This window comes from Streptomyces sp. NPDC088387 (assembly GCF_044753385.1).
GTDB lineage: Bacteria > Actinomycetota > Actinomycetes > Streptomycetales > Streptomycetaceae > Streptomyces.
In genome coordinates, this window is the sequence record NZ_JBIVNC010000024.1 from 1 (window position 1) to 55,230 (window position 55,230).

At 71.3% G+C, this 55,230-nt stretch carries 58 protein-coding genes (1 of these 58 only partly in view); 26 read left to right on the plus strand and 32 right to left on the minus strand.

The features are described from left to right. Window positions 1–358: 358 nt before the first annotated feature. Entirely contained in the window at window positions 359–1,009 is a 651-nt protein-coding gene (locus ACIQAC_RS38740; protein WP_402200040.1) for a DNA-3-methyladenine glycosylase, read from the minus strand. Between the two features lie 154 nt (window positions 1,010–1,163). On the opposite strand from ACIQAC_RS38740, the gene ACIQAC_RS38745 reads away from it, so the two are divergent. From ACIQAC_RS38745 to ACIQAC_RS38755, 3 genes are all read left to right on the plus strand, one after another. Next, on the plus strand, window positions 1,164–1,946 hold the full coding sequence (locus ACIQAC_RS38745) for a sporulation protein (protein WP_402200042.1): 783 nt from the start codon (window positions 1,164–1,166) through the stop codon (window positions 1,944–1,946). A gap of 87 nt (window positions 1,947–2,033) precedes the next feature. After that, the gene (locus ACIQAC_RS38750; RefSeq protein ID WP_402200044.1) at window positions 2,034–2,573 is read left to right on the plus strand and encodes a YbhB/YbcL family Raf kinase inhibitor-like protein; all 540 of its coding nucleotides are present in this window, start codon (window positions 2,034–2,036) and stop codon (window positions 2,571–2,573) included. 210 nt (window positions 2,574–2,783) lie between these two features. After that, window positions 2,784–3,290: an HNH endonuclease gene (locus ACIQAC_RS38755; protein WP_402200047.1), complete on the plus strand. Its 507-nt coding sequence runs from the start codon at window positions 2,784–2,786 to the stop codon at window positions 3,288–3,290. A 127-nt stretch (window positions 3,291–3,417) separates the two neighbouring features. Here the strand turns inward: ACIQAC_RS38755 and ACIQAC_RS38760 are convergent, their stop codons facing one another. From ACIQAC_RS38760 to ACIQAC_RS38770, 3 genes are all read right to left on the minus strand, one after another. Continuing rightward, window positions 3,418–4,377 (minus strand): SPFH domain-containing protein, encoded by a 960-nt coding sequence (locus ACIQAC_RS38760; protein WP_402200049.1) that lies wholly within the window; start codon window positions 4,375–4,377, stop codon window positions 3,418–3,420. A 152-nt stretch (window positions 4,378–4,529) separates the two neighbouring features. Next, window positions 4,530–4,961: an NfeD family protein gene (locus ACIQAC_RS38765; protein ID WP_402200052.1), complete on the minus strand. Its 432-nt coding sequence runs from the start codon at window positions 4,959–4,961 to the stop codon at window positions 4,530–4,532. A gap of 85 nt (window positions 4,962–5,046) precedes the next feature. After that, complete coding sequence (locus ACIQAC_RS38770; protein ID WP_402200054.1) at window positions 5,047–5,838, minus strand: ABC transporter ATP-binding protein; 792 nt, start codon at window positions 5,836–5,838, stop codon at window positions 5,047–5,049. 152 nt (window positions 5,839–5,990) lie between these two features. Between ACIQAC_RS38770 and ACIQAC_RS38775 the strand changes: the two genes are divergently transcribed. After that, the gene (locus tag ACIQAC_RS38775; protein WP_402200056.1) at window positions 5,991–6,779 is read left to right on the plus strand and encodes a hypothetical protein; all 789 of its coding nucleotides are present in this window, start codon (window positions 5,991–5,993) and stop codon (window positions 6,777–6,779) included. Between the two features lie 304 nt (window positions 6,780–7,083). On the opposite strand, the gene ACIQAC_RS38780 is transcribed toward ACIQAC_RS38775, so the two are convergent. From ACIQAC_RS38780 to ACIQAC_RS38795, 4 genes are all read right to left on the minus strand, one after another. Further along, window positions 7,084–7,323, minus strand: a complete 240-nt coding sequence (locus ACIQAC_RS38780) for a chaplin (protein WP_402200057.1) — start codon at window positions 7,321–7,323, stop codon at window positions 7,084–7,086. A gap of 232 nt (window positions 7,324–7,555) precedes the next feature. Then, complete coding sequence (locus ACIQAC_RS38785; RefSeq protein WP_402200059.1) at window positions 7,556–7,801, minus strand: chaplin; 246 nt, start codon at window positions 7,799–7,801, stop codon at window positions 7,556–7,558. Window positions 7,802–7,979: 178 nt separating this feature from the next. Beyond that, the gene (locus tag ACIQAC_RS38790; protein ID WP_402200060.1) at window positions 7,980–8,621 is read right to left on the minus strand and encodes a response regulator; all 642 of its coding nucleotides are present in this window, start codon (window positions 8,619–8,621) and stop codon (window positions 7,980–7,982) included. Continuing rightward, complete coding sequence (locus ACIQAC_RS38795) at window positions 8,614–9,783, minus strand: GAF domain-containing sensor histidine kinase (RefSeq protein WP_402200062.1); 1,170 nt, start codon at window positions 9,781–9,783, stop codon at window positions 8,614–8,616. Before ACIQAC_RS38795 ends, ACIQAC_RS38790 begins: the two co-directional genes overlap by 8 nt. 217 nt (window positions 9,784–10,000) lie before the next feature. Between ACIQAC_RS38795 and ACIQAC_RS38800 the strand changes: the two genes are divergently transcribed. The 3 genes from ACIQAC_RS38800 (at window position 10,001) to ACIQAC_RS38810 (ending at window position 12,908) form a co-directional block, all read left to right on the plus strand. Further along, the gene (locus tag ACIQAC_RS38800; RefSeq protein WP_402200064.1) at window positions 10,001–10,699 is read left to right on the plus strand and encodes an SDR family NAD(P)-dependent oxidoreductase; all 699 of its coding nucleotides are present in this window, start codon (window positions 10,001–10,003) and stop codon (window positions 10,697–10,699) included. After that, window positions 10,696–11,862, plus strand: a complete 1,167-nt coding sequence (locus tag ACIQAC_RS38805) for an S-adenosylmethionine:tRNA ribosyltransferase-isomerase (protein ID WP_402200067.1) — start codon at window positions 10,696–10,698, stop codon at window positions 11,860–11,862. Before ACIQAC_RS38800 ends, ACIQAC_RS38805 begins: the two co-directional genes overlap by 4 nt. Before the next feature lie 299 nt (window positions 11,863–12,161). Then, window positions 12,162–12,908 (plus strand): transglycosylase SLT domain-containing protein, encoded by a 747-nt coding sequence (locus tag ACIQAC_RS38810; protein WP_402200068.1) that lies wholly within the window; start codon window positions 12,162–12,164, stop codon window positions 12,906–12,908. Window positions 12,909–12,999: 91 nt separating this feature from the next. On the opposite strand, the gene ACIQAC_RS38815 is transcribed toward ACIQAC_RS38810, so the two are convergent. Next, the gene (locus ACIQAC_RS38815; RefSeq protein WP_402200071.1) at window positions 13,000–15,513 is read right to left on the minus strand and encodes an FHA domain-containing protein; all 2,514 of its coding nucleotides are present in this window, start codon (window positions 15,511–15,513) and stop codon (window positions 13,000–13,002) included. Window positions 15,514–15,753: 240 nt separating this feature from the next. Here ACIQAC_RS38815 and ACIQAC_RS38820 point away from each other — a divergent pair, with 240 nt between their 5' ends. After that, window positions 15,754–17,760 (plus strand): streptophobe family protein, encoded by a 2,007-nt coding sequence (locus ACIQAC_RS38820; RefSeq protein ID WP_402200073.1) that lies wholly within the window; start codon window positions 15,754–15,756, stop codon window positions 17,758–17,760. Window positions 17,761–17,934: 174 nt separating this feature from the next. Then, window positions 17,935–19,143, plus strand: a complete 1,209-nt coding sequence (gene serB / locus ACIQAC_RS38825; RefSeq protein WP_402200074.1) for a phosphoserine phosphatase SerB — start codon at window positions 17,935–17,937, stop codon at window positions 19,141–19,143. 342 nt (window positions 19,144–19,485) lie between these two features. On the opposite strand, the gene ACIQAC_RS38830 is transcribed toward serB, so the two are convergent. The 4 genes from ACIQAC_RS38830 to ACIQAC_RS38845 form a co-directional block, all read right to left on the minus strand. Further along, window positions 19,486–20,004 (minus strand): SixA phosphatase family protein, encoded by a 519-nt coding sequence (locus ACIQAC_RS38830; RefSeq protein ID WP_402200077.1) that lies wholly within the window; start codon window positions 20,002–20,004, stop codon window positions 19,486–19,488. A gap of 156 nt (window positions 20,005–20,160) precedes the next feature. Next, complete coding sequence (locus tag ACIQAC_RS38835) at window positions 20,161–20,367, minus strand: hypothetical protein (protein ID WP_402200080.1); 207 nt, start codon at window positions 20,365–20,367, stop codon at window positions 20,161–20,163. 174 nt (window positions 20,368–20,541) lie between these two features. Further along, entirely contained in the window at window positions 20,542–20,655 is a 114-nt protein-coding gene (locus tag ACIQAC_RS38840) for an SGM_5486 family transporter-associated protein (RefSeq protein WP_402200083.1), read from the minus strand. Between the two features lie 91 nt (window positions 20,656–20,746). Beyond that, complete coding sequence (locus ACIQAC_RS38845) at window positions 20,747–22,057, minus strand: CynX/NimT family MFS transporter (RefSeq protein WP_402200084.1); 1,311 nt, start codon at window positions 22,055–22,057, stop codon at window positions 20,747–20,749. 82 nt (window positions 22,058–22,139) lie between these two features. Between ACIQAC_RS38845 and ACIQAC_RS38850 the strand changes: the two genes are divergently transcribed. Next, window positions 22,140–22,835 carry a FadR/GntR family transcriptional regulator gene (locus ACIQAC_RS38850; RefSeq protein ID WP_402200086.1) on the plus strand — a complete coding sequence of 232 codons (696 nt, stop codon included), beginning with the start codon at window positions 22,140–22,142 and terminating at the stop codon, window positions 22,833–22,835. Here the strand turns inward: ACIQAC_RS38850 and ACIQAC_RS38855 are convergent. The 3 genes from ACIQAC_RS38855 to fabG form a co-directional block, all read right to left on the minus strand. Continuing rightward, window positions 22,810–23,175 carry a hypothetical protein gene (locus ACIQAC_RS38855; RefSeq protein WP_402200089.1) on the minus strand — a complete coding sequence of 122 codons (366 nt, stop codon included), beginning with the start codon at window positions 23,173–23,175 and terminating at the stop codon, window positions 22,810–22,812. The two genes, ACIQAC_RS38850 and ACIQAC_RS38855, sit on opposite strands and share 26 nt — an antisense overlap. Before the next feature lie 194 nt (window positions 23,176–23,369). Next, window positions 23,370–24,137 carry an enoyl-ACP reductase FabI gene (gene fabI / locus ACIQAC_RS38860; RefSeq protein WP_402200090.1) on the minus strand — a complete coding sequence of 256 codons (768 nt, stop codon included), beginning with the start codon at window positions 24,135–24,137 and terminating at the stop codon, window positions 23,370–23,372. Window positions 24,138–24,142: 5 nt separating this feature from the next. Beyond that, complete coding sequence (fabG, locus tag ACIQAC_RS38865; protein ID WP_402200093.1) at window positions 24,143–24,847, minus strand: 3-oxoacyl-[acyl-carrier-protein] reductase; 705 nt, start codon at window positions 24,845–24,847, stop codon at window positions 24,143–24,145. 241 nt (window positions 24,848–25,088) lie between these two features. Here fabG and ACIQAC_RS38870 point away from each other — a divergent pair, with 241 nt between their 5' ends. The 3 genes from ACIQAC_RS38870 (at window position 25,089) to tyrS (ending at window position 29,507) form a co-directional block, all read left to right on the plus strand. Continuing rightward, the gene (locus ACIQAC_RS38870) at window positions 25,089–26,612 is read left to right on the plus strand and encodes a TldD/PmbA family protein (RefSeq protein WP_402200095.1); all 1,524 of its coding nucleotides are present in this window, start codon (window positions 25,089–25,091) and stop codon (window positions 26,610–26,612) included. A gap of 168 nt (window positions 26,613–26,780) precedes the next feature. Continuing rightward, entirely contained in the window at window positions 26,781–28,172 is a 1,392-nt protein-coding gene (locus tag ACIQAC_RS38875) for a metallopeptidase TldD-related protein (RefSeq protein ID WP_402200098.1), read from the plus strand. A 66-nt stretch (window positions 28,173–28,238) separates the two neighbouring features. Next, a complete protein-coding gene (gene tyrS, locus ACIQAC_RS38880; RefSeq protein ID WP_402200101.1) occupies window positions 28,239–29,507 on the plus strand; it encodes a tyrosine--tRNA ligase in 1,269 nt (422 codons plus the stop codon). A 175-nt stretch (window positions 29,508–29,682) separates the two neighbouring features. On the opposite strand, the gene ACIQAC_RS38885 is transcribed toward tyrS, so the two are convergent. After that, on the minus strand, window positions 29,683–29,964 hold the full coding sequence (locus ACIQAC_RS38885) for a GlsB/YeaQ/YmgE family stress response membrane protein (RefSeq protein ID WP_402200104.1): 282 nt from the start codon (window positions 29,962–29,964) through the stop codon (window positions 29,683–29,685). Window positions 29,965–30,208: 244 nt separating this feature from the next. Between ACIQAC_RS38885 and ACIQAC_RS38890 the strand changes: the two genes are divergently transcribed. Both ACIQAC_RS38890 and ACIQAC_RS38895 read left to right on the plus strand, forming a co-directional pair. Further along, on the plus strand, window positions 30,209–30,589 hold the full coding sequence (locus ACIQAC_RS38890; RefSeq protein WP_402200107.1) for a DUF3099 domain-containing protein: 381 nt from the start codon (window positions 30,209–30,211) through the stop codon (window positions 30,587–30,589). Window positions 30,590–30,795: 206 nt separating this feature from the next. Further along, on the plus strand, window positions 30,796–31,032 hold the full coding sequence (locus tag ACIQAC_RS38895) for a hypothetical protein (RefSeq protein ID WP_402200109.1): 237 nt from the start codon (window positions 30,796–30,798) through the stop codon (window positions 31,030–31,032). A gap of 2 nt (window positions 31,033–31,034) precedes the next feature. Here ACIQAC_RS38895 and moaA read toward each other — a convergent pair whose 3' ends face one another. From moaA to ACIQAC_RS38910, 3 genes are all read right to left on the minus strand, one after another. Continuing rightward, a complete protein-coding gene (gene moaA / locus ACIQAC_RS38900; RefSeq protein ID WP_402200112.1) occupies window positions 31,035–32,024 on the minus strand; it encodes a GTP 3',8-cyclase MoaA in 990 nt (329 codons plus the stop codon). Between the two features lie 164 nt (window positions 32,025–32,188). Further along, window positions 32,189–33,826, minus strand: a complete 1,638-nt coding sequence (locus tag ACIQAC_RS38905; RefSeq protein ID WP_402200113.1) for a cation acetate symporter — start codon at window positions 33,824–33,826, stop codon at window positions 32,189–32,191. Beyond that, entirely contained in the window at window positions 33,823–34,179 is a 357-nt protein-coding gene (locus ACIQAC_RS38910) for a DUF485 domain-containing protein (protein ID WP_402200115.1), read from the minus strand. The genes ACIQAC_RS38905 and ACIQAC_RS38910 overlap by 4 nt, the downstream gene beginning before the upstream one ends. A gap of 377 nt (window positions 34,180–34,556) precedes the next feature. Between ACIQAC_RS38910 and ACIQAC_RS38915 the strand changes: the two genes are divergently transcribed. The 3 genes from ACIQAC_RS38915 to ACIQAC_RS38925 all read left to right on the plus strand — a co-directional run bounded on the left by ACIQAC_RS38915 (window position 34,557) and on the right by ACIQAC_RS38925 (window position 38,879). Then, entirely contained in the window at window positions 34,557–36,083 is a 1,527-nt protein-coding gene (locus ACIQAC_RS38915) for a S8 family peptidase (RefSeq protein ID WP_402200116.1), read from the plus strand. A gap of 98 nt (window positions 36,084–36,181) precedes the next feature. After that, entirely contained in the window at window positions 36,182–37,699 is a 1,518-nt protein-coding gene (locus tag ACIQAC_RS38920; protein ID WP_402200119.1) for a S8 family peptidase, read from the plus strand. Between the two features lie 166 nt (window positions 37,700–37,865). Next, window positions 37,866–38,879 (plus strand): CopD family protein, encoded by a 1,014-nt coding sequence (locus ACIQAC_RS38925; RefSeq protein WP_402200121.1) that lies wholly within the window; start codon window positions 37,866–37,868, stop codon window positions 38,877–38,879. 108 nt (window positions 38,880–38,987) lie between these two features. Here ACIQAC_RS38925 and ACIQAC_RS38930 read toward each other — a convergent pair whose 3' ends face one another. The 3 genes from ACIQAC_RS38930 to ACIQAC_RS38940 all read right to left on the minus strand — a co-directional run bounded on the left by ACIQAC_RS38930 (window position 38,988) and on the right by ACIQAC_RS38940 (window position 41,358). Further along, window positions 38,988–39,674, minus strand: coding sequence for a lysoplasmalogenase (locus tag ACIQAC_RS38930; RefSeq protein WP_402200124.1), 687 nt, complete (start codon window positions 39,672–39,674; stop codon window positions 38,988–38,990). Continuing rightward, window positions 39,671–40,543 carry a sterol desaturase family protein gene (locus ACIQAC_RS38935; protein ID WP_402200126.1) on the minus strand — a complete coding sequence of 291 codons (873 nt, stop codon included), beginning with the start codon at window positions 40,541–40,543 and terminating at the stop codon, window positions 39,671–39,673. Before ACIQAC_RS38935 ends, ACIQAC_RS38930 begins: the two co-directional genes overlap by 4 nt. Window positions 40,544–40,647: 104 nt before the next feature. Beyond that, a complete protein-coding gene (locus ACIQAC_RS38940) occupies window positions 40,648–41,358 on the minus strand; it encodes a VIT family protein (protein WP_402200129.1) in 711 nt (236 codons plus the stop codon). A 241-nt stretch (window positions 41,359–41,599) separates the two neighbouring features. Between ACIQAC_RS38940 and ACIQAC_RS38945 the strand changes: the two genes are divergently transcribed. The 5 genes from ACIQAC_RS38945 to ACIQAC_RS38965 all read left to right on the plus strand — a co-directional run bounded on the left by ACIQAC_RS38945 (window position 41,600) and on the right by ACIQAC_RS38965 (window position 46,557). Then, window positions 41,600–42,610 (plus strand): DEDDh family exonuclease, encoded by a 1,011-nt coding sequence (locus ACIQAC_RS38945; protein ID WP_402200131.1) that lies wholly within the window; start codon window positions 41,600–41,602, stop codon window positions 42,608–42,610. Window positions 42,611–42,688: 78 nt separating this feature from the next. Then, complete coding sequence (locus ACIQAC_RS38950; protein WP_402200134.1) at window positions 42,689–42,922, plus strand: hypothetical protein; 234 nt, start codon at window positions 42,689–42,691, stop codon at window positions 42,920–42,922. A 102-nt stretch (window positions 42,923–43,024) separates the two neighbouring features. After that, a complete protein-coding gene (locus ACIQAC_RS38955) occupies window positions 43,025–43,822 on the plus strand; it encodes an SURF1 family protein (RefSeq protein ID WP_402200137.1) in 798 nt (265 codons plus the stop codon). A 198-nt stretch (window positions 43,823–44,020) separates the two neighbouring features. After that, window positions 44,021–45,796, plus strand: coding sequence for a glycoside hydrolase family 15 protein (locus ACIQAC_RS38960; RefSeq protein WP_402200234.1), 1,776 nt, complete (start codon window positions 44,021–44,023; stop codon window positions 45,794–45,796). Window positions 45,797–45,801: 5 nt separating this feature from the next. Beyond that, a complete protein-coding gene (locus ACIQAC_RS38965) occupies window positions 45,802–46,557 on the plus strand; it encodes an SDR family oxidoreductase (protein ID WP_402200139.1) in 756 nt (251 codons plus the stop codon). A 121-nt stretch (window positions 46,558–46,678) separates the two neighbouring features. Here ACIQAC_RS38965 and amaP read toward each other — a convergent pair whose 3' ends face one another. Genes amaP through ACIQAC_RS38990 form a run of 5 tightly spaced genes read right to left on the minus strand, consistent with a single transcriptional unit; the run spans window position 46,679 to window position 49,067 of the window. Next, entirely contained in the window at window positions 46,679–47,257 is a 579-nt protein-coding gene (gene amaP, locus ACIQAC_RS38970; protein ID WP_402200142.1) for an alkaline shock response membrane anchor protein AmaP, read from the minus strand. Window positions 47,258–47,262: 5 nt separating this feature from the next. Continuing rightward, window positions 47,263–47,940, minus strand: a complete 678-nt coding sequence (locus ACIQAC_RS38975) for a DUF6286 domain-containing protein (protein ID WP_402200144.1) — start codon at window positions 47,938–47,940, stop codon at window positions 47,263–47,265. Beyond that, entirely contained in the window at window positions 47,937–48,335 is a 399-nt protein-coding gene (locus tag ACIQAC_RS38980; RefSeq protein ID WP_402200145.1) for an Asp23/Gls24 family envelope stress response protein, read from the minus strand. The genes ACIQAC_RS38975 and ACIQAC_RS38980 overlap by 4 nt, the downstream gene beginning before the upstream one ends. 20 nt (window positions 48,336–48,355) lie before the next feature. Then, window positions 48,356–48,541: a hypothetical protein gene (locus tag ACIQAC_RS38985; RefSeq protein WP_208779522.1), complete on the minus strand. Its 186-nt coding sequence runs from the start codon at window positions 48,539–48,541 to the stop codon at window positions 48,356–48,358. A 40-nt stretch (window positions 48,542–48,581) separates the two neighbouring features. Next, a complete protein-coding gene (locus ACIQAC_RS38990) occupies window positions 48,582–49,067 on the minus strand; it encodes an Asp23/Gls24 family envelope stress response protein (protein WP_402200148.1) in 486 nt (161 codons plus the stop codon). A gap of 88 nt (window positions 49,068–49,155) precedes the next feature. Between ACIQAC_RS38990 and ACIQAC_RS38995 the strand changes: the two genes are divergently transcribed. After that, window positions 49,156–49,950, plus strand: coding sequence for a nucleopolyhedrovirus P10 family protein (locus ACIQAC_RS38995; protein WP_402200151.1), 795 nt, complete (start codon window positions 49,156–49,158; stop codon window positions 49,948–49,950). Between the two features lie 16 nt (window positions 49,951–49,966). Here ACIQAC_RS38995 and ACIQAC_RS39000 read toward each other — a convergent pair whose 3' ends face one another. The 3 genes from ACIQAC_RS39000 to ACIQAC_RS39010 all read right to left on the minus strand — a co-directional run bounded on the left by ACIQAC_RS39000 (window position 49,967) and on the right by ACIQAC_RS39010 (window position 53,138). Next, window positions 49,967–50,806 (minus strand): enoyl-CoA hydratase/isomerase family protein, encoded by an 840-nt coding sequence (locus tag ACIQAC_RS39000; protein ID WP_402200153.1) that lies wholly within the window; start codon window positions 50,804–50,806, stop codon window positions 49,967–49,969. Between the two features lie 144 nt (window positions 50,807–50,950). Continuing rightward, window positions 50,951–51,166, minus strand: a complete 216-nt coding sequence (locus ACIQAC_RS39005; protein WP_401427646.1) for a helix-turn-helix domain-containing protein — start codon at window positions 51,164–51,166, stop codon at window positions 50,951–50,953. Between the two features lie 373 nt (window positions 51,167–51,539). Then, window positions 51,540–53,138 (minus strand): ABC-F family ATP-binding cassette domain-containing protein, encoded by a 1,599-nt coding sequence (locus ACIQAC_RS39010; RefSeq protein ID WP_402200156.1) that lies wholly within the window; start codon window positions 53,136–53,138, stop codon window positions 51,540–51,542. Between the two features lie 398 nt (window positions 53,139–53,536). Between ACIQAC_RS39010 and ACIQAC_RS39015 the strand changes: the two genes are divergently transcribed. Next, window positions 53,537–54,427 carry a neutral zinc metallopeptidase gene (locus ACIQAC_RS39015; protein ID WP_402200159.1) on the plus strand — a complete coding sequence of 297 codons (891 nt, stop codon included), beginning with the start codon at window positions 53,537–53,539 and terminating at the stop codon, window positions 54,425–54,427. 122 nt (window positions 54,428–54,549) lie between these two features. Further along, window positions 54,550–54,963 (plus strand): VOC family protein, encoded by a 414-nt coding sequence (locus tag ACIQAC_RS39020; protein ID WP_402200162.1) that lies wholly within the window; start codon window positions 54,550–54,552, stop codon window positions 54,961–54,963. A gap of 34 nt (window positions 54,964–54,997) precedes the next feature. Here the strand turns inward: ACIQAC_RS39020 and ACIQAC_RS39025 are convergent, their stop codons facing one another. Beyond that, window positions 54,998–55,230, minus strand: partial view of a hypothetical protein gene (locus tag ACIQAC_RS39025; RefSeq protein WP_402200164.1) — the 3' portion only. It continues 1,162 nt past the right edge of the window; the window shows 233 of its 1,395 coding nt (coding positions 1,163–1,395); the start codon falls outside the window, past its right edge — the gene reads right to left on this strand; the stop codon is at window positions 54,998–55,000.

Below are 55,230 nucleotides of genomic sequence, written 5' to 3' on the forward strand. Positions count from 1 at the left end.
TGAGTTCTCAAGGAACGGACGCTTCCTTTGTACTCACCCTCTCGGGCTTTCCTCCGGGCTTCCCTTCGGTCTTGCGTTTCCGACTCTATCAGATCCTTTTCTTGATCCGATTCCCTGTCGGCGGGATTGCCTTAAGTGCCTGGGCTTTCGCCCGTCGCCTTTCGACATTCACTACGCTAACCGATTCCCCGCCCGAGTCATAATCGGGGCCCAGGGATTCGAATTCCGGCATGCGGGCACGCCGAAGTCGACCCCGTTGAGGGTTCTCGTGAGCTAGTGGGTTGGCCGCTCCGGCTGCTGGCAAACGCAGTACCCGGTTCAGCGGCTCGGGCCACGTTACGCACCTTCCAGAGCCGAGTCAACTTCGGCGGCGCCTGGGGACATGGGCCCGATAGGGGCTCACCGTAGGGTCGTTGGCGATCCAGAAGCGCCAGGGGTGGAGGTCGCCGTTTCCGCCGTCGCCGGCCACACCGGTGCGCGGACCGTTGCGTACCAGGTCAGATGGGACAGGCGTACCGGTGAGCATCCTCAGCGGGGTCTCGCCGGTGGCGCAGGCGTCCGTACCGTCGAGGGCGCGGTCCACGTCGAGGGCGGTGGCCAGACGTGCCGGTCCTTTGGCCAGTTCCTTGTCATTTCGGGCCGAGAGTCGACGTTTGCGGGCGGCCTCGGCGCCCTCGACGATCTCGCCGGCGCGGAGCAGTACCGCGCTCGCCTTGCCGTCCGGGCCGCAGACGAGGTTCATGCAGTGCCACATGCCGTAGGTGAAGTAGACGTACACGCGTCCGGGCGGGCCGAACATCACCTCCGTGCGGGGTGTGGGGCCACGGTAGGCGTGGGAGCCGGGGTCGTTCGGGCCGTCGTAGGCCTCTACCTCTGTCAGGCGCAGGGCGATCGGACCGTCCGGTGTGGTGCGGACGAGGATGCGGCCGAGGAGATCCGGGGCCACCTCCAGGACGGGGCGGTCGAAGAACCGCCTGGGCAGGGGCGTACGGTCGGGGGTCGCGATCACGCCGTCCGAGGGTAGTGCAGACGGGTGGGCGGCACGGGGTGGGCGGCGAGCCTTCGCCTTGTCAGGGTGAAGGCACGGAACCGGGCACGGCCGGATCGCGTTTGTAGGGGTCAGAGACTGCGGATCCACGCGCAATGGCGCGAAAGGGAGAGACATGGCGTTCAAGAAGCTGCTCGCGAGCCTGGGTGCAGGCGGGGCCTCCGTCGAGACCGTGCTGACCGAGGTCAACGTCGTACCGGGCGGGGTCGTCCAGGGTGAGGTGCGGATCCAGGGCGGTTCCGTCAACCAGCAGATCGAGGCGCTGTCGGTCGGGCTCCAGGCCAGGGTCGAGGTCGAGGGCCAGGACACCGAGTACAAGCAGGACATCGAGTTCACCAAGGTCCGGCTCGGCGGTGCCTTCGAGTTGCAGGCCGGCAACGTGCACACGGTGCCGTTCGGCCTGGAGATCCCGTGGGAGACGCCGATCACGACCATCGAGGGGCGTTCGCTGCCGGGGATGCACATCGGTGTCACCACCGAGCTGGAGATCGCGCGTGCGGTGGACTCCGGTGACCTGGACCCGGTGAACGTGCACCCGCTGCCCGCGCAGAAGGCGATCCTCGACGCCTTCATCCAGCTGGGCTTCCGCTTCAAGAACGCGGACATGGAGCGCGGTCACATCCGGGGCACGCGGCAGAAGCTGCCGTTCTACCAGGAGATCGAGTTCCTGCCGCCGCAGCAGTACCGGGGTCTGAACCAGGTCGAGTTGAGCTTCGTCGCCGACTCCAACGCCATGGACGTGGTGCTGGAGATGGACAAGCGGCCGGGTCTGTTCAGCGAGGGCAGTGACACCTTCCGCTCGTTCCAGGTGGGTCTTCAGGACTACCAGCAGACCGACTGGGCGGCGTACCTCAACCAGTGGCTCTCCGAGGTCGGCAGCAAGCGCAACTGGTTCTAGGGCGTGGCCCGGGGCCGGGCCGGGCCGATCCTCCGGCCAGGCTCTAGGCTCGAAAGTCACTGAACCATCCGATCAGGAGGTACTGAGGTGTCCGAGCTCAAGAGGCGGCCGCTCCCCCACGACTTCCATCCGCCCGTGCCGGCCTTCACGGTCACGAGCGAGGACGTCGCCGAGGGCGCGACCCTCAAGGACGCTCAGGTGCAGGCGGCCGGCAACACCTCTCCGCAGCTGCGGTGGGAGGGCTTCCCGCCGGAGACCAAGAGCTTCGCCGTGACCTGCTACGACCCGGACGCCCCTACGGGCAGCGGGTTCTGGCACTGGGTCCTGTTCGACATCCCGGCCTCGGTGACCGAGCTGCCGGCCGGTGCGGGCGGCGGCAAGTTCGAGGGGCTGCCCGAGGGGGCCGTACACGCGCGGAACGACTACGGGACGAAGGACTTCGGTGGTGCCGCGCCGCCGCCCGGGGACGGACCGCACCGGTATGTGTTCACGGTGTACGCGGTGGACCAGGAGAAGCTCGGTCCGGACGCGGACGTCAGTCCGGCCGTGGTCGGTTTCAACCTGCGGTTCCACACGCTGGCGCGTGCCCGGCTGATCGGTGAGTTCGAGAACCCCGGGCAGGGTTGACCCAGAACCCGGTCCTCTCAGCGTTCACTGAACGTTTGCCCGCCTCTGGTCTTGGAAGTGATCAGGGGCGGGCATTTTTGTTGCCGGGGAAGTTGCGGGGGTCACCCTTCGCGGAGCAGCAGATATTGCGTTGTCCATCTCGGCGTGCCCGGCCAGAGTTGATCCCAGCCCGCCAGGGGGTGGGCCGGTGCACACGGGAGGTGGGCTGGTATGCGGGACACGCTGGTACTCAACGCGAGCTTTGAGCCGCTGTCGACGGTGACGTTGAACCGTGCCGTCGTTCTGGTGCTTCAGGACAAGGCCGTTGTGGAGCAGGCCCACCCCGAGCTGCGGATGCGCGGTGCCGCCGTGGACATACCGGCGCCGCGCGTGATCCGGCTGTGCAGGTACGTACGGGTGCCGTTCCGAAGACAAGCGCCGTGGTCGAGGCGGGGTGTCCTGGTGCGGGACCGGCACAGGTGCGCGTACTGCGGCCGGCGGGCGACGACCGTGGACCACGTGGTGCCGCGGTCGCAGGGTGGGCAGGACAGCTGGCTGAACACCGTTGCCTCGTGCGCGGAGGACAATCACCGCAAGGCGAACCGGACTCCTGCGGAGGCGGGGATGCCGTTGCTTCGGGCGCCGTTCGAGCCTACGCCTGCCGATGCGATGTTGCTGGCGCTGGCCCAGGATGACTACGACGCGTTGCCGGAGTGGCTTGCGTCGGCCGCCGCTTAGGGCCTGGGGACTTTCGGCCGTTCGTCGGGGGCGGGTCGCGTGTGGCTTGTCGCGCAGTTCCCCGCGCCCCTGAAAGCGGCTGTGGCGCGCCTCCGATCATGGGCGCACCACAGCCGCTTTTGAGGGCTTAGTCGATCGACGGCTTTTCTCGGCGTTCCGTTGCCGCGCCTCCGTTGTCCTGGCTGCCGCCGTTGCCCGCGTTGCCGAAGCCGCCGCCGCCGAAGTTGCCCATGGCGCCGGAGAGGCCCTTGAGGGCGTCGCCGATCTCGCTGGGGACGATCCAGAGCTTGTTGGCGTTGCCCTCGGCGATCTTCGGCAGCATCTGGAGGTACTGGTAGCTGAGCAGCTTCTGGTCCGGGTCTCCGGCGTGGATGGCCTCGAAGACCGTACGGACCGCCTGGGCCTCGCCCTCCGCGCGGAGGGCGGCCGCCTTGGCCTCACCCTCGGCGCGCAGGATCTGGGACTGCTTCTCGCCCTCGGCGCGGAGGATCTCGGACTGCCGGACACCTTCGGCCTGGAGGATCGCGGCGCGCTTGTCGCGGTCGGCGCGCATCTGCTTCTCCATCGAGTCCTGGATGGAGGTGGGCGGTTCGATCGCCTTCAGCTCGACGCGGTTGACGCGGATGCCCCACTTGCCGGTGGCCTCGTCGAGGACGCCGCGCAGGGCCGCGTTGATCTCCTCGCGGGAGGTCAGGGTGCGTTCCAGGTCCATGCCACCGATGATGTTGCGCAGGGTGGTGACGGTGAGCTGCTCGATGGCCTGGATGTAGCTGGCGACCTCGTAGGTCGCTGCCCTGGCGTCGGTGACCTGGTAGTAGATGACCGTGTCGATGTTGACGACCAGGTTGTCCTGGGTGATCACCGGCTGCGGCGGGAACGGCACGACCTGTTCACGAAGGTCGATGCGGTTGCGGATGGTGTCGATGAACGGAACGACGATGTTGAGGCCCGCGTTCAGCGTCCGCGTGTAGCGGCCGAAGCGCTCCACGATCGCGGCGCTGGCCTGCGGGATGACTTGGATCGTCTTGATCAGGGCGATGAAGACCAACACCACCAGGATGATCAAGACGATGATGACCGGTTCCATCGACTTTGCCCGTACCCTTCTCCGCCTCGGCAGACCTGCCGTTGCAGATCTTATGTCTGTTGAAGATCTTGTTGGTTGAAGATCTTGCCGGTCGAGTCTGACAGACCGTCGTATGCCTCGGTGGACGTTCGGTTCAGTTGAGTCGTGCGAGGTCACATGACGATCGCCGTGGCCCCTTCGATGTCCACGACGTCCACGGACTGGCCTGCCTCGTAGGCACGGTCGGTGTCGAGGGCGCGGGCCGACCAGACCTCGCCCGCGAGCTTGATACGGCCGCCGGCGCCGTCGACGCGTTCCAGGACGACGGCCTGTCTGCCCTTCAACGCCTCCACACCGGTGGCCAGTTGGGGGCTCTGCCGGCGGTGCCGGGCCGCGATGGGCCGTACTACGGCGATGAGGGCGACCGAGACGACGACGAAGACGAGGACCTGGGCGACGACACCGCCGCCGAGGCCTGCGACGCCTGCTGCGGCCACCGCTCCTACGGCGAACATCCCGAACTCGGGCATCGCGGTGACGACCAGCGGGATTCCGAGCGCCGCGGCGCCGATGAGCCACCACACCCAAGCGTCTATGTCGTTCACATGGTCATGGTAGGTCCGCGGTCCGGTCAGGGACAGGGTGCCCGGGGGCTTCTTACCGCCGCCTTGTGGTGCGGGGCGGCGCGGTTCAGGACAGCGGGAGGCCGTGTGCGGTCCAGCGGTCGCCGACCTGGTCGACGACGAGCGGGAGGCCGAAGCAGAGGGAGAGGTTGCGCGAGGTGAGTTCGAGTTCGAGCGGGCCCGCGGCGAGGACCTTGCCCTGGCGGATCATGAGGACGTGGGTGAAGCCGGGGGCGATCTCCTCGACATGGTGGGTGACCATGATCATGGAGGGGGCGATGGGGTCGCGGGCAAGCCGGCCGAGGCGGCGGACCAGGTCCTCGCGGCCGCCGAGGTCGAGGCCGGCGGCGGGCTCGTCGAGCAGCAGCAGCTCGGGGTCGGTCATCAGGGCGCGGGCGATCAGGGTGCGCTTGCGCTCGCCCTCGGAGAGGGTGCCGAACCTGCGCTCCAGGAAGTCGGACATGCCGAGCCGGTCGAGGAAGGCGCGGGCGCGCTGCTCGTCGATCTCGTCGTAGTCCTCGTGCCAGGTGGCGGTCATGCCGTACGCGGCCGTGAGGACGGTCTCCAGGACGGTCTGGCGCTTGGGGAGCTTGTCGGCCATGGCGATGCCGGCCATGCCGATGCGGGGGCGGAGGTCGAAGACGTCGACCTTGCCGAGGGTGTCGCCGAGGATGGTGGTGGTGCCCTTGCTCGGGAAGAGGTAGCTCGACGCGATGTTCAGAAGGGTGGTCTTGCCGGCGCCGTTGGGTCCGAGGATCACCCAGCGTTCGCCCTCCTTCACCGACCACGAGACCTGGTCCACCAGAGCCCGGCCCTCGCGGACCACGGATACGTCCTCAAGCTCCAGAACATCGCTCATGAGCGCGTAGTCTCCCCTTGCTGTGTGGCCGGTCTCGGCTGTCGCGTACGCCAGTGGCTCGGGCCGCCGCGCCGGTGGGCGCAGGCCCTCAAGGAAATCTACGCCACCGGCCGCCCGGTCCATTCCATCGGTCCGGTCCTTAGGGTGGACGCATGCTTTCGGAACCGCGCTCTGGACGCCTCGCAGCATGGGGAAATGCCCTTCTTGCCGGACTTGTCTCGCCGGACGACGCCGTCCTGGCCATCGTCGGCGGTGACGCCGTGCACCGGGTGGAGCGGCTGCCCGGTGAGTCCGCGCCCGTTGGTCTGACGCTCGCGCTGGGGCGGCTGCGGGCGCTCGGGGCGACGGGGTTGCGGATCGCGCTGCCGGCGCCGGGACACCCGCTGGGGCTGAGCGGGCCGCCGGAGTTCAACGCGCGGGCGCTGGACGCCGAGGAGGCGGTGATCTGTCACGGGGCCGCGCTCGGGCTGGTGCCGGAGGTGTACGAGGCCGGGCCCGCGGGTGATGTGCATGTGGAGGTGGTCTGGCACTGCCTCGCGGTGCGTGAGGCGCCGCCCGCGGACGTGCCGTCGCTCGGGGAGGCGGAGCGGGAGCTGGCGGAGGCGCTGCGGGAGGCCACGGAGGTGTTGACGCGGCTGGACGTCGCGGCGTCGGGGCCGGTGGCCGAGGCGGCGATCGACGCGTACCGGGCTCGGGCCGAGCGGGGGCGGGAGGTGCTGGCTCCCGGGTATCCGCCGCGGGCCGTGCGGGTGCTCGAACTGGCGCAGCGGGTGGGGTTGTTGGTGTCCGTGGCGGATGAGAACGGGGACGGTGGGGCGGTGAGTTCGGGGGAGGTGGCTGCGCGGGGGGCCGCGTTGCGGTCGGTTGAGCGGGTGGCTCGGCGGGCGCAGGTCGCGGCGTACAACTCCGTTGTGGAGGAGCGGGAGAAGGGGGTGCGGTGAACCGGGGGCGGGTTCTGAAGTGCCCGGAGCCGGGGTGGGCCGAGGGCGTCGCGCAGTCCGGCGTGTGCGGGGTGCCGTCCGCGCCCACCCGTGCCGCCCCAGGCGGCACGCATGCCCGCGGACGGCCGCGCGCGTAAGCGGGCAAGCGCGTAAGCGCGTAAGCGCGTAAGCGCGTAAGCGCGTAAGCGCGTAAGCGCGTAAGCGCGTAAGCGCGTAAGCGCGTAAGCGCGTAAGCGCGTAAGCGGGCATACGACGAAGCCCCCGAGTCGAGTTCGCTCGGGGGCCCCACCCTGACCGTGTGGTGTCAGTCGTTGATGCCGTTGCTGCCGAAGGCCGGGTTCAGGAGGCCGACGAGGTTGGCGGTGACTCCGACGGCGTTCACGGGGACGTGGACGGGGACCTGGGCGATGAGGCCCGAGCCGACACCCGGGGACTTCGCGGCCGCGGCCTCGGCGCCCGAGTCGGCGACAGCCGCGCCGGCGGAGGCGCCGGCGGCGATACCGGCGACGGTGACGGCCACGGCCGCCTTCTTGGCGATGTTCATGGAAGCGTTCCTCCTGCGATTGCGTAACCGACCCGGCCGCGGGTCGTACGCTGAAGAACGCCGGAAACATCCGGTTTGACACTGGTCCGCCGGTCGAACTGCCCGTTCGGATCATTGTGCGGACAAGCGCATTGTTCCGACGGGACAGAGGGCGGACCGGCCATGTGCGGAGAGACAGACCGGCCTCCCGGGAGCGCCCGGGAGGCCGGTGGTCAGTGCGGCGCTACGGCACTCAGTGGTTGAGGCCGAGGTTGCCGAACGCCGGGTTCAGCACGCCGATGACGTTCACGCTGTTGCCGACGGCGTTCACCGGGACGTGCACCGGGACCTGGATGACGTTGCCCGAGACGACACCCGGAGAGCCCTCGGCCGCGCCGTTCGCCAGCGAGCCGTCGGTGGCGGAGGCCATTCCGGCCCCGGCGGCCACGAGCCCGCCGGCCACCATCGTCACGGCCGCTGCCTTCTTCAGGTTCTTCACTTCTAAGCCCTCCTTGGCGACTGCCGCGGCAGTCGCCGCAGCACGCAAGGAGAACGGCGGCGCTCCCCGAAGGATGCGCCATCCGGGGGACATTCCCACGACGGTATGAATCTCACCTCGGAACGGAACCTTCCGAATTACCGCACGAGGGGTGTGTGGACCGGTCGTCAACCGTCGCTCAATCGGTCACACCATGACGTACTGCCCACAGCGCGGCCTGAGTCCGGTCCGCCAGGTCGAGTTTCATGAGGATGTTCGAGACATGCGTCTTGACGGTCTTCTCGGAGAGGACGAGGGCGCGCGCGATCTCCCGGTTGGACCGGCCGTCGGCGATCAGGGCGAGCACCTCGCGCTCCCGCTCGGTGAGTGAACCGCCTCTCCCCTGCCCGCTGTTGGACTCCTCCTGGCAGAGCAGGGCGTCGGCCACCTCGGGCTGGAGCAGCACATGCCCGGCGTGCACGGAGCGGATGGCGCCGGCCAGGGCCTCGGGGTCGACGTCCTTGTAGACGTACCCGGCGGCTCCCGCGCGCAGGGCCGGGACCACCGTGCGCTGTTCGGTGAAGCTGGTGACGATCAGCACGCGCGCGGGGTGGTTGAGTTCGCGGAGTTTGCGCAGCGCCTCGACGCCGTCCATGCCGGGCATCTTGACGTCCATGAGCACCACGTCGGGGCTGAGTTCCTCCGCGCGTGCGACGCCCTCGGCGCCGTCGGCCGCCTCGCCGACGACCTCGATGTCGTCCTGGATCTCGAGGAAGGTGCGCAGTCCCCGGCGGACCACCTGGTGGTCGTCGACGAGCAGCACCCTGATTGCGTCAGCCACCGGGGACCTCCATTTCGATCGTGGTGCCCATGCCGGGCGCCGATTCCACCCTCAGCCGGCCGCCGACGCCGCTCGCGCGGTCGCGCATGGAGACCAGTCCCAGATGGCGGCCCGCGCGGCGCACCGTCCGCGGGTCGAAGCCACTGCCGTCGTCCCTGACGCGCAGGATCGCTCCGCCGCCGCGGCGCTCCAGGACCACTTCCACGCGGGGTGCCTCGGAGTGCCGCAGCGCGTTGTGCAGCGCCTCCTGGGCGACGCGCAGCAGGGCCTCCTCCTGGGCGGCGGGCAGGGCCCGCATACCGCGCGAGGTGAAGGTGACGCGTGCGCTGTGGGCACGGTCGAGGACGTGGATCTGGGTGCGCAGGGTGGCGACCAGGCCGTCCTCGTCGAGGCCCGCCGGGCGCAACTCGACGACCGCGGCGCGCAGTTCGTCCGCGGCCTCGGCGGCGAGGGCGGCGACCTGGTGGAGTTCGTCCTTGGCGCGGGCCGGGTCGCGGTCGACGAGTGCGGTGGCGGCCTGGGCGGTCAGGCGCAGGGAGAACAGCTTCTGGCTGACGGCGTCGTGGAGTTCGTGGGCGAGGCGGGAGCGCTCCTGCGCGATGGTCAGTTCGCGGCTGCGTTCGTAGAGACGGGCGTTGGTGAGGGCAATCGCGGCGTGCTGGGCGAGGATCGCCAGGAGTTCCTCGTCGTCCTCGGTGAAGCCGCAGCCGCCTTCCCGCCGGGCGGGCGGGGGTTCCTCTCCGGCGGGGCACACCTTGTTGGCCAGGAAGAGCGCGCCGATGATCTCGTCGCCGTCGCGGATGGGCAGGCCCAGGAAGTCGGCGAGCTCGGGGTGGGCGCCGGGCCAGCCGCCGAAGCGGTCGTCCTTGCGGACGTCGGCCAAGCGCTGGGGTTTGGCGTCGTGGAGCATCGCGGCGAGGATGCCGTGCTGGCGCGGCAGCGGGCCGATGGCCTTCCACTGCTCGTCGCTGACGCCGTCGACGACGAACTGGGCGAAGCCGCCGTGGTCGTCGGGGACGCCCAGCGCCGCGTACTCGGCGTCGAGCAGTTCGCGGGCCGAGGCGACGATCGTCTTGAGGACGTCGTGCACCTCCAGGTGCCTGCTCATGGCCAGCAGCGCGGAGCTGACCGCGGCGAGGCCCGACCCGGGCTTTTGACTCATGTCCTCAAGGTACCGGCGGGGTCGGACAGCCGGATCGGACCGATGACGGCCTCTGCCTAGGCCGCACGACCTAGGGCCGTGGGCCCAGGGTCCGTGGCCGTAGGGCGAAGGGACCGGTGGGGTTGCGGCCGGTGGCCGAGGCGGTGGGGCGGGCGCGGTTCCTACGTTGAGGGGACGCCGGTCAGTACGGCGGCCGAACGACGAGGGGACAGGTGCCATGCCGGTAGCGATCATCACGGGGGCGTCGAAGGGGCTGGGACGCGCGCTGGCGGAGGCCCTGGCCGCGCGGGGCTGGCATCTGGTGCTGGACGCCCGTACGGCCGGGGTTCTGGAGGAGACCGCGAAGGCGGTGGCGGCGCACGGTACGCGGGTGACGGCGCTGCCCGGGGACGTGACGGACGTGGGGCACCGGTCGGCGCTGGTGGCGGCGGCCTGGCGGCTCGGCGGTCTCGATCTGGTGGTGAGCAACGCGAGCGCGCTGGGTGCCGAGCCGCTGGTGCGGCTGGACGAGCTGCCGCTGGACGGGCTGCGGCGGGCCCTGGAGGTGAACGCGGTGGCGGCCCTCGGCCTGCTCCAGGAGGCACTGCCGTTGCTGCGGGCCTCGGAGCGGGGCGCGGTCGTGACGGTCAGCTCGGACGCGGCCTCGGAGGCCTACGAGACATGGGGCGGGTACGGCGCCTCCAAGGCGGCCCTGGACCACCTGGCGGCGGTGCTGGCCGCGGAGGAGCCCGCGCTGCGGGTCTGGGCGGTCGATCCCGGGGACATGGCGACGGACCTGTACGCGGCGGCCGTACCGGACGACGGGGATCCGCGGCCTGAGCCGGCCGATGTGGTGCCGGCGTTTCTGCGGCTGCTGGACGAGCGTCCGGCGAGCGGGCGCTACTGCGCGCCGTCGCTGATGGAGGGTGTGCGGTGACGGGGACCGCCGCGATCGAGGCCGTTCCGGGGGAACTCTCCGCGCGGGTGCCTGCCGAGCAGCGCGGGCCGGGCCGGGGCCGGGACGCCGTACGGCTGCTGGTGTCGCGTGGGACGGAGGTGTCGCACCACGTCTTCGCGGAGCTGCCGGCGCTGCTGCGGGCCGGGGACCTGCTGGTGGTGAACACGTCGCCGACGCTGGCGGCCGCGGTGGACGGCACGGTCGGGCACGCGCGCGTGGTGGTGCACTTCTCCACGCGGGGCGACGACGGGCGCTGGGCCGTGGAACTGCGGGATCCCGACGGGAAGGGCACCTCTCGCGCGCGTGCGGGCGGGCCCGCGGGTGTGGAGGTGGGGTTGCCCGGGGGTGTGCGGCTGGTCCTGGAGGAGCCGCTGAGCGGTGAGGGGCGGCGGCTGTGGTGGGCACGCGCGTCCGGCCCGGGGGGCGCGGAGGGCACGGAGCGCACACCCACGCCGGATGACGTGTCCGCTCCGGGCCGCGTGTCCGCTCCGGACATCCCCGCGCTGCTGCGCGAGCACGGGCGGCCCATTCGTTACTCCTACACGGAGCGGGACCAGCCGCTGGCCGCGTACCAGACGGTGTTCGCGCTGCCGTCGCCCGACGGGACGGGCAGTGCGGAGATGCCGAGTGCGGCGCGGCCGTTCACGTCACGGCTGGTGGCGGAGCTGGTGAGCCGTGGTGTGCAGTTCGCGCCGGTCACCCTGCACACGGGGGTGGCGTCGGCGGAGGCGCACGAGCCGCCGTATCCGGAGCGGTTCGCGGTGCCGGAGGCCTCCGCGCGGCTGATCAACGCGGTGCGGTGCGGGGACGGGCGGGTGATCGCGGTCGGCACGACGGCCGTACGGGCGCTGGAGTCGGCCGTGGGGGCGGACGGGACGGTGCGGGCCGCGGCGGGCTGGACGGACCTGGTGGTCACTCCGGAGCGCGGGGTGCGGGTGGTGGACGGGCTACTGACCGGGCTGCACGAGCCGGAGGCCTCCCATCTGCTGATGCTGGAGGCGGTCGCGGGGCGGGCGGCGATCGGCCGCGGGTACGAGGCGGCGCTGCGCGGGCGCTACCTGTGGCACGAGTTCGGGGACGTCCATCTCATCCTCCCGGAGGAGAACCCTCACAGTGAGCGTTGCACCGGCAACTCCTGGTGAGACTGTTACGCCTCCGATGTGAGCCCGCACATAGGGCGCACATCACGTACGAAGGTACGTAGGAGATAAGGACGTCCCTTTTGAGCGGGGCAGACTGCCTAGTCTGTCCCGTTTTGCCCTTCCGAGATCCACTATCCGGCTTCGTACATCGCCTCTTTGCCTCTCGATTTTGCGGCCGCTAACAATGGCTGCCGTCGCTCAGCGCCGCGGGTTTCGCCCCGCGGCCTTTTTCGCGGACAGCTCCCTGTCCTCCGCGATCGCCGGGCGGCCTCCGCGCTATTCGAAGAGGTTCCATCGCCATGCCGAAGCACCTTCCGATTCCTGGTCGAGATCGTCCGCTGACGAAGTCCCACAAGATCGCGCTCGCCGGTGTCGGCGCGCTCAGCGCCGCCGCGCTCGCGTTCACCGTGGTCCCCGCGGACGGTGCCACGACCACGACTGACGCCTCCTCGGTCGCCCAGGTCGCCTACGGCACCGGACAGGCCAAGGAGCTCAGGGCCAGCGTGACCGACCGGCTCGCCGGCTCCAGCGTCAAGATCGAGGCCATCGAGGCCAAGAAGAAGGCCGCCGCGGACGCCGCCGCCAAGGCCGCCGCGACCAAGCGGGCCCAGGCCGCCGCCCAGAAGAAGGCCGCCGCGGAGAAGGCCGCCGAGCGCAAGGCCGAGCAGGCCGCGAGCCGCTCCGCCGAGCGCCCGAAGGTCAAGCCGGTCGCCGCGAAGACGTACGGCAACAACCTCGACGGCTGGATCCGCGAGTCCCTGGACATCATGAAGTCCAAGGGCATCCCGGGCAGCTACAACGGACTGCACCGCAACATCCTGCGGGAGTCCTCCGGCAACCCGAACGCGATCAACAACTGGGACGTCAACGCCATCAACGGCATCCCGTCGAAGGGTCTGCTCCAGGTCATCCCCCCGACCTTCGACGCGTACCACGTCTCCGGCACGCCGAAGAACATCTACGACCCGGTCGCCAACATCGTCGCCGCCGCCAACTACGCGGCCGACAAGTACGGCTCGATCGACAACGTCAACGGCGCGTACTGAGGCCGGCGCGGGCCTCTCACGCGCACCGCGAACGCCGAAGGGCGGCACCCCGTCAGGGGGTGCCGCCCTTCGGCGCGGTAGCGGAACGTGCCTACTTGCGCATGACCTCGGGCTCGTGGCGGCGCAGGAAGCGGGCCACGAAGAAGCCGCAGATCACACCGAGCACCAGCAGGGCGGCCATGTCCATGGTCCAGGCGCCGACCGTGTGCTCCCACAGCGGGTCGTTGCCGACGCCCTCCTCGGGCGGGGTGATCTTGTTGAAGTCGAGCGTGGCGCCGGCCGCGCCGACCGCCCAGCGCGACGGCATCAGATACGAGAACTGGTTGACGCCGACCGCGCCGTTCAGCGCGAACAGACAGCCCGTGAAGACGACCTGGATGATCGCGAACATCACCAGCAGCGGCATGGTCTTCTCGGCCGTCTTCACCAGCGACGAGATGATCAGGCCGAACATCATCGAGGTGAAGCCCAGCGCCATGATCGGCAACGACAGCTCGATCATCGTGGCGCTGCCCAGGACCAGGCCCTCCGCGGGCAGCTCCCGGTTGGCGAAGCCGATCACGCCGACCAGCAGGCCCTGGAACACGGTGATCATGCCGAGCACGAACACCTTGGACATCAGGTACGCCGAGCGGGACAGGCCGGTGGCGCGCTCCCGCTCGTAGATGACCCGTTCCTTGATCAGCTCACGGACCGAGTTGGCGGCGCCGGCGAAGCAGGCGCCGACCGCGAGGATCAGCAGGACGGTGGTGGCCGTGCCGTTGGGGATGATCCGGCCCGCCTGGTTGGGCGGGTTGGGCAGCAGGCCGTTGTCCGGTTCGATGAGCAGGCTCACCGCGCCGAGGACGGCCGGCAGGATCACCATCAGGGCGAGGAAGCCCTTGTCCGAGGCGATCACCGACACATAGCGCCGCACCAGCGTGATGAACTGCGACATCCAGCCCTGTGGCTTCGGCGGCTTCATGCCCTGCATGGCCGGCATCTGTACGGCCTGCGGGGCGACGGCGTCGATGTCCGCGGCGTACATCTGGTAGTGCTGCGAGCCCTTCCAGCGGCCGGCCCAGTCGTAGTCGCGGTAGTTCTCGAAGGCGGAGAAGACGTCGGCCCAGGTGTCGTAGCCGAAGAAGTTCAGGGCCTCCTCGGGCGGGCCGAAGTAGGCGACGGAGCCGCCCGGCGCCATCACGAGCAGCTTGTCGCAGATCGCCAGCTCGGCCACCGAGTGGGTGACGACGAGGACCGTACGGCCGTCGTCGGCGAGGCCGCGCAGCAGCTGCATGACATCGCGGTCCATACCCGGGTCGAGGCCCGACGTGGGCTCGTCCAGGAAGATCAGCGACGGCTTGGTCAGCAGCTCCAGGGCGACGGAGACCCGCTTGCGCTGACCGCCGGACAGCGAGGTGATCTTCTTGTCCTTGTGGATGTCGAGCTTGAGCTCGCGCAGCACCTCGTCGATCCGCGCCTCGCGCTCGCGCCCCGTGGTGTCCGAGGGGAAGCGCAGCTTGGCCGCGTACTTGAGGGCCTTCTTGACGACCAGTTCCTTGTGCAGGATGTCGTCCTGCGGGACCAGACCGATGCGCTGGCGCAGCTCGGCGAACTGCTTGTACAGATCACGGTTGTCGTAGAGCACCGCGCCCTGGTTCGCCGGGCGGTAGCCCGTGAGCGCCTTGAGCAGGGTCGACTTGCCGGATCCGGACGGGCCGATGACCGCGATGAGCGACTTCTCCGGGACGCCGAAGGAGACGTCCTTGAGGATCTGCTTGCCGCCGTCGACCGTGACCGTCAGATGGCGCGCGGAGAAGGAGACCTCGCCGGTGTCGACGAACTCCTCGAGACGGTCGCCGACGATCCGGAAGGTCGAGTGGCCGACACCCACGATGTCGGTCGGCCCGAGCAGCTGCGAGCCGCCCTTGGTGATCGGCTGACCGTTGACGTACGTGCCGTTGTGCGAGCCGAGGTCGCGGATCTCCATCCGGCCGTCGGGCGTGGAGTGGAACTCCGCGTGGTTGCGGGAGACCTGGAGGTCGGAGACCACCAGGTCGTTCTCCAGCGCACGGCCGATCCGCATCACACGGCCCAGCGAGAACTGGTGGAACGTGGTCGGACTGCGGTCGCCGTAGACCGGCGGCGCCCCCGCGCCGCCACCGGGCATCTGCGGCGCGTTGCCCTGCTGCTGCGGGACCTGCGCCTGCGGCTGCTGCTGGGGTTGCTGCCAGCCGGCCCCCGGGGCCTGCTGCTGCGGCGGGGCCTGCTGGGCCCAGCCCTGGCCCGCGCCCTGTGCCGCGTACGGCTGCTGCTGCGGCTGGGCGACGGCGGCCTCGCCCGTCAGGGCGACCTTCGGTCCGTCGGTCGCGTTGCCCAGGTGCACCGCCGAGCCGGGCCCGATCTCCACCTGGTGGATCCGCTGCCCCTGCACGAAGGTGCCGTTGGTGCTGCCGTGGTCCTCAATGACCCAACTGCGGCCGTTGAAGCTGACCGTGGCGTGTCGCCAGGAGACCCTGGCGTCGTCGAACACCACGTCCCCTTGGGGATCGCGTCCGAGTGTGTAGGGCCTGGCCGCGTCAAGCGTCCAGGTCCGTCCGTTTGCTTCCAGTACGAGTTCCGGCACTCCATGCCCCACTGAGTTGTCCCCCGAATTACCCCCATCGCAGGGAGTCTAGGGATGTCGAACATCGGGGGGAACTATTTCAGTAGCGGCCCCCTGACCGAAAGTCGGGCCTTGTGAAGGCGGCGCACCGGCGCATCGAGGCTTTCTCGTTGACGGGGTTGAAACCGGGCCGGAGAGTGGTAATCCACGCGAGGGGGACATGCGTGGTGCTGTGCCGCGCAGCGGATCGGGGGGTCTGCCATGAGTGTCGAGACCGTGCGGCGAGGTCCGCGGGTGCCGTGGATCGACGTACTGCTGTCCGCGATCGCCGCCGTGAGCTGGGCGTTGATCGGGATGGCGGGCACGGCGGCGCTCGGACTGCATCTCCTGGAGGCCGATTCCGCGGGTTCCCTGGGACCGATGACCGCGGCGGTTGTGGCCCTCGGTGCGGGTGGTTCGGTCTCCCCGTCGGGCGACATGTCCGCCTTCGGCCTGGAGGGCGCCGAGGCCACCACGGCCATCGAGATCACGCCACTGGGTGTCAGCCTGGTCGGTGCGCTCCTTATGTCCTGGATTTTCCTGCGGTCCCTGCGGACCGCCGGCCCGGTGATCGCACCGGGCGAACTCCTCGCGCGCGCGGGCGCGGTGGTGGCGCTGTTCGTGGCGACGCTCGGCGGGCTCGCATGGGCGGGACACGATGTGATCACGATCGACGGCGGCGCGCTCGGGCTGGACGACGTGACCGACGGCGGCGGGGCGGGCGGCATCGAGATCCCTGGCCTCGGGGACGTGGGGGACATCGGCGGGCTGCTGCCGGACCGGGTCGGCGATCTGATCGACGCGAAGGCCGCGGTCGGCTTCACCGTCGACACCGTGCCGACACTGCTCGGCGGCCTCGTCTGGTCGGCGGCCGTCCTGCTCGTCGCACTGCTCGCCTCTCGCCGCACTCCCCTGCCCCGCGGCCTCGCCGTCGTGCACCGGGTGGTCAGGCCGGCGGTCTCGGCGCTGGTCACCGTGTTGCTGGTGGCGGTCGCGGCCGGGTTCGCCGCCGCGGGATACGCGGCCGTCGGCGACGACCACCCCAAGCGGATCGCCGGCGCGGCCTTTCTCGGCGCCCCCAACGGTGTGTGGCTCGGCGTCCCGGTGGGCCTGTTCGTCCCCTACGACGGTGAGGCGACGGGTCCGCTGACCCGGTTCCTGCCGGATCCGCTCGACGACCTGCTCGTCGACTCCGACGAGGCGGTGACCCTGGGACGGCTGGCCGAACTGGACGGCCGGGTCTGGCTGCTGGGAGTCGGCGCGGCCCTGCTGATGCTGCTGGCGGGGGTGCTCACGGCGGTACGGACGCCGCTGGCGGAGGCGGTGCGGGTGGGTGCGGGCGCGGGCGCGGGTGCCGGGGGCAGGACCGGGAGTACGGCCGTGGGCGCCGGCGGGGGGACTGCGGCGGGTACGGCCGCGGGTCCAGCCGGGAGCACGGCCGCGGGTCCGGTCGGGGGTATGTCGGGGGTGGCCGCCGCGGGCGGGGCGCGGGGTGGTCACGGCGGGCACGGCGGGCACGGCGGGCACGGCGGGCATGCCGTACGAGGTTCAGGTGTGCTCGGGCATGTCGGGCGGTGTGCGCTGCCGTTGGCGGTCGCCACCGCGTTGACCCTGCCGCTGCTCGGTCTGCTGACGGAGGTCTCCGTGGACGCCTCGCTGTCGGTCCTGGGCTTCGACGCGTTCGGCGCCGGTATAGAGCTCAGCGCGCAGCTGGGCACGGCGTTGCTGCTGGGCGCGGTGTGGGGCGCGGGCGCCGGAGCCGCCGGCGCGTTGCTGGCCTACGCGACGGGCGCGGCGGGCGGGCACGCCACGCGCCTGGCACTGGGTGACGTGGGGGCGGGCGCCACCGGCGTGCCGGGGGCCGCGCAGTCCGAGGGGACCTCGGGGCCGTACCGGCCGGTGATGTCGTACCGGCCGCCGAACGCGGCGACCAACCCCTATCTCCGGATGCCGGCCAACCTGCGGGAGTCGATGCGTGAGCCGGAGGACGCGCGGCCGCAGGAGTGGGAGGCCCGGGGTGACGGACGGTCCTCACGAGGGGACTTCGGGCCTGCCCCGGGTGGGCGCGGTGGGGCCGCCGGGCGTGGCGACGTCTACGGCTCGCCCACGGTGTCGCGGCCTGCCGGACCTCCGCCACGCCGGCGCCCGCCCACCTCGCCGGAGGAGGGGCCACCGCCGCCGCCACCGCCCGCTCCCCCGCCGTCCGGGCGGCCCGACGGGCGCCGGTGACCGGTGGGGGCGGTCACCGCACAGGGTGGGGGCGATCAGCGCGCGGGGTGCGGGCGATCACCGCGCGGGGCCGGATGTCGGGCTGGAGCCATCGACCGGACATCCAGAATTCAGTGTCCGCCAGACGGACCTCAGAGGCAGTGGGCACTGGGTGCCGGATACGGTGGAAGCACCATGAGCGCTTCGCAGACCTCAGACTTCCCCACCCTCCTGGTCAAGATCTTCGGACGGGACCGGCCGGGCATCACGGCCGGACTCTTCGACACCCTGGCCGCGTACTCGGTCGACGTGGTCGACATCGAGCAGGTCGTCACCCGTGGCCGGATCGTGCTGTGCGCGCTCGTGACCGAGCCGCCCCGCGGGATCGAGGGCGGGCTGCGGGCGACCGTCCACAGCTGGGCGGAGTCGATGAAGTTGCAGGCGGAGATCCTCTCCGGCACCGGCGACAACCGGCCACGCGGGCTGGGCCGCTCCCTGGTCACCGTGCTCGGCCATCCGCTCACCGCCGAGGCGACCGCGGCCATCGCCGCGAAGATCACCAACGCCGGCGGGAACATCGACCGTATCTTCCGGCTCGCCAAGTACCCGGTGACCGCCGTCGAGTTCGCGGTGTCCGGCGTGGAGACCGAGCCGCTGCGCACGGCCCTGGTCACGGACGCGGCCGCGCTCGGCGTCGATGTCGCCGTGGTCGCGGCGGGGCTGCACCGGCGGGCGCAGCGCCTGGTGGTGATGGACGTGGACTCCACGCTCATCCAGGACGAGGTGATCGAGCTGTTCGCCGCGCACGCGGGCTGCGAGGACCAGGTCGCCGAGGTGACGGCGGCGGCCATGCGCGGCGAACTGGACTTCGAGCAGTCGCTGCACGCGCGCGTGGCGCTGCTGAAGGGGCTGGACGCCTCGGTCGTGGAGAAGGTCCGCAGCGAGGTGCGGCTGACGCCGGGCGCGCGGACGCTGATCCGGACGCTGAAGCGGCTCGGGTACCAAGTCGGTGTGGTGTCGGGCGGGTTCACCCAGGTCACCGACGATCTCAAGGAGCGGCTCGGGCTGGACTTCGCCCAGGCCAACACGCTGGAGATCGTCGACGGCAAGCTGACCGGCCGGGTCACCGGCGAGATCGTGGACCGCGCGGGCAAGGCGCGGCTGCTGCGCAGGTTCGCCGCGGAGGCGGGCGTCCCGCTGTCGCAGACGGTCGCCGTCGGCGACGGCGCCAACGATCTCGACATGCTCAACGCGGCCGGGCTCGGGGTCGCCTTCAACGCCAAGCCGGTGGTCCGGCAGGCGGCACACACCGCGGTGAACGTGCCGTTCCTGGACACCGTGCTGTATCTGCTCGGCGTCACCCGCGAAGAGGTCGAGGCGGCGGACACACACGACGAGGGGTGAGGGCGCGGGGGCCGGACGGGGGCTGCTCGGGGGCGCCGACACGGGGACGGTGGTGCTTCGGGGGGCGGGCGTCAGCCCGGGGGCGGGCGTCAGCCCGGGGGCGGGCGTCAGCCCGGGGGCGGGCGTCGGCGTCAGCCCGAGGAGCGGGCGTCGGCGTCAGCCCGGGGAGCGCGCGTCAGCAGCCCCGGACGACGGAGACGGGGGTGCTTCGGAGGTCGGCGTCAGCCCGGGGGGTGCGGGCGTCAGCAGCCCCGGACGTGGGCCTCGGCCCGGAGGTGGACGTCGAAAGGGCCCGGCGATGGGTGCCGGGCCCTTTTCGTGTGGGCGGTGGGGGCCGTCCCGTCAGTCGGAGGGTGCCCAGTAGTCGACGAGGGTGGCCGCGCCGGGCTCGACACCCTTCCACTCTCCGTCGAACGACAGTACGGCGAACGCGGCGGCCGGGAATCCGCGCTGGCCCATCCGCTCGCGGGGCTCCGCCTCGGCCGAGCCGGCGAGGATCTCGGCGAGGCCCTGGATGCCGGGGTTGTGGCCGATCACCAGGACGCTGTGCGCGTCGTCCGGCGTTTCGTTGAGCAGCGCGATCAGCTCGCCGGGGGCGGCCTCGTAGATCCGCTCCTCGTAGACCGTCTTCGGCCTGTGCGGGAGTTCCTGGACGGCGAGCTTCCAGGTCTCGCGGGTGCGGGTCGCCGTGGAGCACAGGGCCAGGTCGATCGGGATGCCGGTGTCGGCGAGCCGGCGCCCGGCCTCGGCGGCTTCCAGGCGGCCCCGCTCGGCGAGCGGCCGCTCATGGTCGTTCACCTGTGGCCAGTCGGCTTTCGCATGCCGGAAGAGGACAATCCTGCGGGATTCTGCGACGCTCATGGCACCCAGCTTCGCATGAAACACGCCATGGGGCGCAGGGAGTTGACATGCGGTTTCGCCGATGGTGGAGGGGGTTGCGGCAGCTTGCCGGGGGCACACGCCACGTGCGTCGTACGCCCGGAGCCCGTCGTTCGGATTATCCCCTCACCGCGGGTCCTAGCGCGCGATGAGCTGCTCCAGGCGCTCCAGCACCTGGCTGATCGCGGGGGCGCCGCCGGCGGCGTGGGCGTCGGCCGGGTTCAGTATGAGCGCGAGCAGCGTGATGAACGCGAGGGTCGGCAGGGCGAGCGCCCACCAGGGCAGCCGGGTGGCGATGCGGCCCCGGATCGCGTGGTGGGGCCGGGAGTACGTAGGGGCCGACATGGGTGCCTCCGCGGTCTTCGAATGGTGGGTGTCCGCCGCTCGCGGCCACACTTCGAAGGTACGGATCCGACGGGCCCCAACCCATCCGGTGATCCACCCACTTGACCCTGACCCTCACCCCCTAAGGGATGGTGGGGCTAGCCCCACCACGGGCCTCCCGGGAGGCTGTTCGGATCAGGGCGAGGCGATCGTCGCGATGATGCCGATGATCACGAAGATGGCGAGGAACGAGCCGAAGACGAGCAGCATCTTCTTCTGACCGTTCGGGGGGTTCGGGTCGAGCACCATGCGCCCAGTCTCGCACCCCGCGCGCGTGCCCCCGGCTCCGGGGTGGGCGTCCCGTCCCGTTGCACCGCCCCCTCACCAGGAGCCCCCGGAGTCAGCGTGCCGCCTCCTCCTCCACCGTGCGGTTGCGGCCCGCCAGGAGGCCCACCAGGATCTGCGGGATCATCAGGGCCGTCATGAGGGCGATGGGCAGTCCCCAGCCGCCGCTGTGCTGGTACAGCACACCGACCAGGAGCGGGCCGGGGATGGAGATCAGATAGCCGGTGCTCTGCGCGAAGGCGGACAGCTGGGCCACACCCGCGCCGGTCCGGGCGCGCATCCCGACCATCGTCAGGGCCAGCGGGAAGGCGCAGTTGGAGATACCGAGCAGGACGGCCCAGGCCCAGGCGCCGCCGGCCGGCGCGAAGTACAGCCCGGCGTATCCGGCGAGGCCGCAGACGCCGAGGACGAGCACGATCGGGCCCTGGTGGGGCAGCCGGGTGGCGAGGCGCGGGATGACGAAGGCCAGCGGCACGCCCATCACCATCGTGACGGCGAGCAGCAGTCCGGCGGTGCCCGCGGAGACGCCCGCGTCGCGGAAGATCTGCGCCATCCAGCCCATGGTGATGTAGGCGGCGGTGGCCTGGAGTCCGAAGAACACGGCGAGCGCCCAGGCGGTACGGCTCCGCGTGATGCGCAGTCCGCCCCGGTGCTCGTCGCGCGCGTGCGGCGCGTCACCGGCGGCCTGCGCCGGCGTCGAGGACGCGAACGCCCCCGACTGCCGTACGAACGCGATCCACGGCAGTACGGCCGCCGCGGCGAGTGCCGCCCAGACGGCGAGGCCGGGCTGCCAGCCGCCGCCGAGGGCGTCGGTGACCGGCACGGTGATCGCTGCCGCGGAGGCGGTGCCGAGGGCGAGGGCCATGGAGTAGAGGCCGGTCATGGAGCCGACCCGGTCCGGGAACCAGCGCTTGACGATGACCGGCATCAGCACGTTGCTGACGGCGATGCCCATCAGGGCGAGTGCGCTGGCGGCCAGGAAACCCGCCGTACCGCCCGCGTACGGCCGTATGAGCAGGCCCGCGGTGATGGCGGCCATGCCCGCGCACACGACCGCTCCGGGGCCGAAGCGGCGGGCGAGCCGGGGGGCCATGACGCCGAAGACGGCGAAGCAGAGCGGCGGCACCGAGGTGAGCAGGCCGGCCACGCTGCCGCTCATGCCGAGTCCGTCGCGGACCTCTTCGAGGAGGGCGCCGAGGCTTGTGATCGCGGGACGGAGGTTGACCGCGGAGAGCACGATGCCGAGGACGACCAGACGTACCGCCCACACGCGCGTGCGGTCGTGTCCGGGCTCGTCGGGTCCTGCCAGGGCGGCCGGTCCGTGCACGGTCGGGGGGAGTGTCGTCCGGGTTTCCTCGCTTGCCATGGGGCCCATCATAGAATCATGGGATGATTGGTTGTCCACTCTCCGGCCGTACGCTGCCGGACCTCCCGTGCGAAGGTGTGCCATGCCACTGAGCCACCCCCGGCGTTCGGCGCTGTCCGAACAGGTCATCGCCGAGCTGCGCAACCAGATCGCCTCGGGCGAATGGCCGGTCGGCGCACGCATCCCGACGGAGCCCGAGCTGGTCGAACAGCTCGGCGTCGCCCGCAACACCGTGCGCGAAGCCGTCCGCGCCCTCGCGCACAACGGCCTGCTGGACATCCGCCAGGGCTCCGGCACCTACGTCGTCGCCACCAGCGAGCTCGCGGGCGTGATGCATCGCCGGTTCGCGGGCGCCGACCCCGAGCACATCGCCGAGCTGCGCTCCACGCTGGAGTCGTCCGCGGCCCGGCTGGCGGCGCGGCGGCGCACCGAGAAGGACCTCAAGCAGCTGGACGCGCTGCTCGTGCGGCGCGAGGAGGCCTGGGAGACGGGCGACGCGGAGACCTTCGTCGCCGCGGACGCGACGTTCCACCTGGCGGTGGTGGCCGCGTCGCACAACGAGGTGATGACGCAGATGTACGCCGACCTGGGCGAGGTGCTGCGGGACTGGCTGCGCGAGGACGTCGGCGAGGAGCTGACGCCGGACACGCACATGGACCACACCCGGCTGCTCGACGCGATCCGCGCGGGCGACGCCGACACGGCCGGTACGGAGGCGGCGAGCTACCCCTTCCTGTGCCGCCCGAGCCGGTTCAGCTCCCCCGCCGCTGGTGGCTGACCCACGCCGAGCCGACCTCCTTCCAGCAGCGGCCGGTGAGCCGTACGGTCGTCGCCGGTACCGCGTCGGCCGGTTCGCCGTCGGTGTCGAGGTCCCACCAGCGCGCGCACTCGATGTGCAGCCGGACACGGTCGGTCGCCGGGTACGGGTTGTGGCAGCGGACGCTCACGTGCGAGCCCTGGACCGTGGTGCGGCACTCGGCGCCGAACGGCTCCGGCTTCTGCTCCACGCGCGCGTGCGGCGTCGCCTCGAACGGTGTGGTCAGCACGAGGACGACGGCGGTGGTCAGCACAAGAGCGACGGCAAGGGTCACTGGGGCCATGCTGCGGAACAGGCGCACAAGGGAGACCTCCTCGGCCGGGCTCGGGAGGGACGCGCGAAGTGAACGTGTATTCCAGGGTGCCCAGTTGCGGGCCGTCCCCGCCCGGCCGGATGGGCCGAACGGGGGACACGCCGAGGGCCCGCGCCCCAAGCGGGACGCGGGCCCTCGATGACGGACCGTGGCGGGTACGGGGACCCGCGCGGCGGCGAGGGTCAGGCGCCGATGGCGTGCAGACCGCCGTCGACGTGGACGATCTCGCCGGTGGTCTTCGGGAACCAGTCGCTGAGCAGCGCGACGACGCCCTTGCCGGCCGGCTCCGGGTCCTTGAGGTCCCACTCCAGCGGGGAGCGGTCGTCCCACACGGCGGCGAGGTCGCTGAAGCCCGGGATGGACTTGGCGGCCATGGAGCCGAGCGGACCGGCGGAGACCAGGTTGCAGCGGATGTTCTGCTTGCCCAGGTCACGGGCCATGTAGCGGCTGGTGGCCTCCAGGGCGGCCTTGGCGGGGCCCATCCAGTCGTACTGCGGCCAGGCGTACTGCGCGTCGAAGGTGAGGCCGACGACCGAGCCGCCGTTCTGCATCAGCGGGAGGCAGGCCATGGTGAGCGACTTCAGGGAGTACGCCGAGACGTGCATGGCGGTGGCGACCGACTCGAACGGCGTGTTGAGGAAGTTGCCGCCGAGCGCGTCCTGCGGGGCGAAGCCGATGGAGTGCACCACGCCGTCCAGGCCGCCGAGCTCCTCGCCGACGATGTCGGCCAGGCGACCGAGGTGCTCCTCGTTGGTGACGTCGAGCTCGATGACCTTGGTGGGCTTCGGCAGCTTCTTGGCGATGCGCTCGGTCAGCGTGGGCCGCGGGAACGCCGTAAGGATGATGTCGGCGCCCTGCTCCTGGGCCAGCTTCGCGGCGTGGAAGGCGATGGAGGACTCCGTCAGCACACCCGTGATCAGGATGCGCTTGCCCTCGAGAATTCCGCTCATGGTGATCAGTGACCCATTCCCAGTCCGCCGTCAACGGGGATGACGGCTCCAGTGATGTACGAGGCGTCGTCCGAGGCGAGGAACCGCACCGTCGCGGCGATCTCCTCCGGCTTCGCGTACCGGCCGAGCGGGACCTGCGCGACGATGTTCGCGCGCTGCTCGTCGGTGAGCACCTTGGTCATGTCGGTGTCGACGAAGCCGGGCGCGACGACGTTGAAGGTGATGTTGCGCGAGCCCAGCTCACGGGCGAGGGAGCGCGCGAAGCCGACCAGTCCGGCCTTGGAGGCGGCGTAGTTCGCCTGGCCCGCGGAGCCGAGCAGACCCACCACGGAGGAGATCAGGACGACGCGGCCCTTCTTGGCGCGCAGCATCGCGCGGTTGGCCCGCTTCACGACCCGGAAGGTGCCCGCGAGGTTGGTGTCGACGACCGAGGTGAAGTCCTCCTCGGACATCCGCATCAGCAGCTGGTCCTTGGTGATGCCGGCGTTGGCGACCAGGACCTCGACGGGACCGTGCGCGTCCTCGATCTCCTTGTAGGCCTGCTCCACCTGCTCGGTGTCGGTGATGTCGCACTTCACGGCCAGGAAGCCGGCCGGCGGCTCACCCGAGCGGTATGTGATGGCGACCTTGTCGCCGGCATCGGCGAATGCCTGGGCGATGGCGAGGCCGATGCCCCGGTTGCCTCCGGTGACGAGAACCGAGCGGCTCAACGGATCACCCTTTCGATAGCGGTCTGAACAACCCGCCCGAGCACGTCAATGACAGGCGGCTTCCTCTGAAACCTATCGGTCGTGTTCCGTGGGCGGGCATTCGGGCACCGACAGTGGCACGCGGGGCGCGCTGTCGGATCCCTACAGAACGGCACCGCGCGGGAGAGCCAAACCTGTGGTCCCCGACCCCGTGCACGCGACATGATCGGAGCCGACAGGCGACGACAGCAGGGAGACCTCGGTGCCTCATACCATCGACGAAGCCTTCACGGCACTTCCCCTACGCGCCCTGGCCGACGCCGCGCTCGCACGCGCGCGGGCACTGGGGGCGGACCACGCCGACTTCCGGCTGGAGCGGGTGCGCAGTGCCTCCTGGCGGCTGCGGGACGGCAGACCGTCCGGGTCGTCGGACACGACGGACCTGGGGTACGCGGTACGGGTCGTGCACGGCGGGACCTGGGGGTTCGCGTCAGGGGTGGATCTGACCATGGACGCCGCCGCGCGGGTCGCCTCGCAGGCGGTCGCGATGGCGAAGCTCTCCGCGCAGGTGATCAAGGCGGCCGGTTCGGACGAGCGGGTGGAACTGGCGGACGAGCCCGTGCACACGGACCGGACCTGGATCTCGTCGTACGAGATCGATCCGTTCACCGTGCCCGACGAGGAGAAGTCGGCGCTGCTCGGCGAGTGGAGCGGGCGGCTGCTGGCGGCGGACGGGGTCGACCACGTCGACGCCTCGCTGCTCACCGTGCACGAGAACAAGTTCTACGCGGACACGGCCGGGACCGTGACGACCCAGCAGCGGGTGCGGCTGCATCCGCAGCTGACGGCGGTGTCGGTGGACGACTCCAGCGGCGAGTTCGACTCCATGCGCACGATCGCGCCGCCGGTGGGGCGCGGCTGGGAGTATCTGACGGGCACCGGCTGGGACTGGGACGACGAACTCGCCCGGATCCCCGGACTGCTCGCCGAGAAGATGCGGGCGCCGAGCGTCGAGCCGGGGTCGTACGACCTCGTCGTCGACCCGTCGAACCTGTGGCTGACGATCCACGAGTCCATCGGCCACGCCACCGAACTGGACCGCGCGCTCGGCTACGAGGCGGCCTACGCCGGCACCTCCTTCGCCACCTTCGACCAGCTCGGCAAGTTGCGGTACGGCTCCGAGCTGATGAACGTCACCGGTGACCGCACCGCCGAGCACGGCCTCGCGACCATCGGGTACGACGACGAGGGCGTCGCGGGCCAGTCCTGGGACCTGGTGAAGGACGGCACGCTGGTCGGCTACCAGCTGGACCGGCGGATCGCCCGGCTCACCGGCTTCGAGCGCTCCAACGGATGCGCCTACGCCGACTCCCCCGGCCATGTGCCGGTGCAGCGGATGGCCAACGTGTCGCTCCAGCCGGACCCTGCGGGGCTGTCGACGGAGGACCTCGTCGGGAGCGTGGACCGGGGCATCTACGTCGTCGGGGACCGGTCGTGGTCGATCGACATGCAGCGCTACAACTTCCAGTTCACCGGCCAGCGCTTCTTCCGGATCGAGAACGGGCGGATCACCGGCCAGCTCAAGGACGTCGCCTACCAGGCGACCACCACCGACTTCTGGGGCTCCATGGCGGCGGTCGGCGGCCCGCAGACCTACGTCCTGGGCGGCGCCTTCAACTGCGGCAAGGCCCAGCCGGGCCAGGTCGCGTCGGTCTCCCACGGCTGCCCGTCCGCGCTCTTCAAGGGCGTCAACATCCTCAACACCACGCAGGAGGCGGGTCGATGAGCACGGCTGTGAAGGTCGGCCGGGGGTCCGGGGGTCGTCCCCCGGGCAGGCACAGTCTCAACACCACGCAGGAGGCGGGTCGATGAGCACGGCTGTGAAGGTCGGCCGGGGGTCCGGGGGGCGCCCCCCGGGCAGGCACAGTCTCAACACCACGCAGGAGGCCGGGCGATGAGCGCCGCTGTGAGCAAGCCGTACGAGATCGTCGAGCGGGCCCTCGAGCTGTCGCGTGCCGACGGGTGTGTGGTGATCGCCGACGAGCACTCGACCGCCAATCTGCGCTGGGCGGGCAACGCGCTCACGACGAACGGCGTCACGCGCGGACGCACGTTGACCGTCGTGGCGACCGTGAACGGCAAGGAGGGCACCGCCTCCGGCGTGGTCTCGCGGTCCGCGGTGACGCGGGACGAGCTGGAGCCGCTGGTGCGGGCCGCCGAGGCCGCCGCGCGGGGCGCCGGACCCGCGGAAGACGCGCAGCCGCTGGTCACGGACGTACCGGCGAGCCCGGACTTCACGGACGCGCCGACCGAGACCTCCTCTGCGGTGTTCGCCGACTTCGCGCCCGCGCTGGGCGAGGCGTTCGCACGCGCGCGTGCCGGCGGCCGTGAGCTGTACGGCTTCGCCAACCACGAGCTGGTCTCGACGTACGTCGGTACGTCGACGGGGCTGCGGCTCCGGCACGACCAGCCCACCGGCACGCTGGAGCTGAACGCCAAGTCGCCGGACCGTACCCGCTCCGCGTGGGCCGGGCGCTCCACGCGGGACTTCAAGGACGTCGACCCGGCGGCGCTCGACGCGGAGCTGGCCGTACGTCTGGGCTGGGCCGAGCGGCGCGTCGAGCTGCCCGCCGGGCGGTACGAGACGCTGCTGCCGCCGACCGCGGTGGCGGACCTGCTGATCTACCAGCTGTGGTCGGCGTCGGGCCGGGACGCGGCCGAGGGCCGGACGGTGTTCTCCAAGCCGGGCGGCACGCGCGTGGGCGACCGGCTCAGCGAGCTGCCGCTGACCCTGCGCAGCGACCCGAACGAGCCGGGTCTGGAGAGCGCGCCGTTCGTCATCGCGCACTCCTCCGGCGGCGACCAGTCGGTGTTCGACAACGGGCTGCCGCTCACCGCGACCGAGTGGGTGCGCGAGGGCGAGCTGCGGAACCTGACCACCAGCCGGCACAGCGCCGGGCTGACCGGTCTTCCGGTGGCGCCGAACATCGGCAACCTGGTCCTGGACGGCGGCTCGGACCGCTCCCTGGACGAGATGGTCGCCGCCACCGAGCGCGGGCTGCTGCTGACCTGCCTCTGGTACATCCGCGAGGTCGACCCGGCCACGCTGCTGCTCACCGGGCTGACCCGGGACGGCGTGTACCTGGTGGAGAACGGCGAGGTCACCGGCGAGGTGAACAACTTCCGGTTCAACGAGTCGCCGGTCGGGCTGCTGGGCCGGGCCGTCGAGGCGGGGCGTACGGAGAAGACGCTGCCCAGGGAGTGGAGCGACTGGTTCACCAGGGCCGCGATGCCCGCGCTGCGGGTGCCGGACTTCAATATGAGCTCTGTCAGTCCCGGCGTATAACCTCGTAGGCGTTCGGAGTCGGGTGTCGTCGGACGCCCGAAGATCATTCAAGGAGACGCGAGAACCGTGACGGACATCGTCGACGAGCTGAAGTGGCGCGGGCTGTTCGCCCAGTCCACTGATGAGGACGCTTTGCGCAAGGCGCTCGCGGACGGCCCCGTCACGTTCTATTGCGGCTTCGACCCGACGGCGGCCAGTCTGCACGTCGGCCACCTGGTGCAGGTGCTCACCATGCGCCGGCTCCAGCAGGCGGGGCTGCGTCCGCTCGCCCTGGTGGGCGGGGCGACCGGGCAGATCGGCGACCCGCGCCCCACGGCGGAGCGCACGCTGAACGATCCGGAGACGGTGGCCGCCTGGGTGACCCGGCTGCGCACCCAGATCGAGCCGTTCCTGTCCTTCGAGGGCGAGAACGCCGCGGTGATGGTGAACAACCTGGACTGGACGGCCGGGCTGTCCGCCATCGAGTTCCTGCGGGACATCGGCAAGCACTTCCGCGTCAACAAGATGCTGACCAAGGACTCGGTCGCGCGCCGGCTGGAGTCCGAGGAGGGCATCAGCTACACCGAGTTCAGCTACCAGCTGCTCCAGGGCATGGACTTCCTGGAGCTGTACCGCCGGCACGGCTGCACGCTCCAGCAGGGCGGCAGCGACCAGTGGGGCAACCTCACCGCGGGTCTGGACCTGATCCACCGTCTTGAGCCGCACGCCGAGGTGCACGCGCTGGCGACGCCGCTGATGACGAAGGCGGACGGCACCAAGTTCGGCAAGACGGAGGGTGGTGCCGTCTGGCTGGACCCGGAGATGACCACGCCGTACGCGTTCTACCAGTTCTGGTTGAACGTGGATGACCGGGACGTCTCGACATACCTGCGGATCCTGTCCTTCAGGTCGCGCGCGGAGCTGGAGGAGCTGGAGGAGCAGACCCGGGAGCGGCCGCAGGCGCGGGCTGCTCAGCGGGCGCTGGCCGAGGAGCTGACGACGCTGGTGCACGGCGCGGACCAGACGGCCGCGGTGATCGCCGCGAGTCGGGCGCTGTTCGGACAGGGGGAGCTGGGGGACCTCGACGAGCGGACGCTGACGGCGGCGCTGTCCGAGGTGCCGCACATCCAGGTCGGTGAACTGGCTCCGGTCGTCGACCTGTTCGCGGAGGTCGGGCTTGTCGCCAGCAAGTCCGCCGCGCGACGGACGGTGAAGGAGGGTGGGGCCTACGTGAACAACGTGAAGGTCGCCGCCGAGGATGCCGTGCCGGCCGTGGGGGACTTGCTGCACGGGCGGTGGCTGGTGTTGCGGCGGGGGAAGAAGAGTCTTGCGGCAGTGGATGTGACGGGCGGCTAGCCGCCGTTGGCCGCGGGGTCGTATCCGGGTGCGGGGTCGTACGCCGGGTGCAGGGTCGTACGCCGGGTGCGGGTGCGTGGTGGCTTGTCGCGCCCCGCGGCGGAGCCGCTGATCGATACAGCCCCCCGCCCCTGAGCGGCGTTGCCGTCAGGGGCGGTGGGATGTGCCGTGCCTGTCAGGTGCGCTGTGCCTTGCGTTTGCCCAGCGTTGCCGCGTAGAGCATGTCTCCCAGGAAGACGATGATGATCGCGGCGACCAGCTGGAAGGCGTGGCGGCTCCAGTCGATGCCGGAGGTCTCGTCCACTCCCACGCCCCGGGCGATCGCGTTGCCTGCGATCGCGCCGAGCATGCCGAAGATCGTCGTCAGCCACAGGGGGCTGTGCTGCTTGCCGGGAATGATCGCCTTGGCGATCAGCCCGAGCACGAATCCCACGATGATGGCCCACAACCAGCCCATGGCTGCCTCCTGATACGGCTCGTCCGAGCAATACGGCAAGTCTCGGCCGGTCCGCCGTACGGCGCATGTCGGGCTCGCCCGTACGTGGTACGGCTGAGACCGTTCACGCAGGCCGCAGGGTGACCCGGTCTCGAATGCGGCGGAGGCGCGGCGTAACGTGGAGGCTGTCCGGATCCGGGTTCCGACCTGGTGCGGGCCGGTTCGGGCCGGGTCGAGTCCCATGCGGGCGGGGTGGTGGAGTGTGATGCGGAAGCAGCGCGACGGTGGTGGCGCCCAGGTGTTCCGGATCACCGGAGCCCGTCAGGGACTCCAGGACGACGTCCGCGGCAGACAGCGCCGGTATGTCATCTCGATGTCGGTCCGTACCGTCGCGGTGGTCATGGCGGCGGTGCTCTGGAACGTCGAACGGCACGTCGCCATCGTGGCGTTGGTGCTCGGCACGATCCTCCCGTACATCTCCGTGGTGATCGCGAACGCCGGCCGGGAGAACGCGCCGGGGCTGCCGTCGACGTTCGTGACCGTGCAGCCCAGGCCGATGATCGCGCCGCCGCGGGCGGACAACGACGGCTTCGCGGAATCCGTGACGGACGACGAGACGGCCGGTCCGGGCGAGCGACGGGCCTGAACGAGCAGGTTTCCGGGCCGGGTAAAAGCTCAGATCAATCATGTTGTTCCGGTGCCGGGCGACCGGTGACCCGTGACATACTTCGTACGCGCTCCGCATCCCCCGTCGGAGCGACGGACCGACGCCGGGCAGCTCCCCCCGTGGCTGCTCGGCGTCGCCTTTTGCGCCATGTGATTCCCGTGCCGTGGCCGGGTTAGGGTCGAGCGGTGAACGTCCTTCCGACCCCTGATCCCGTGTCGCCGATCTGCTCGGCGAAGGGCTGCCGCACGCCCGCCGAGTGGGTGCTGGCGTGGAACAACCCGAAGCTGCACACGCCGGAGCGGCGCAAGACCTGGCTGGCGTGCGAGGAACACCGCGAGCATCTGTCGCAGTTCCTCGGCGTGCGGGGCTTCCTGAAGGACGTGGTGCGCTTCGAGGAGTGGGACGGCCCGGCGACGCCCTGAAGTCAGCCGCCGATCGCGGACATCGGCCGGTCCGGCTGGATGAACGACGGGTCGTCCAGGCCCGCTCCGGCCTTCTTGCCCCACATCGCCTCGCGCCAGATCCTGGCGATCTCCTCGTCCGGGGCGTCGGAGCGCAGGGCGGCTCGCAGATCGGTCTCCTCGCGCGCGAACAGGCAGGTGCGGACCTGGCCGTCGGCGGTGAGGCGGGTGCGGTCGCAGGCGGCGCAGAACGGACGGGTGACGGAGGCGATGACGCCCACGCTGTGCGGTCCTCCGTCGACCAGCCAGCGCTCGGCCGGGGCGGAGCCGCGGGCCTGCTCGCCCTCGGCGGTGAGGTCGAATCGGGTGCGCAGGGAGGTCAGGATGTCGCCGGCGGTGATCATGCCGTCGCGCTTCCAGCCGTGCTGGGCGTCCAGGGGCATCTGCTCGATGAAGCGCAGTTCGTAGTCGTGCTCCACGGCCCAGGCGAGGAGGTCGGGTGCCTCGTCGTCGTTGAGCCCCGGCATCAGGACGGAGTTGACCTTGACCGGGGTCAGTCCGGCCTCACGGGCCGCGTACAGGCCCTCGATGACGTCCTTGTGGCGGTCGCGGCGGGTGAGCGTCTTGAAGACGTCGGGGCGCAGGGTGTCGAGGGAGACGTTGACCCGGTCCAGGCCGGCGGCCTTCAGGGCGGCGGCGGTGCGCTTGAGACCGATGCCGTTGGTGGTCAGGGACATCTGGGGGCGCGGGGCGAGGGCCGCGACGCGCTCGACGATGCCGACCAGGCCGGGGCGGAGCAGGGGCTCACCGCCGGTGAAGCGGACCTCTTCTATACCGAGGGAGGTGACCGCGATGTCGATCAGGCGGACTATCTCGTCGTCCGTGAGCAGATCGGGCTTGGCGAGCCACTGCAAGCCCTCCTCGGGCATGCAGTACGTACAGCGCAGATTGCAGCGGTCGGTGAGCGAGACCCTCAGGTCGGTGGCCACTCGGCCGTAGGTGTCGATGAGCACGTGGGCCCCCTCCCTCGTAGCGGATCAGCCGATTGCATACTTTCCGACAACTGCGAGCCTACGTGACCGGACCGACAACGCGGGGGGCCTGATCCGACAAGGCACGCGGCGGCCGCGTCGTAGATCTCTACGATCACGACGCGGCCGCCCCGGGAACCCTTTGCTCAGTGGGCTCCGGTACCGGTCATGGACCGGACCTCGAGCTCGGCGAACTTGTCCTTGTCGGCCTCCTCCTTCGACAGCAGCGTGCCGAGGATGCCGAGCAGGAAGCCGACCGGGATCGAGATGATGCCCGGGTTCTCCAGCGGGAACCAGTGGAAGTCGACGTCGGGGAACATCGACGTGGCCTTGCCGGAGACGACCGGCGAGAACAGCACCAGGCCGACCGCCGAGACCAGACCGCCGTAGATCGACCACAGGGCGCCCTGGGTGGTGAACCGCTTCCAGAAGAGGCTGTAGAGGATCGTCGGCAGGTTGGCCGAGGCGGCGACGGCGAAGGCGAGGGCGACCAGGCCGGCGACGTTGAGGTCGCGGGCGAGGGCGCCGAGCAGGATGGACACCGCGCCGATGCCGACGGTCGCCCAGCGGGCGGCGCCGAGCTCCTGCTTCTCGGTGGCCTTGCCGCGCTTGATGACGTTGGCGTAGATGTCGTGCGCGAACGACGACGACGAGGCCAGGGTGAGGCCGGCGACGACCGCAAGGATCGTGGCGAAGGCGACCGCGGAGATGGTGGCGAGCAGGATCGCGCCCCAGTTGGAGTCGACGCCGCCGAGATGGAGGGCGAGCAGCGGTGCCGCCGTGTTGCCCGCCTTGTTGGACTCGGTGATCTCCTCGGGAGTGATCAGTGCCGCGGCGCCGAAGCCGAGCGCGAGGGTCATCAGGTAGAAGGCGCCGATGAGGCCGATCGCCCAGATCACGGACTTACGGGCGGCCTGGGCCGTCGGGACCGTGTAGAAGCGGATCAGGATGTGCGGCAGTCCGGCGGTGCCGAGGACCAGGGCGATGCCGAGGGAGAGGAAGTCGAGCTTGCTCGTCTCGGTGGCGCCGTACCGCAGGCCCGGCTCCAGGAAGGCCGCGCCCTTGCCGCTCTGGTCGGCGGCCGTGCCGAGCAGGTCGGAGATGTTGAAGTCGAACTTCAGCAGCACCAGGAAGGTCAGCAGCAGCGCGCCGGTCATCAGCAGCACGGCCTTGACCATCTGCACCCAGGTCGTGCCCTTCATGCCGCCGATGGTGACGTACACGATCATCAGTACGCCGACCAGCGCGACGATGCCGATCTTGCCGCCGTCGCTGGTGATGCCGAGCAGCAGGGAGACCAGGACACCGGCGCCGGCCATCTGGGCCAGCAGGTAGAAGATCGACACGACGATCGTCGAGGTGCCGGCGGCCGTACGGACCGGGCGCTGGCGCATCCGGTAGGCGAGGACGTCGCCCATCGTGTAGCGGCCGGAGTTGCGCAGCGGTTCGGCGACCAGGAGCAGTGCGACCAGCCAGGCCACCAGGAAGCCGATGGAGTACAGGAAGCCGTCGTAGCCGAAGAGCGCGATGGCGCCCGCGATGCCGAGGAAGGACGCGGCGGACATGTAGTCGCCGGCGACGGCGAGGCCGTTCTGGAAGCCGGTGAACTGGCGGCCGCCCGCGTAGAAGTCGGCGGCGTCCTTGGTCTGCCGGCCCGCCCACACGGTGATCACCAGGGTCGCGACGACAAACAGTGCGAACAGGCTGATGATCAGCGTCCGGTGCTCGCTCGCCTCGCCGGCCGCGAGTGTGATCTGTCCGGCCTGCGTGATTGCGGGGCTCATTCGCCGCCCTCCATCCGGGACTTGATCGCCTTTGCCTTGGGGTCGAACCGGGTCGCGGCGACCCGCGCGTACCACCAGGCGATCAGGAAGGTGGTGAGGAACTGGGCGAGGCCCAGGATCATGGCGACGTTGATGTTGCCGAACAGCTTGGTGCCCATGAAGTCGCCCGCGTAGTTCGACAGCAGGACGTACAGCAGGTACCAGGCGATGAACGCGATGGTGAGCGGGAAGGCGAAGGAGCGGTAGGAACGGCGCAGTTCACCGAATTCCGCGCTCTGCTGCACCTCGACGAACTCCTCGGTGGACGGGAGCCGGTGTTCTGGGTTCGAGGGTGGCGGTGTCTCGGTGGCCACGGAGTCTCCTCGCTGTGCGGTGCCGACGGGTGTCGGGAGGCGGTCGGGGATCGGGGACGGTCGGGGTACGGGCATTGCGGTGGTGACCTCTTGCTGACGCGAATCCCGCGAACCGGCCGGCGGCGTGCCGGGCCGGGCGCGTGATCCGGCGGGGGGAGCTCGATCGTGCTCGTGCTCCCTGTCCAACGTCACGGCGCCACGCGAGGACCGGTTCAACCGCCACGACTTCTTTCGCATCTCGTCGTCCGAACTGGCCGCCGGTCATTGCTGGCCAGCGAGTTCGGGAGATAGCTTCAGCGGTGCACTGCCCGTCATGTACCTGCCCGAGCACTACCTGTGCTTCGGGCGGCTTCGTTTCCGGATGATGTGGAGACCCCATGGCTCATCTGCCTTCCAGACGCCGGCTCGCGCTCGCCGTGCCCGTCGTACTGTCATTGACCGCCTCGCTCGGCTTCCTGCCCGTGAGCGCCACGGCGGCCCCCCGCGCGGAGGCCGGCGTCCGGGCGACGCAGGAGGCGCCGAACCTGGCGTACGTGGTCAACACCAGGACGGACCGGCGGACCATCGAGTCGGTGAAGAAGGCGATCGCGGCGGCCGACGGCACCGTCGTGGCCACGTACGCGAAGATCGGTGTGATCGTCGTCCACTCGGCGAACCCCGACTTCGGCCCGCAGGTCCGCAAGGCGCGCGGTGTCCAGTCCGCGGGCGCCACCCGCACCACGCCGCTGGTCGCCGCGGGCACCACCGACGAGGGCGCGGCCGACTACCTGACGGCCGCCGAGGCCGCGAAGGTGAAGGCGGCGGCCACCCCGGGCAGCGAGCCCCTCGAGGCCGACCAGTGGGACCTGCGCGCGATCGGCGCCGACAAGGCCGCGCGGATCAACCCCGGCAGCTCGAAGGTGACCGTCGCGGTCATCGACACCGGTGTGGACGACACCCACCCGGACCTCGCGCCGAACTTCTCCAAGTCGCAGTCCGCCAACTGTGTGGGCGGCGTGGCCGACACCAGCGCGGGCGCCTGGCGGCCGTACACCGCGGACGACTACCACGGCACGCACGTCGCCGGTGAGATAGCCGCGGCCCGCAACGGCATAGGCGTCGCCGGGGTGGCTCCCGGCGTGAAGGTGTCCGGCATCAAGGTGAGCGACCCGGACAACGGGCTGTTCTACCCGGAGAGCGTCGTCTGCGCGTTCGTCTTCGCGGCCGACCACGGTGTCGAGATAACGAACAACAGCTACTACGTGGACCCGTGGCTCTACAACTGCGTCGACGACCCCGACCAGAAGGCGATCGTCGACGCGGTCAACCGGGCCCAGCTGTACGCCCAGAAGAAGGGCACGCTGAACCTGGCGTCGGCCGGCAACTCCAACCACGACCTCGACTCCGACGCGATCGTGGACGCCTCCAGCCCCGACGACTCCACGCCGGTCGAGCGCACCATCGACCCGCACGAGTGCTTCGACGTACCGACCCAGCTGCCGGGTGTGGTCACGGTCAGCGCGACCGGGGTGCAGAACCTGAAGTCGTACTACTCGACGTACGGCGAGGGTGTCATCGACGTGGCGGCGCCCGGCGGCGACGGCCGCTACCAGATCCCGGACACGCCGTCGAAGAACGGCCGCATCCTGTCCACCATGCCGAACAACGGCTACGCCTTCCTCCAGGGCACCTCGATGGCCTCGCCGCACGCCGCGGGCGTCGCCGCGCTGCTGAAGTCCGAGCACCCGAAGGCGTCCCCGGCGCAGCTCCAGCGGCTGCTCAAGTCCCAGGCCACCGACACGGCCTGCCCGGACTCCTACGACCAGGACGGCAACGGCACCCAGGACGCGGTCTGCGAGGGCGGCAAGCGCTCCAACGGCTTCTACGGGTCCGGCATCGTCGACGCGCTGCGCGCGGTCAAGTAGCACGTCCCTGGGGCGCGGCTCCGCCGAACCGGGGCCGCGCCACCCGCGTTTCCCGCACGATCCGCTCGTGCCACCAACGAAGTGGAGACACTCTCACCATGACAGCGCCTCACCTGCGTCACCGTCGTGCGCTGGCGATCCCGGTCGGGATGGCCATGGCGACGGCCCTGCTCGTGCTGCCGAACGCGACCGCGTCCGCCGCCGAGCCCCTCGAAGCGGTCACGGCCGACGCGACCTCGCTGAGCTACGTCGTCAACGTCAGCCCCGGCCGCGGTTCGTCGTCGCACGTGAAGAAGGCCATCGAGAAGGCCGGCGGCACGATCGTCGAGTCGTACGACCAGATCGGTGTGATCGTGGTGCACTCGGCGAACGCCGACTTCGCCAAGACGATCCGCAAGGTACGGGGGGTGCAGTCGGCGGGTTCGACACGCACCGCGCCGCTGCCCGCGCAGTCCACGACCGACGTCGGCACGCCGAAGGTGCTGTCGGCCGAGGACGTGGCGGACGTGCAGGCCGTGGCCGGCGAGGACCCGCTCCAGCCGTTGCAGTGGGACCTGCCGGCCATCAAGGCCGACAAGGCGCACGAGAAGTCGCTGGGCAGCAGCAAGGTGACCGTCGCCGTGATCGACACCGGCGTCGACGACACCCACCCCGACATCGCCCCGAACTTCGACCGCAAGGCGTCCGTCAACTGTGTGACGGGCAAGCCGGACACCACCGACGGCGCCTGGCGGCCGAGCGCGGCGGAGAGCCCGCACGGCACCCACGTGGCCGGTGAGATCGCGGCGGCGAAGAACGGCATCGGCATGACGGGTGTCGCGCCGGGTGTGAAGGTCTCCGGCATCAAGGTGTCGACGACCGCCGGCTTCTTCTACACGGAGGCCGTCGTCTGCGGCTTCGTGTGGGCGGCCGAGCACGGCGTCGACGTGACGAACAACAGCTATTACACCGACCCCTGGTACTTCAACTGCAAGAACGACCCGGACCAGAAGGCGCTCGTGGAGGCCATCACCCGGGCGTCGAAGTACGCGGAGAAGAAGGGCGCGGTCAACGTCGCCGCGGCCGGCAACGAGAACTACGACCTCTCCGCCGACGAGATCACCGACCCGGTCTCGCCCAACGACTCCACGCCCTCGGACCGGGTGATCGACCCGTCCGAGTGCCTCGACATACCGACCCAGCTGCCGGGTGTCGTCACGGTCGCCTCGACCGGCGCCAAGAACCTCAAGTCGTCCTTCTCCAACCACGGTCTGGGCGTGGTCGACATCGCCGCGCCCGGCGGCGACTCGACGGCCTACCAGACCCCGGCCCCGCCGGCCACCAGCGGTCTGATCCTGGGCACGCTGCCCGGCGGCAGGTGGGGTTACATGGCCGGTACGTCGATGGCGTCGCCGCATGTCGCGGGTGTCGCCGCGCTCATCAAGTCGACGCACCCGTGGGCCCCGCCGGCGCTGGTGAAGGCGCTGCTGTACGCGCAGGCCGACGCCACGGCGTGCACCAACCCGTACGACATCAACGGCGACGGCAAGGTCGACGCGGTGTGCGAGGGCTCGAAGAACCGCAACGGCTTCTACGGCTGGGGCACCGCGGACGCCCTGGACGCGGTCACCAAGTAGCGGTCGGCACACAGCAGTCGGCGGGTGGCACCCGCCAAGTAGCACGCCGAGGGCCGGACGGTACGCCGTCCGGCCCTTTGCGCGCGGTGCCGGGGGTCGCGACGGCACGCTGTGGGGGTGGGCAACCGGACTTGCCCTGCTGTGCGCGGCTGGTGAAGATCCTGAGGTGACCTTGATACGACCCACCGCCGAGACCTCCGGGACGGGCGGCTCCGAGGAGCGGCGTCGCGGGACGGGCCGGGCCGTCGCCGTTCTCCTCCTGGTGACGGCGGGCGCGCTGATCCCGCTGCTCGGCCCGTCCGCCGCCCTGCACGGCACCGGCGAGGCGTCCGCTCCCGGCGCGGGCGGCATCGGGCTGCTGCGCACGGTGCTGTTCGCTGCGCTGTGCATACCCGTGGGCGAGTTGTTCGTGCACCGGCTCGTCCGGCGGCTGCCGGGTGCCCCGGGGCTCCGGCCGCGCAGCTGGTCGGCGTACGCGGCGATCGCGGGGTTTCTCGCGGCGCTGGGGCTGGCCTCGGTGGTGGCCACCGGCAATCTGGTGCCGGGCGGTCTCGACGAGATCGACGTGGGCGGCCTGTACGAGTCCCGCGACGGAAAGCTCGCCCTTCTTGAGGTCAACGCGTTCGCGCTGGCCGGCCTGTTCGTGCTGGCGGGCTCCCCGCGCGCACAGTGGTGGCCGCTGGCCGCGGTGGCCGTCGCGGAGGCCCTGCGCGCGCACCCCACGACCGAACACAGCCCGCTCGTCGGCTCGGCGCTGACGCTGGTTCACCTGGTGTGCGCGGCGCTGTGGGTGGGCGGCCTGCTGTACGCGCTGCGCGTCCTGCGGCTGTGGGGCGGTGGGTCCGCCCCGGGTGCGGCGCTGCTGGGTCTGTACGCGCGCGTGGCGGCCGTTCTGCTCGCCGCGATCACCGCGACCGGCATCTGGAGCACCCTGCGGCGGATGCCGCCCGAGACGGTGCTGGACCAGCTCACGGAGACGGCCTACGGGCGCGCGCTGCTCGCCAAGGTGCTGCTCGTCGCCACGGTCGCGGCGCTCGCGCTGTGGGCCCGGGTCCGGCTGCGCCGCGCGGCGGATCCCCTCACCGCGTACACGCCCGCGCGGGCCGAAGTCGTGGCGCTGGGTGCGGTGATGGCGGTGTCGGGACTGCTGACGGCTGTGCCGGTACCGATCCGCTGGTAGGGCCTGGGGGTGGGTCGTGCCGATCGGTGAGTCCCTGCCGATCGGTCTTACGGGTGAGTCCTGCCGGTCGGTCCCGCTGGTGGGCCCTCGCTCACCCGGCCGCCGCGCTCACCCGGCCGCCGTGCGCACCGCGTCCGGTTCGGCCGTGCGCGCCGCCGCGGCCGACACACCCCGCGTCAGCAGCACCTGCGCGGCGATGTACGTCAGCATGATCCAGAAGTCCGGCCGGGGCGGCTGCGGCCAGTCGGCGACGTCGGTGGCGATGAGGGTGTCGGAGAGCAGGAAGAGCGCGCCGCCGAGGCCCGCGACGAGGCCGGCGCGGGTGGCCGCGGACCAGGCCATGGCCGTCAGCAGGGCGCTGTAGCAGGCGACCGGAACGCGGAGGTCGGCGGGCAGGTCGGGCCAGAGCAGGGCGACGGTGACCACGAGGGCGATCGCGTAGCCGGGGAGGAGCAGCGCGGCACGCGCGCGTGGAGGGCCGTTTCGCCGGAACAGCACGATGTAGCTCACGTGTCCGGCCGCGAAGGAGGCCATCCCGGCGAGGAACGCGGGCTCGGCGCCGGACAGCAGCAGGACGTCGCCGCCCCAGCCGAACAGCAGGGCGACGACCAGCAGCCGGGGCGCGCCGCGCAGCGCGGCCCAGGCGGCGAGCAGCGGCATGAGAAGCGGCTTGGTGGCCATGTGCCCGGCCTCGGACCCGGCCGCCAGGGAGCCGAGGTCGACGACGGCCGCGAGCGCGAGGAGCGCGGGCAGGAGCCGCCGCAGGGACGCTCTTTGGTCGGTCCGGGGTGTCACGCGGACACGGTCTCTTCGGCGGGTGTCCCGGTCCGCCGTGCCGCCGGCTGCCAGCCCGGCCCGCCGAACACCCGCCCGGCGCGCTCGCGCCAACTGCGGGCCGCCCTGAGGTCCCTGGCGATGGCGACGTACTCGTGGGTGGCCACCTTGACCGGGTTGTACGTGTTGATGTTCTTGGTGAGCCCGTAGACCGGCCGGTCGGTCTCGGCGACGAACGAGCGGAACACCCGGTCCCAGACGATGAGGATGCCGCCGAAGTTGCGGTCGAGATAGCCGCCCTGGGAGGCATGGTGGACGCGGTGGTGGGAGGGCGTGTTGAAGACGTACTCGAACCAGCGCGGCATCCTGTCGATCCGCTCGGTGTGGATCCAGAACTGGTAGACGAGGTTCGCCGAGGAACAGAACGCCAGCGCCGCCGGATGCACACCCAGCGCGATCAGGGGGAGGTAGAACGGCCAGACGGTCAGTGAGGTCCAGGGCTGGCGCAGTGCGGTCGTGAGGTTGAACTTCTTGCTGGAGTGGTGGACGACGTGGCAGGCCCACAGGATGCGGATGACGTGGTGTCCGCGGTGGGACCAGTAGTAGAAGAAGTCCTGCCCGAGCAGGAGCAGCGGGATCGTCCACCACAGCACCGGCACGCGCAGGGGCGTCAGTTCGTAGACCGCCGTGTAGATCGCGACGATCGGGATCTTCCACAGCAGGTCGAAGACCAGACTGCCGAGCCCCATGGAGAGGCTGGTCGCGGTGTCCTTCGTCTCGTAGCCCGCGGCGTCGTCGTCGGGGTGGATGCGCACGCTGATCATCTCGATCACGGCGAGCAGCACAAAGGCGGGTATCGACCACAGCACGACATCGGGCAGGTTCGGCATGCAGGAACCGTAGAGCGGCGAACGGCCCGGGGCTAGACGTTGTTACCGACAAGTATTACCGGCGGTACGAGGAGATTTGTTGGTGATCTCCACCAATGGACCCCTCACACACCGGCCACACCGAGCAGTGTTCCGGCCACATAGGTCACGCCCATCGCCAGCACCCCTCCCCCGGCGTTCCGCAGCACCGCCCGCCCCGGGGCGGCCGCGCCGAGCCGTGCGCTGCTCCACCCGGTGAGGACCAGCGCGGCCAGTACCGAGACCACGGTGACCGGCAGCCGCCAGCCGGCCGGCGGCAGCACGATCGCGAGCAGCGGCAGCAGCGCGCCCACCGTGAAGGAGAGAAAGCTCGCCCAGGCGGCGTGCCAGGGGTTGGTGAGCCGGTCGGGGTCGATACCGAGCTCCACGCGCGCGTGCGCCCTGAGCGCGTCGCGCCGTGTCAGCTGGACGGCGGCCTCGCGCGCGACGTGCCGGGACAGCCCGCGCTCCTCCAGCAGCTCGGTCAGCTCCTCCAGTTCGGCCTCCGGCTGCTCGCGCAACTCCCGCTTCTCCAGGGCGATCGCGGCCTTCTCGGAGTCGCGCTGTGTCGACACCGACACGTACTCCCCCGCCGCCATCGACAGGGATCCCGCGAGCAGTCCGGCCAGTCCCGCGGTGAGCAGGGCCGAGCGGTCGCCGGTGGCGCCGGCCACCCCGACGACGAGTCCGGCGGTCGACACGATGCCGTCGTTGGCGCCGAGCACCGCCGCGCGCAGCCAGTTCAGCCGCTCGCCGAGCGCGTCGCCGTGGGGCTCGTGGTGCGTTGCTTCCGTCACACCGCGAGGATGGCACCCGGGGCACGGCGGTCGGCGTACCGACTCGTCGGATCGTGCGCACTGACCGGGCGTCACCCGCGGGTCGACGGGACGTCACCCGCGGACGGCCCCGCGAAGTCCCTTACCGGCCAACGGTCCTGATGACGAGCCACGCGCGCGTGTGCGACGTTCGCCACCCGCGCGGTGTACCCGCGGGGCGGGCGGACGGGACTGTCGGTGGCGGCCCGTATCCTCAGTGACCATGCTCGAAGACCGTATGACCGCGGGGTCGATCCCCGCACCGTGGCCGGCCGCGTATCCGCGGGGATACGCGGTCGTTGACGTCGAGACCACCGGACTGGCCCGCCACGACCGGATAATCTCCGCGGCGGTGTACCGGCTGGACGCGCACGGCGACGTCGAGGACCACTGGTACACGCTGGTCAATCCGGAGCGCGACCCGGGGCCCGTGTGGATCCACGGTCTGACGAGCGAGCAGCTCGACGGCGCCCCGCTCTTCCAGGACATCGCCGGGGAGTTCGCGAGCCGCCTCGACGGCCGGGTGCTGGTCGCGCACAACGCGGTCTTCGACTGGCAGATGATCGCCCGGGAGTACGCGCGCACGAGCGGCGAGCCGCCGGTCCGTCAGCGGCTGTGCACCATCGCCCTGTCCAAGACGCTCGCGCTGCCGCTGCCCAACCACAAGCTGGAGTCGCTCGCGGCGCACTTCGGTGTGGTGCAGCGGCGCGCGCACCACGCGCTGGACGACGCGCGGGTGCTGGCGGAGGCGTTCCGGCCGAGTCTGCGGACCGCCGCCGAGACGGGCGTACAACTGCCGTTGCAGGAGTGCCGGCCGCTCACCGAGTGGTCGGAGACGCCGGCGCCCTCGATCGGCCGGCAGTCGGGCGGCCCCGCCGGCCACGGCTCGTACGGCGGCTACCGGCCCGGTACTTGGCGGCCCTCGCGCAGCCGCCCCGCGTGCCCGTACCCCAACCCCGGGCGGTACGAGGAGGGCGGGCGGCTCCGGCAGGGCATGCGGGTCGCCTTCTCCGGGGACACCTCCGTCGAGCGCGAGCTGCTGGAGGACCGGGCGGTCGAGGCGGGCCTGCATGTCGCGACCAGCCTGTCCCGGCTGACCAGTCTGCTCGTCACCAACGACCCGGACGCGGGCACGTCGAAGGTCCTCAAGGCCCGGCAGTACGGCACACCGGTGGTCGACGAGGCCGCCTTCGGCCAGCTCCTCCAGGACGTCGAACCGGCCGCGCGGGGGTGACCGTACGGACGGGTGATTGTGCGCGACTCGCCCGGCCGCCGCTCGCCCGCGCCGCGGGGACGCCCCACCCTGTGGCGCATGGCGACATGTGAGGTTTGCGGCAACAGCTACGGAATGACCTTCGAGGTGCACGCGCAGGGCGCGGTGCACGTCTTCGACTGCTTCTCCTGTGCGATCCACCGCATGGCACCGATCTGCGAGCACTGCCGGGTCCAGATCATCGGGCAGGGCGTCGAGGTCGAGGGCCACTGGTACTGCGGCGCGCACTGCGCCCGCGCGGAGGGCCGGGTGGGCATCGTCGACCGCGTCTGAGCGGCGGACGGCGACGGACCCCGTCGAGCGCCCCGGCCCCGTCCCGTGTCCACGCACCACCCCCCTCCCAGCACCCCACGGCCCGAGAGGTACGGTCGTGGGGTGTACCGCTTCCTGTTGTCCCGGCAGTGGGTGATCCTCACGCTGGTCGCCCTCGTCCTGATCCCCACGATGATCCGGCTGGGCTTCTGGCAGATGCACCGCTACGAGGAGCGCACCGCGCGCAACGACCTGGTCGCCGACGCGCTCGGCGCCGACCCGGTGCCCGTGGAGCGGATGACGTCCCCGGGGCACACCGTCACCACCGGCGAGCGGTACCGCACGGTCACCGCCGAGGGCCGCTTCGACACCGAGCACGAGGTCGTCGTCCGGCGGCGGGTGAACGCCGACGAGGAGGTCGGGTTCCACGTCCTCACCCCGTTCGTCCTGAAGGACGGCAAGGTGATGCTGGTCAACCGCGGCTGGATCCCGGCCGACGGCCCGAGCCAGACCGTGTTCCCCAAGGTGCCCGCGCCGCCGGCCGGTGAGATCACCGTCACCGGGCGGCTGATGCCCGACGAGACGACCGAGGCGAGCGGGATCAAGGACCTCCAGGGCCTGCCGGACCGGCAGATCATGCTGATCAACAGCGAACTGGAGGCCCAGCGCCTCGGCGAACCGGTGCTGGGCGGCTACGTCGTGCAGACCACCCCCGAGCCCAAGGGCGACACGCCGGAGCTGATCGGCAGGCCGGGCAACGAGGACGCCGCCCTCAACTACGCCTACGCCATCCAGTGGTGGCTGTTCGCCGCGGCCGTACCGGTCGGCTGGGTCGTCCTGGCCCGCCGCGAGGCCCGCGACCGGGCCCAGGCCGCGCAGCAGGCCCAGGACACCGAGGACGCGGAGCCCGCACCGGTGTAGCGGCGCCGGAGGCACGGAGCCCGCGCCGGTACAGCCGCGTCGGAGGCACGGAGCACGCACCGGTACAGCCGCGTTCACCCGCCCGGCCCGCACGCCCGATTGCGGGCACGTCGGCCAGGGAACCCGGAAGCCGTGCACCCGCCCACCGAGAACGCCGCGAGCCGGCCGGCCGAAGACGGCCGCGACCGACCGAACCGCATCGAGGACTACGCCCTCATCGGCGACGAACAGACCGCCGCCCTGGTCGGCACGGACGGTTCCGTCGACTGGCTGTGCCTGCCCCGCTTCGACTCCGCCGCCTGCTTCGCGAAGCTGCTCGGCGACGAGGAGAACGGCCACTGGCGCATCGCCCCCAAGGGCGCGACCCGCTGCACGCGCCGCTCCTACGAGCCCGGCACCCTCGTGCTCAACACCGAGTGGGAGACGGAGGAGGGCGCGATCCGGGTCACCGACCTGATGCCGCAGCGCGACCACGCCCCCGACGTCGTACGCGTCGTCGAAGGGCTGCGCGGCCGGGTCACCGTCCGCGGCACCCTCAGGATCCGGTTCGACTACGGCTCGATCGTGCCCTGGGTGCGCAACGCGGAGGGCCACCGGGTGGCCACCGCGGGACCGGACTCGGTGTGGCTGCGCAGCGAGCCGCCGGTACACACCTGGGGCGCGGACTACGGCACGCACTCGGAGTTCACCGTCGGACCGGGCGAGCGGGTCGCGTTCGTGCTGACCTGGCACCCCTCGCACGAGCCGCGCCCGCCGCTGACCAACCCCTTCAAGGCGCTGCGCGCGAGCGTCGAGGACTGGCAGAAGTGGCTCGCGCGCTGCACCTACCGGGGTCCGCACCGCGAGGCCGTACTGCGCTCGCTCATCACGCTCAAGGCCCTCACGTACCGGCCCACCGGCGGTGTGGTGGCCGCCCCCACCACCTCCCTGCCGGAGGAACCCGGCGGTGTCCGCAACTGGGACTACCGCTTCTGCTGGCTGCGCGACTCCACCCTCACACTCGGCGCGATGCTCGAACTCGGCTATCTGGAGGAGGCCGAGGCCTGGCGCGACTGGCTGCTGCGCGCGGTGGCCGGCGACCCGGCCGACCTCCAGATCATGTACGGCCTCGGCGGCGAGCGGCGGCTGCCCGAGATGGAGGTGCCGTGGCTGTCCGGCTTCGAGGCGTCGACGCCGGTGCGGATCGGCAACGACGCCGTGAGACAGCTTCAGCTGGACGTGTACGGCGAGGTCATGGACTCGCTCTCGCTCGCCCGGCGCTCCGGCATCGCCGACAAGCACGGCATCTGGGCGTTGCAGGTCGCGCTGATGGAGTGGCTGCGCGAGCGGTGGCGCCAGCCCGACGAGGGGCTCTGGGAGGTGCGCGGCGGCCGGCGCCACTTCGTGCACTCCAAGGTGATGGTGTGGGTGGCCGCCGACCGCGCGGTGCGTGATCTGGAGGCGCATCCGGAGCTGGAGGGCGGTGATCTGGAGGGCTGGCGCGCGATGCGCGACGAGGTGCACCGCGAGGTGTGCGAGCGGGGCTACGACGCCGAACGGAACACCTTCACGCAGTACTACGGCTCCCGCGAACTGGACGCCTCCTCGCTGCTCATCCCGCGCGTGGGCTTCCTGCCGCCGGACGACCCGCGGGTGAGGGGCACGGTGGACGCGGTCCGCGCGGAGCTGGAACACGGCGGGCTGCTGCGCCGCTACAGCGCCGAGCACACCACGGTCGACGGACTGCCGGGCGGCGAGGGCGCGTTCCTGGTCTGCTCGTTCTGGCTGGCGGACGCACTGCACATGACGGGGCGTACGCGGGAGGCGCGGGCGCTGTTCGAGCGACTGGTGGCGCTCGCCAACGACGTGGGTCTGCTGTCCGAGGAGTACGACCCGGACACCGGCCGCCACCTCGGCAACTTCCCGCAGGCCTTCAGCCATATCGGCCTGGTGAACACGGCCCTCGCCCTGTTCGGGGGCGACGGGGCAGGATAGGGGCCATGGATCTTGGACTGAAGGACCGGGTGTACGTCGTCACCGGGGCCACGCGCGGGCTGGGCAACGCGATCGCCCGCGAGCTGGTCGCCGACGGGGCGAAGGTGGTCGTCACGGGGCGCGACGAGGAGCGGGTCGCCGAGGCGGTGGCGGACCTGGGCGAGAACGCGGCCGGTCTCGCCGTGGACAACGCCGACCCGGAGGCGGCGGAGCGGCTGATCGCCACCGCGCGGGAGCGGTTCGGCGGCTTCCACGGCATCGTCGTCAGCGTCGGCGGCCCGGCCCCCGGGTTCGCCGCGGACATCACCGACGAGCAGTGGCAGGCGTCGTTCGAGTCGGTGTTCCTGGGCGCGGTACGGCTCGCCCGCGCGGCGGCCGGCGAGCTGGCGGCCGGCGGTGTCATCGGGTTCGTGCTGTCGGGTTCGGTGTACGAGCCGATAGCCGGACTGACCATCTCCAACGGGCTGCGGCCGGGCCTCGCCGGGTTCGCCAAGTCGCTGTCGGACGAGCTGGGGCCGCACGGTGTCCGTGTGCTGGGGCTGCTGCCGGGGCGGATCGACACCGACCGGGTGCGCGAGCTGGACGCGCTGTCCGCCGACCCGGCGGCCACCCGCCTGGCCAACGAGTCCCGGATCCCGCTGCGGCGGTACGGGAAGCCCGAGGAGTTCGGACGGACGGCGGCCTTCCTGCTGTCGCCGGCGGCCTCCTACGTCACCGGCGTGATGATGTCGGTGGACGGCGGCTCGCGCCACGGGTTCTGAGCGGGGCCGGCACCGGGGCGGGTCGGTGCCGGGGCGGGTCGGTGCCGGGGCGGGTCGGTGCCGGGGGGCCGAGCCGGTCCAGCGCCGGTGGCGCCAAGTCGGTCCAGCGCCGGGCCCGCCCTCAACTCACCCGCTCGGCCCGGTGTTTGACGCCCCGCAGCCGGACCTCCGCCGGCAGGGAGGCGAGGCCCGCCGAGTCCCGGGCGTGCGCGAGCGCCTGCTCGGTCACATGGGCCAGGGCGGTCGCGGGGTCCACGTGCGGTTCCAGCTGAAGGCGTACGCGGGCCCCGGGGCTCGACCGGCGGCCCTTGAGCCGTACGTGGGCCGTCTCGACGCCGTCGAGGGCGGCGGCTTCTTCGGCGAGGACGTGTTCCATCGCGCGTCCCCGCAGCAGGGCGCCCTCGCCGTCGCCGGTGTCGACGAGCACCTCGGCGAGCCGGCGCCGCCGCAGGGCCGCCGTGAGCCACCACAGGAGGAGCAGCAGGAGTACGGCGAGGACGGCGATCACCACGGGCCACCACCAGCCGGAGTCCCGCCAGCGGGTCCGCTCGGCGTCACTGAGCAGGACGTCGTCGGAGCTGTCGTGGATCCACCAGGACGGCGCGTCGAGGCCGAGGCCGACGGCCAGCACCGAACCGCCGAGCACCAGCAGCACGAGGCCGATGACGCCGAGCAGTACCCGGTTGACGGTCCTGAGCACCGTACTCACCCCTTCCGGCCGGGTCGGCGGACGTGCACCGCGAGTGCGGGCGGCCGGGACAGGCCAAGGCCCCGGATTCCCTCGGCGAGGGCGCCGTCGAGGTCGGCGCGCACCTCGTCGAGCGGGCGGAAGTGCGACACCGCGCGGACGTCGGCCCGCCGGCGGCCCATCCGGACCCGCACCGACTGCACGCCGGACACCTCCATCGCGCGGTCGCGCAGCACCAGCGCGGCGGCGGGCCGGTGCAGTCCGGCCCGGACGTCGGTGTGGGTGCGCCGCATCGGGAGTACACCCCGCAGGCCGGGGGTCGCGGCGAGGACGAGCAGCCAGAGGCCGAGGACGGCGGCGACGGCCGCGCCGGCCAGTACCCAGGTGTCGTAGAGCGGCCGTTCGGCGAGTTGCGTGGCCAGTTCGCGGCGCCAGTGCATGGCGGGGCGGCCGGCCCGTACGGCGGCGACGTCGTAGAGGAACAGGCCGACAACGGCCAGGAGCAGCAGGGCGACTACGGCGGCGGGGACGCGGCGGGCCGACCAGAAGCGGTGCTGCTCGCCGTTGTCGCCGTCGAGGACGGGCGGCGGGTCGTAGTCGGCCGCCGACGCGGACTGGTCGAGTGGTGGGTCGGTCTCCTTCTCCAGGACCGGCAGCCGTCTTGTGGTGCCCTCGGAGCCCTGGGACTCGCTCATCGCGTCCTCCCCTGCGCGCCGTGCGCCGTCGGCAGATGCAACCGCTCCACGTCGACGGCGACCTCCGGAACCTCCATGCCCACCAACGCGCCTACCCGCTCGACGACATGCCGACGCACCGCGCGGCAGCGGGCCGCGATGTCGGCGGGATAGCCGAGTTCGAGATGGAGGTGGATGTGGGCGGCGTCGCCCGGCGCCTCGTCGGGGCCGTGGGCGTGCGGGCGGATCACCACGGTGGCGTGGGGGCGTGCGGCGTCCTCGGGCAGCGGGCCGACCGCCTCGCGCGCCGCCTGGGCGGCGATCTTCGCGACGACCCGGTCGGCGATCCGGGTGGCGCCACGCTCACCCGGCGGTACGGTCCCGCGCGGCTCCACGTCCCCGGTCGCACCGGTCACGGACGCACCGCTCACGGACGTCACCGCCGGCGGTCGTCGCGCGAACGGAAGAAGTCACCGAGCTCCAGGTCCCCCTCAAGGAACCGGCCCGCGACAAAACCGATGGCGCCCAGCGCCGCCACCAGCAGAAAGGCACCGAAGCCACCGAAGTACCCGGCGAACCCCAGCGCCATCCCCGCGATCATTCCGACCACGGCCATGCTCATCGTGCGCTCCCCTCAGCGGTGCGTTCGTACGGTCGCCGGGTCACTGGATCCGGGGCTCCGGCTCGTCGTCCTCCTCGTCGGGCAGCTTCACGTCGCTGACCGCGATGTTGACCTCGACGACCTCCAGGCCGGTCATCCGCTCGACCGCCGCGACGACGTTCTCGCGGACGTCCTTCGCGACGTCGGCGATCGACACGCCGTAGTCGACGACGATCTCCAGGTCCAGCGCGGTCTGCACCTCGCCGACCTCGGCCTTCACCCCGCGTGTCACCGCCTTCGAACCGCCGGGCACCCGGTCGCGCACGGCGCCGAACGTGCGGCTCAGGCCGCTGCCCATGGCGTGTACGCCGATGACGTCCCGCGCGGCGAGTCCGGCGATCTTCTCCACGACTCCGTCGGCGATGGTGGTCCGGCCGCGGCCCGCGGGGTCACCGCCACCACGCTTGGTGGTCTTGCGCGTCTGTACGGGCGTCTCGCTCTCGCCGTCGGCGCCCTGGGTCCGGTTGCGGTCCGTCGTATCGGTCATCGCCCTGCGTCCCTTTCGCTCGTCGCCCCTTCGACCACCGTAAGTGGGGTTGCCCGGCAGCGCGCCGGGAATGCGGCAGGCTGGAGCAATGACGGCGGACCAATGGACGCGGGAAGTACGGCACCGGCTGGGCCTGGGCAGACTGCTGCCGCTGGGCGGTGCGCGGGACGGCGTGTGGATCGCGGAGGCGGCGGCCGCGACCGTGTTGCGGCGGGCGGCGGACGCGGTGCCCGGGGTGCGGCTCGGGGCGCTGCGGATCGCGCCGGCCGAGGCGGCCCCGACGCACGAGGCGGCCGTACCGGCCCCGCCGAGCGCGCTGCCTCCGGGGCCACTGCGGGTGACGGCCGACTTCTCGGCGACGGCGGCCGAACCCCTCCCGGCGACGGCGTCGCGGCTGCGCGACGCGCTGGCCGAGGCGGCGACGCGGCGGCTCGGGCTGACGGTGGACGAGGTGGACCTGCGGGTGACCGGGTTGCTGGAGGCGGACGCGACGGCCGGTCCGGAGCCGACGTCGACACGCCCGGGACGGGCCCCGGCAAGTCGGGAGCACACGTTGGCCCACTCGGAGCAGGAGCCGGTCTCCGGCGGCGTACCGCCGTCGACCGCCTCGGCCACCGACGAGGAGCGGGTCGCCGGCGCCGTGCTCGGTGTCCCCGGGGTGAGCCGGCTGACCGGTGCCCTCGATGGTCTGGGCCGTGCGGTGCACATCGAGGACGGCGCCGGCGACGGCACGGCCGTGCCGCGCCGTCATGTGCGTGTGGAGATCGCCGTCGACGCGGACCACCGGACGCTGGACGTGGCCCGCGCGGTCCGCACGAAGGTGGGCCGGCTGTCCGGCCGCCCCTCGGTGGCGGTGCTGGTGACGGCGGTGGGCCCGTCCTAGTCGCCGAGTCCCGGTCCTAGTCGCCGAGTCCCGCGAGGTCGCGCAGGCGGCGGGCCTGTGCCTGGCGCTCGGCGGCGCGCTGCTCCTCGTAGGTCCGGCCGGGTACACCGAGCAGCAGCGCCTTGGTCTCGACGACGGCGTCGCGGGGCGCGGCCAGCAGTGCGGCGGTGAGGTCCTGTACGGCGCCGTCGAGCTGGTCGGCGGGCACGGCGAGGTTGGCGAGGCCGATGCGCTGGGCCTCGTCGGCCTGGACGAAGCGCCCGGTCACGCAGATCTCCAGCGCGCGGGCGTACCCGACGAGGCTCACCAGCGGGTGGGTGCCGGTGAGGTCGGGGACGAGTCCGAGGCTGGTCTCGCGCATCGCGAACTGCACGTCGTCGGCGACGACGCGCAGGTCACACGCGAGAGCAAGCTGGAACCCCGCGCCGATCGCATGCCCCTGAACGGCTGCGATCGACACGAGGTCACTCCGCCGCCACCAGGTGAAACCGTCCTGGTACTCGGCGATGGCCGCGTCGAGTTCGGCGTCGGTGCCACGCGCGAGGTCGATGAACGACGGTTCCCCGTCGAAGCCCTCGGGCGTGAACGCCTGCCGGTCGAGTCCGGCCGAGAACGACTTGCCCTCGGCACGCAGCACGACCACTCGTACGGTGCCCGGCAGAGACCGCCCGGCCTCGGCAAGCGCGCGCCACAGAGCGGGGCTCTGCGCGTTGCGCTTGGCCGGATTGCCGAGCGTCACCGTGGCGAGCGCGTCGTCCACGGTGAGCCGTACACCGTCCTTGTCGAAAACCGGATCGATTGCCGGATCGCTTACCGGGTCGATTGCCGGATCGTTTGCCGGGTCGAGCGAAGCCATGGAACGCCTCCGGTGGGTGCCGTCATCGTGTGTGCCCTACTGGGGCACACATAAGTGACTGCACAGTAACCACCCGGCCGATCGGCCGACCGACCGGGTGACCACCATCGCCATCGGAGCCGATGGGCCGCCCGGGGTTGAGGCCTAGACGGCCTTCTTGCCCCGCGTCGCCCCGCCACGCCCACGGAGCGTGACGCCCGACTCGCTGAGCATCCGGTGCACAAAGCCATACGAACGACCGGTCTCCTCGGCCAAGGCCCGGATGCTTGCACCGGCGTCGTACTTCTTCTTCAGGTCTGCCGCGAGCTTGTCGCGCGCGGCGCCGGTTACCCGGCTGCCCTTCTTCAGAGTCTCGGCCACCCGTGCCTCCTCATGGGAAGTGCGCTCTGGTCTCCTCATGATCACCCCTCCGGGGCTTCATGGCCACCCATTCGGCAAGGTCCGTGGGACATGGTTTTGACGACAGGAGCACATCCCCACAAGCGGAATCAGGGATTCCATGGAATCCGAGCGATACCGCCGAACGGGTTCTTCCGCGAAGTTCCTGGTCAGACGCGCGCCACAAGAGAGGCCTTGTCGACAAAGGGATTCGCCGGGAAATGGATGTAGGACACACCTCAGTACGAGGAGATCTCACACAGATGATGGATCACCGATGGGCCGAATGATCCATACTCAGTGGATCATCCATTCGATCAAGCCCCGGTGACGGCCGGGTGGCCGTCCGCCGGGCTCAGGCGAGCGCCACGAGGTCGGCGTAGTCGGAGCCCCACAGGTCCTCGACGCCGTCCGGCAGCAGGATGATCCGCTCCGGCTGGAGCGCCTCGACGGCGCCCTCGTCGTGGGTGACCAGGACGACCGCGCCCTTGTAGGTGCGCAGGGCGCCGAGGATCTCCTCGCGACTGGCCGGGTCGAGGTTGTTCGTGGGCTCGTCGAGGAGCAGCACGTTCGCCGACGACACCACGAGGGTGGCGAGGGCGAGGCGGGTCTTCTCGCCGCCGGAGAGCACACCGGCCGGCTTCTCGACGTCGTCGCCGGAGAACAGGAACGAGCCCAGCGTCTTGCGGACCTCGACCAGGTCGAGGTCCGGGTTGGCGGAGCGCATGTTCTCCAGGACCGTGCGCTCGGGGTCGAGGGTCTCGTGCTCCTGCGCGTAGTAGCCGAGCCGCAGGCCGTGGCCCTCGATGACCTCGCCGGTGTCGGGCTTCTCGACACCGCCGAGGAGCCGCAGCAGGGTGGTCTTGCCCGCGCCGTTGAGGCCGAGGATGACGACCCGGGAGCCCTTGTCGATGGCCAGGTCGACGTCGGTGAAGATCTCCAGCGAGCCGTACGACTTGGACAGGCCCTCCGCCATGAGGGGGGTCTTGCCGCAGGGCGAGGGCTCGGGGAAGCGGAGCTTGGCGACCTTGTCGGACTGCCGGACGGCCTCCAGACCGCTGAGCAGCTTGTCCGCGCGGCGGGCCATGTTCTGCGCGGCGACCGTCTTGGTGGCCTTGGCGCGCATCTTGTCGGCCTGCGAGTGCAGTGCGGCGGCCTTCTTCTCGGCGTTCTGCCGCTCGCGCTTTCGGCGCTTCTCGTCGGCCTCGCGCTGCTGCTGGTAGAGCTTCCAGCCCATGTTGTAGACGTCGATCTGGGAGCGGTTGGCGTCCAGGTAGAACACCTTGTTGACGACCGTCTCGACCAGGTCGACGTCGTGGGAGATCACGATGAAGCCGCCGCGGTACGTCTTCAGGTAGTCGCGCAGCCAGATGATCGAGTCGGCGTCCAGGTGGTTCGTCGGCTCGTCGAGCAGCAGGGTGTCGGCGTCCGAGAACAGGATCCGGGCCAGCTCGATACGGCGGCGCTGACCGCCGGAGAGGGTGTGCAGGGGCTGGCCGAGCACCCGGTCGGGCAGGTTCAGCGCGGCGGCGATGGTGGCGGCCTCGGCCTCCGCGGAGTACCCGCCCTTGGTCAGGAACTCCGTCTCCTGGCGCTCGTACTGCTTCATCGCCTTGTCGCGGGTGGTGCCCTTGCCGTTGGCGATGCGCTGCTCGTTCTCCCGCATCTTGCGGATCAGTACGTCCAGGCCGCGCGCGGACAGGATGCGGTCGCGGGCGAGCACGTCGAGGTCGCCGGTGCGCGGGTCCTGCGGGAGGTAGCCGACCTCGCCGGAGCGGGTGACGGTGCCGCCCGCGGGCTGGCCCTCGCCGGCCAGCACCTTGGTGAGGGTGGTCTTGCCCGCGCCGTTGCGGCCGACCAGGCCGATGCGGTCGCCCTTGGCGACACGGAAGGTGGCGGACTCGATGAGGATGCGGGCACCGGCGCGCAGCTCGATGCCGGAGGCGGAAATCACGGACAGACTCCAGGGCGGGTGGGTGGCGGGACGGACGGTTCGAGGACGTACCCGCGCCGTCTAGTGCACGAGGAGAATGGCCATGGGGCCAGTCTAACGGGGCCGTGCAACCAGTTTTCCCGGCACACCGGCCCGGAGAACCCGGCGGGTGCCGGGAGGCACTCCGTCCACGCAGGCCGACGGCAATGAGCCGCACGGCCCACACCCCGGACGTGACATACGGCACGCAGGCCCGCGTCTGCTTTAGGGGCGCGGGGAACTGCGCGACCAGCCCCCACCGGGCCCGCGGCCGAAGAACAGGCGCCGTCGCCCGTTCGGACCGCCGACCGGCGTCGCGAGCACCGAGCCGGGTGAGGATGGCCGGAAGAGGCCGGCGCAGTCGCAAGGGTGGTGCCCGTATGCAGTTCGACGACGACGCCCGTCTCGACACCTCCGAGGTGCAGGACGTCCGCGGCAGCCGCATCCCCGGCGGAAGGGCGACCGTCGGCGGCGGCCTCGCGGGCCTGCTCGCCCTGCTGCTGGGCCTGTTCTTCGGCGTCGGCCCGGACCAGCTGGGCCTGTCGTCCGGCGACGAGCAGCCCGCCGCCACCGCGTCCTCGCTCGCGCAGGTCCAGCAGACCTGCCGGACCGGACAGGACGCCAACACGAAGGACGACTGCCGGACGGTGGCCGTCGTCAACAGCGTCCAGGACTTCTGGGACGAGGAGTTCCAGCGCCGGCGCGGCACCTACTCCCGCTCCCCCACCGTCTTCTTCGCGGAACGCGTCGGCACGGCGTGCGGCGCGGCGACCTCGGCAGTCGGGCCGTTCTACTGCCCCGGCGACCGCAAGGTCTATCTCGACCTCGGCTTCTTCGAGGAGCTGCGGACGAAGTTCGGCTCCACCGGCGGACCGTTCGCGCAGGCGTACGTCGTCGCGCACGAGTACGGGCATCACGTGCAGGACCTGATGGGCACGCTCGGCCGGTCGCAGGACGGGTTGACCGGTGCGAACAGCAACGCCGTGAAGGTGGAGCTCCAGGCCGACTGCTACGCCGGGGTGTGGGCGAGTCACGCGACCACGACGAAGGACGAGTCGACGGGACGGCCCCTGATCACCAGCCTGACCGACGCGGACATCCGGGACGGACTGGACGCGGCGGCCGCGGTCGGCGACGACCGGATTCAGGAGCGCTATCAGGGACGCGTGACGCCGGAGAACTGGACGCACGGGTCGTCGCAGCAGCGCCAGGACTGGTTCTACCAGGGCTACCGCACCGGCGACATGGCCCGCTGCAACACCTTCGGCTGAGGCCGGACGGCGCCCGGGCGGCGTTGTCAGTGGCGGGTGCAACACTGAAAACCAAGTCGGATCCGGCGCATCGCGCCCTTTCCGGCAGTACCCCGGCACGGCTTCACAAGGGAGTGATCGGCATGGCAGGCACGAATGGCGGGCGGCCCAGCATCTACCCGACGCTGTTGTACACGGACGCGAAGGCGGCGGTCCGCCAGCTCACCGAGGCACTGGGATTCACCGAACTCGCGCTGTACGAGGGCGAGGACGGCACGGTGATGCACTCCGAGCTGGTGCAGGGCAACGGCGCGGTGATGGTCGGTTCGAAGGGCCGCGGCGGGCTGTTCGACGCGACGATGAAGGGCGCGGGCCCGTGCGGGGTGTACGTCGTGGTGGACGACGTCGACGGCCACCACCAGCGGGCCGTGGACCACGGCGTGGAGATCCTGATGCCCCCGACGGACCAGGACTACGGCTCCCGCGACTACATGGCCCGGGACATCGAGGGCAACATCTGGAGCTTCGGCACGTACGCGCCGGCGATAGAAGGCTGACGCCGGGCGCCTCGCCGGGTCCGCTCGCGGTCGGTCAGCGCCCCCCGGTGTGCACCTGGAAGGCCGCGCGGCGGACGGCCTTGGCCAGGGCCGGATCGGGGTGCGCGGCGGCGAGCGCGACCAGCACCTGCACGGTCCGCGGGTGGCCGACGGCGCGCACCTCGTCGAGCAGCGCGGGCACGGTCGGCTGTACGGCGGACTCCAGGTGCCGGACGAGCAGCGGGGCCTCTCCGTGGTCGGCGACGGCGGCCGCGGTGTCCACCCATA

Bases quoted from the DNA above. Each gene is read 5' to 3' on its own strand.
- ACIQAC_RS38840 (WP_402200083.1), bottom strand. From the start codon at position 20,655: ATGGTGCTCGACCCGAACCCCCCGAACGGTCAGAAGAAGATGCTGCTC.
- ACIQAC_RS38990 (WP_402200148.1), bottom strand. From the start codon at position 49,067: ATGACCGATACGACGGACCGCAACCGGACCCAGGGCGCCGACGGCGAG.
- ACIQAC_RS38950 (WP_402200134.1), top strand. From the start codon at position 42,689: ATGGCGACATGTGAGGTTTGCGGCAACAGCTACGGAATGACCTTCGAG.
- ACIQAC_RS38975 (WP_402200144.1), bottom strand. From the start codon at position 47,940: ATGAGCGAGTCCCAGGGCTCCGAGGGCACCACAAGACGGCTGCCGGTC.
- ACIQAC_RS38795 (WP_402200062.1), bottom strand. From the start codon at position 9,783: ATGAGTCAAAAGCCCGGGTCGGGCCTCGCCGCGGTCAGCTCCGCGCTG.
- ACIQAC_RS38935 (WP_402200126.1), bottom strand. From the start codon at position 40,543: ATGCCGAACCTGCCCGATGTCGTGCTGTGGTCGATACCCGCCTTTGTG.
- ACIQAC_RS38920 (WP_402200119.1), top strand. From the start codon at position 36,182: ATGACAGCGCCTCACCTGCGTCACCGTCGTGCGCTGGCGATCCCGGTC.
- ACIQAC_RS38810 (WP_402200068.1), top strand. From the start codon at position 12,162: ATGCCGAAGCACCTTCCGATTCCTGGTCGAGATCGTCCGCTGACGAAG.
- fabI (WP_402200090.1), bottom strand. From the start codon at position 24,137: ATGAGCGGAATTCTCGAGGGCAAGCGCATCCTGATCACGGGTGTGCTG.
- ACIQAC_RS38820 (WP_402200073.1), top strand. From the start codon at position 15,754: ATGAGTGTCGAGACCGTGCGGCGAGGTCCGCGGGTGCCGTGGATCGAC.
- ACIQAC_RS38760 (WP_402200049.1), bottom strand. From the start codon at position 4,377: ATGGAACCGGTCATCATCGTCTTGATCATCCTGGTGGTGTTGGTCTTC.
- ACIQAC_RS38830 (WP_402200077.1), bottom strand. From the start codon at position 20,004: ATGAGCGTCGCAGAATCCCGCAGGATTGTCCTCTTCCGGCATGCGAAA.
- ACIQAC_RS38985 (WP_208779522.1), bottom strand. From the start codon at position 48,541: ATGAGCATGGCCGTGGTCGGAATGATCGCGGGGATGGCGCTGGGGTTC.
- ACIQAC_RS38845 (WP_402200084.1), bottom strand. From the start codon at position 22,057: ATGGCAAGCGAGGAAACCCGGACGACACTCCCCCCGACCGTGCACGGA.
- ACIQAC_RS38775 (WP_402200056.1), top strand. From the start codon at position 5,991: ATGCTTTCGGAACCGCGCTCTGGACGCCTCGCAGCATGGGGAAATGCC.
- ACIQAC_RS39015 (WP_402200159.1), top strand. From the start codon at position 53,537: ATGCAGTTCGACGACGACGCCCGTCTCGACACCTCCGAGGTGCAGGAC.
- ACIQAC_RS38835 (WP_402200080.1), bottom strand. From the start codon at position 20,367: ATGTCGGCCCCTACGTACTCCCGGCCCCACCACGCGATCCGGGGCCGC.
- ACIQAC_RS38945 (WP_402200131.1), top strand. From the start codon at position 41,600: ATGCTCGAAGACCGTATGACCGCGGGGTCGATCCCCGCACCGTGGCCG.
- ACIQAC_RS39020 (WP_402200162.1), top strand. From the start codon at position 54,550: ATGGCAGGCACGAATGGCGGGCGGCCCAGCATCTACCCGACGCTGTTG.
- ACIQAC_RS38915 (WP_402200116.1), top strand. From the start codon at position 34,557: ATGGCTCATCTGCCTTCCAGACGCCGGCTCGCGCTCGCCGTGCCCGTC.
- ACIQAC_RS38755 (WP_402200047.1), top strand. From the start codon at position 2,784: ATGCGGGACACGCTGGTACTCAACGCGAGCTTTGAGCCGCTGTCGACG.
- ACIQAC_RS38780 (WP_402200057.1), bottom strand. From the start codon at position 7,323: ATGAACATCGCCAAGAAGGCGGCCGTGGCCGTCACCGTCGCCGGTATC.
- ACIQAC_RS38995 (WP_402200151.1), top strand. From the start codon at position 49,156: ATGACGGCGGACCAATGGACGCGGGAAGTACGGCACCGGCTGGGCCTG.
- ACIQAC_RS38770 (WP_402200054.1), bottom strand. From the start codon at position 5,838: ATGAGCGATGTTCTGGAGCTTGAGGACGTATCCGTGGTCCGCGAGGGC.
- ACIQAC_RS38850 (WP_402200086.1), top strand. From the start codon at position 22,140: ATGCCACTGAGCCACCCCCGGCGTTCGGCGCTGTCCGAACAGGTCATC.
- ACIQAC_RS38875 (WP_402200098.1), top strand. From the start codon at position 26,781: ATGAGCGCCGCTGTGAGCAAGCCGTACGAGATCGTCGAGCGGGCCCTC.
- serB (WP_402200074.1), top strand. From the start codon at position 17,935: ATGAGCGCTTCGCAGACCTCAGACTTCCCCACCCTCCTGGTCAAGATC.
- ACIQAC_RS38800 (WP_402200064.1), top strand. From the start codon at position 10,001: ATGCCGGTAGCGATCATCACGGGGGCGTCGAAGGGGCTGGGACGCGCG.
- ACIQAC_RS38965 (WP_402200139.1), top strand. From the start codon at position 45,802: ATGGATCTTGGACTGAAGGACCGGGTGTACGTCGTCACCGGGGCCACG.
- ACIQAC_RS38905 (WP_402200113.1), bottom strand. From the start codon at position 33,826: ATGAGCCCCGCAATCACGCAGGCCGGACAGATCACACTCGCGGCCGGC.
- ACIQAC_RS38890 (WP_402200107.1), top strand. From the start codon at position 30,209: ATGCGGAAGCAGCGCGACGGTGGTGGCGCCCAGGTGTTCCGGATCACC.
- ACIQAC_RS38745 (WP_402200042.1), top strand. From the start codon at position 1,164: ATGGCGTTCAAGAAGCTGCTCGCGAGCCTGGGTGCAGGCGGGGCCTCC.
- ACIQAC_RS38885 (WP_402200104.1), bottom strand. From the start codon at position 29,964: ATGGGCTGGTTGTGGGCCATCATCGTGGGATTCGTGCTCGGGCTGATC.
- ACIQAC_RS39000 (WP_402200153.1), bottom strand. From the start codon at position 50,806: ATGGCTTCGCTCGACCCGGCAAACGATCCGGCAATCGACCCGGTAAGC.